The sequence below is a fragment of the Ruegeria sp. HKCCA5929 genome (assembly GCF_013034525.1).
Lineage (GTDB): Bacteria > Pseudomonadota > Alphaproteobacteria > Rhodobacterales > Rhodobacteraceae > Ruegeria.
This window is the reverse complement of sequence record NZ_WQGE01000005.1, coordinates 1-56,919: the sequence shown is the minus strand read 5'-3', so window position 1 is coordinate 56,919 and position 56,919 is coordinate 1. Positions and strand designations below refer to the sequence as shown.

54 protein-coding genes (1 of these 54 only partly in view) are annotated in these 56,919 nt (G+C 57.7%); 36 read left to right on the top strand and 18 right to left on the bottom strand.

Annotation, left to right across the window (positions count from 1 at the left end):
* From cobM to mdoH, 11 genes are all read left to right on the top strand, one after another.
* Positions 1-172: the 3' end of a precorrin-4 C(11)-methyltransferase gene (gene cobM / locus GOV90_RS13125; protein ID WP_171091017.1), read on the top strand. Its footprint begins 623 nt before the window's first position; only the last 172 of its 795 coding nucleotides appear in the window; its start codon lies off the left edge, out of view; it ends in the stop codon at positions 170-172.
* On the top strand, positions 159-1,481 hold the full coding sequence (locus tag GOV90_RS13120) for a cobyrinate a,c-diamide synthase (protein ID WP_171091019.1): 1,323 nt from the start codon (positions 159-161) through the stop codon (positions 1,479-1,481). Before cobM ends, GOV90_RS13120 begins: the two co-directional genes overlap by 14 nt.
* Positions 1,478-2,206, top strand: coding sequence for a uroporphyrinogen-III C-methyltransferase (gene cobA, locus GOV90_RS13115; protein WP_171091021.1), 729 nt, complete (start codon positions 1,478-1,480; stop codon positions 2,204-2,206). The genes GOV90_RS13120 and cobA overlap by 4 nt, the downstream gene beginning before the upstream one ends.
* On the top strand, positions 2,199-2,936 hold the full coding sequence (gene cobF / locus GOV90_RS13110; RefSeq protein ID WP_171091024.1) for a precorrin-6A synthase (deacetylating): 738 nt from the start codon (positions 2,199-2,201) through the stop codon (positions 2,934-2,936). Before cobA ends, cobF begins: the two co-directional genes overlap by 8 nt.
* A 91-nt stretch (positions 2,937-3,027) precedes the next feature.
* Positions 3,028-3,486: a DUF302 domain-containing protein gene (locus GOV90_RS13105; protein ID WP_171091026.1), complete on the top strand. Its 459-nt coding sequence runs from the start codon at positions 3,028-3,030 to the stop codon at positions 3,484-3,486.
* A 79-nt stretch (positions 3,487-3,565) separates the two neighbouring features.
* On the top strand, positions 3,566-5,185 hold the full coding sequence (locus GOV90_RS13100) for a thiamine pyrophosphate-binding protein (RefSeq protein WP_171091029.1): 1,620 nt from the start codon (positions 3,566-3,568) through the stop codon (positions 5,183-5,185).
* On the top strand, positions 5,172-6,356 hold the full coding sequence (locus GOV90_RS13095; protein WP_171091031.1) for a CaiB/BaiF CoA-transferase family protein: 1,185 nt from the start codon (positions 5,172-5,174) through the stop codon (positions 6,354-6,356). Before GOV90_RS13100 ends, GOV90_RS13095 begins: the two co-directional genes overlap by 14 nt.
* Positions 6,357-6,535: 179 nt before the next feature.
* Positions 6,536-7,906 (top strand): tetratricopeptide repeat protein, encoded by a 1,371-nt coding sequence (locus tag GOV90_RS13090; RefSeq protein ID WP_171091033.1) that lies wholly within the window; start codon positions 6,536-6,538, stop codon positions 7,904-7,906.
* A gap of 28 nt (positions 7,907-7,934) precedes the next feature.
* Positions 7,935-9,152, top strand: a complete 1,218-nt coding sequence (locus tag GOV90_RS13085; RefSeq protein WP_171091035.1) for an OpgC family protein — start codon at positions 7,935-7,937, stop codon at positions 9,150-9,152.
* On the top strand, positions 9,149-10,648 hold the full coding sequence (locus GOV90_RS13080; protein WP_171091036.1) for a glucan biosynthesis protein: 1,500 nt from the start codon (positions 9,149-9,151) through the stop codon (positions 10,646-10,648). Before GOV90_RS13085 ends, GOV90_RS13080 begins: the two co-directional genes overlap by 4 nt.
* Positions 10,645-12,516: a glucans biosynthesis glucosyltransferase MdoH gene (gene mdoH / locus GOV90_RS13075; RefSeq protein WP_171091038.1), complete on the top strand. Its 1,872-nt coding sequence runs from the start codon at positions 10,645-10,647 to the stop codon at positions 12,514-12,516. Before GOV90_RS13080 ends, mdoH begins: the two co-directional genes overlap by 4 nt.
* Here the strand turns inward: mdoH and GOV90_RS13070 are convergent, their stop codons facing one another.
* Both GOV90_RS13070 and GOV90_RS13065 read right to left on the bottom strand, forming a co-directional pair.
* Positions 12,517-13,341 (bottom strand): PHB depolymerase family esterase, encoded by an 825-nt coding sequence (locus tag GOV90_RS13070; protein WP_171091040.1) that lies wholly within the window; start codon positions 13,339-13,341, stop codon positions 12,517-12,519. It lies immediately after the preceding gene.
* A complete protein-coding gene (locus tag GOV90_RS13065) occupies positions 13,338-13,811 on the bottom strand; it encodes a rhodanese-like domain-containing protein (protein WP_171091042.1) in 474 nt (157 codons plus the stop codon). Before GOV90_RS13065 ends, GOV90_RS13070 begins: the two co-directional genes overlap by 4 nt.
* A gap of 222 nt (positions 13,812-14,033) precedes the next feature.
* Here GOV90_RS13065 and GOV90_RS13060 point away from each other — a divergent pair, with 222 nt between their 5' ends.
* From GOV90_RS13060 to selD, 7 genes are read left to right on the top strand one after another with little or no spacing between them, the layout of a single operon-like run.
* Positions 14,034-16,904 carry a monovalent cation/H+ antiporter subunit A gene (locus GOV90_RS13060; protein ID WP_171091044.1) on the top strand — a complete coding sequence of 957 codons (2,871 nt, stop codon included), beginning with the start codon at positions 14,034-14,036 and terminating at the stop codon, positions 16,902-16,904.
* Positions 16,904-17,263, top strand: a complete 360-nt coding sequence (locus tag GOV90_RS13055) for a Na+/H+ antiporter subunit C (protein ID WP_170751150.1) — start codon at positions 16,904-16,906, stop codon at positions 17,261-17,263. The genes GOV90_RS13060 and GOV90_RS13055 overlap by 1 nt, the downstream gene beginning before the upstream one ends.
* Positions 17,260-18,804, top strand: coding sequence for a monovalent cation/H+ antiporter subunit D (locus GOV90_RS13050; protein ID WP_171091046.1), 1,545 nt, complete (start codon positions 17,260-17,262; stop codon positions 18,802-18,804). The genes GOV90_RS13055 and GOV90_RS13050 overlap by 4 nt, the downstream gene beginning before the upstream one ends.
* A complete protein-coding gene (locus tag GOV90_RS13045; protein ID WP_171091225.1) occupies positions 18,804-19,301 on the top strand; it encodes a Na+/H+ antiporter subunit E in 498 nt (165 codons plus the stop codon). The genes GOV90_RS13050 and GOV90_RS13045 overlap by 1 nt, the downstream gene beginning before the upstream one ends.
* Positions 19,298-19,570 (top strand): K+/H+ antiporter subunit F, encoded by a 273-nt coding sequence (locus tag GOV90_RS13040; RefSeq protein ID WP_174825372.1) that lies wholly within the window; start codon positions 19,298-19,300, stop codon positions 19,568-19,570. Before GOV90_RS13045 ends, GOV90_RS13040 begins: the two co-directional genes overlap by 4 nt.
* 7 nt (positions 19,571-19,577) lie before the next feature.
* Positions 19,578-19,964: a Na+/H+ antiporter subunit G gene (locus GOV90_RS13035; protein WP_171091048.1), complete on the top strand. Its 387-nt coding sequence runs from the start codon at positions 19,578-19,580 to the stop codon at positions 19,962-19,964.
* 4 nt (positions 19,965-19,968) lie between these two features.
* The gene (gene selD / locus GOV90_RS13030) at positions 19,969-22,128 is read left to right on the top strand and encodes a selenide, water dikinase SelD (protein WP_171091050.1); all 2,160 of its coding nucleotides are present in this window, start codon (positions 19,969-19,971) and stop codon (positions 22,126-22,128) included.
* On the opposite strand, the gene mnmH is transcribed toward selD, so the two are convergent.
* A complete protein-coding gene (gene mnmH / locus GOV90_RS13025; protein ID WP_171091051.1) occupies positions 22,119-23,171 on the bottom strand; it encodes a tRNA 2-selenouridine(34) synthase MnmH in 1,053 nt (350 codons plus the stop codon). The two genes, selD and mnmH, sit on opposite strands and share 10 nt — an antisense overlap.
* A gap of 47 nt (positions 23,172-23,218) precedes the next feature.
* The gene (locus tag GOV90_RS13020; RefSeq protein WP_171091230.1) at positions 23,219-23,884 is read right to left on the bottom strand and encodes an SOS response-associated peptidase; all 666 of its coding nucleotides are present in this window, start codon (positions 23,882-23,884) and stop codon (positions 23,219-23,221) included.
* On the opposite strand from GOV90_RS13020, the gene GOV90_RS21195 reads away from it, so the two are divergent.
* Together GOV90_RS21195 and GOV90_RS13015 are read left to right on the top strand one after the other, a co-directional pair.
* Entirely contained in the window at positions 23,794-24,156 is a 363-nt protein-coding gene (locus tag GOV90_RS21195; protein WP_253284710.1) for a hypothetical protein, read from the top strand. The two genes, GOV90_RS13020 and GOV90_RS21195, sit on opposite strands and share 91 nt — an antisense overlap.
* Entirely contained in the window at positions 24,143-25,591 is a 1,449-nt protein-coding gene (locus GOV90_RS13015) for a tetratricopeptide repeat-containing sulfotransferase family protein (RefSeq protein WP_254440148.1), read from the top strand. Before GOV90_RS21195 ends, GOV90_RS13015 begins: the two co-directional genes overlap by 14 nt.
* Positions 25,592-25,655: 64 nt before the next feature.
* Here GOV90_RS13015 and GOV90_RS13010 read toward each other — a convergent pair whose 3' ends face one another.
* The gene (locus GOV90_RS13010) at positions 25,656-27,239 is read right to left on the bottom strand and encodes a bifunctional UDP-sugar hydrolase/5'-nucleotidase (RefSeq protein ID WP_171091055.1); all 1,584 of its coding nucleotides are present in this window, start codon (positions 27,237-27,239) and stop codon (positions 25,656-25,658) included.
* A gap of 107 nt (positions 27,240-27,346) precedes the next feature.
* Between GOV90_RS13010 and GOV90_RS13005 the strand changes: the two genes are divergently transcribed.
* Genes GOV90_RS13005 through arsC form a run of 4 tightly spaced genes read left to right on the top strand, consistent with a single transcriptional unit; the run spans position 27,347 to position 29,506 of the window.
* On the top strand, positions 27,347-27,685 hold the full coding sequence (locus GOV90_RS13005; protein WP_171091057.1) for a DUF952 domain-containing protein: 339 nt from the start codon (positions 27,347-27,349) through the stop codon (positions 27,683-27,685).
* Positions 27,682-28,113: a DUF1330 domain-containing protein gene (locus GOV90_RS13000; protein ID WP_171091059.1), complete on the top strand. Its 432-nt coding sequence runs from the start codon at positions 27,682-27,684 to the stop codon at positions 28,111-28,113. The genes GOV90_RS13005 and GOV90_RS13000 overlap by 4 nt, the downstream gene beginning before the upstream one ends.
* Entirely contained in the window at positions 28,110-29,168 is a 1,059-nt protein-coding gene (locus GOV90_RS12995; RefSeq protein ID WP_171091061.1) for a quinone-dependent dihydroorotate dehydrogenase, read from the top strand. The genes GOV90_RS13000 and GOV90_RS12995 overlap by 4 nt, the downstream gene beginning before the upstream one ends.
* The gene (gene arsC / locus GOV90_RS12990; protein WP_171091064.1) at positions 29,165-29,506 is read left to right on the top strand and encodes an arsenate reductase (glutaredoxin); all 342 of its coding nucleotides are present in this window, start codon (positions 29,165-29,167) and stop codon (positions 29,504-29,506) included. The genes GOV90_RS12995 and arsC overlap by 4 nt, the downstream gene beginning before the upstream one ends.
* Here the strand turns inward: arsC and GOV90_RS12985 are convergent.
* The 3 genes from GOV90_RS12985 to GOV90_RS12975 are packed head-to-tail and all read right to left on the bottom strand — an operon-like array spanning position 29,503 to position 31,761.
* On the bottom strand, positions 29,503-30,819 hold the full coding sequence (locus tag GOV90_RS12985) for an MATE family efflux transporter (protein ID WP_171172857.1): 1,317 nt from the start codon (positions 30,817-30,819) through the stop codon (positions 29,503-29,505). The two genes, arsC and GOV90_RS12985, sit on opposite strands and share 4 nt — an antisense overlap.
* Before the next feature lie 2 nt (positions 30,820-30,821).
* Entirely contained in the window at positions 30,822-31,340 is a 519-nt protein-coding gene (locus GOV90_RS12980) for a PaaI family thioesterase (RefSeq protein WP_171091068.1), read from the bottom strand.
* A 1-nt stretch (position 31,341) separates the two neighbouring features.
* Positions 31,342-31,761, bottom strand: coding sequence for a PaaI family thioesterase (locus tag GOV90_RS12975; RefSeq protein ID WP_171091070.1), 420 nt, complete (start codon positions 31,759-31,761; stop codon positions 31,342-31,344).
* A 115-nt stretch (positions 31,762-31,876) separates the two neighbouring features.
* Between GOV90_RS12975 and GOV90_RS12970 the strand changes: the two genes are divergently transcribed.
* The 8 genes from GOV90_RS12970 (at position 31,877) to GOV90_RS12935 (ending at position 39,825) form a co-directional block, all read left to right on the top strand.
* A complete protein-coding gene (locus GOV90_RS12970) occupies positions 31,877-32,245 on the top strand; it encodes a MerR family DNA-binding transcriptional regulator (protein WP_171091072.1) in 369 nt (122 codons plus the stop codon).
* Between the two features lie 270 nt (positions 32,246-32,515).
* Positions 32,516-32,917: a MerR family DNA-binding transcriptional regulator gene (locus GOV90_RS12965; protein ID WP_171091075.1), complete on the top strand. Its 402-nt coding sequence runs from the start codon at positions 32,516-32,518 to the stop codon at positions 32,915-32,917.
* A 42-nt stretch (positions 32,918-32,959) separates the two neighbouring features.
* On the top strand, positions 32,960-34,741 hold the full coding sequence (locus GOV90_RS12960; protein WP_171091076.1) for an acyl-CoA dehydrogenase C-terminal domain-containing protein: 1,782 nt from the start codon (positions 32,960-32,962) through the stop codon (positions 34,739-34,741).
* A 54-nt stretch (positions 34,742-34,795) separates the two neighbouring features.
* Positions 34,796-35,008, top strand: coding sequence for a hypothetical protein (locus tag GOV90_RS12955; RefSeq protein ID WP_171091078.1), 213 nt, complete (start codon positions 34,796-34,798; stop codon positions 35,006-35,008).
* 279 nt (positions 35,009-35,287) lie between these two features.
* The gene (locus GOV90_RS12950) at positions 35,288-35,926 is read left to right on the top strand and encodes a glutathione S-transferase family protein (RefSeq protein WP_171091080.1); all 639 of its coding nucleotides are present in this window, start codon (positions 35,288-35,290) and stop codon (positions 35,924-35,926) included.
* Positions 35,927-35,937: 11 nt separating this feature from the next.
* A complete protein-coding gene (locus GOV90_RS12945) occupies positions 35,938-37,149 on the top strand; it encodes an acetyl-CoA C-acetyltransferase (RefSeq protein WP_171091082.1) in 1,212 nt (403 codons plus the stop codon).
* Positions 37,149-37,631, top strand: a complete 483-nt coding sequence (locus GOV90_RS12940) for a cupin domain-containing protein (protein ID WP_171091084.1) — start codon at positions 37,149-37,151, stop codon at positions 37,629-37,631. The genes GOV90_RS12945 and GOV90_RS12940 overlap by 1 nt, the downstream gene beginning before the upstream one ends.
* Positions 37,624-39,825 carry a 3-hydroxyacyl-CoA dehydrogenase NAD-binding domain-containing protein gene (locus GOV90_RS12935; RefSeq protein WP_171091086.1) on the top strand — a complete coding sequence of 734 codons (2,202 nt, stop codon included), beginning with the start codon at positions 37,624-37,626 and terminating at the stop codon, positions 39,823-39,825. The genes GOV90_RS12940 and GOV90_RS12935 overlap by 8 nt, the downstream gene beginning before the upstream one ends.
* A 56-nt stretch (positions 39,826-39,881) precedes the next feature.
* Here the strand turns inward: GOV90_RS12935 and GOV90_RS12930 are convergent, their stop codons facing one another.
* Positions 39,882-40,655 (bottom strand): Hint domain-containing protein, encoded by a 774-nt coding sequence (locus GOV90_RS12930; RefSeq protein ID WP_256367907.1) that lies wholly within the window; start codon positions 40,653-40,655, stop codon positions 39,882-39,884.
* A 223-nt stretch (positions 40,656-40,878) separates the two neighbouring features.
* A complete protein-coding gene (locus GOV90_RS12925) occupies positions 40,879-41,814 on the bottom strand; it encodes a DMT family transporter (RefSeq protein WP_171091088.1) in 936 nt (311 codons plus the stop codon).
* A 147-nt stretch (positions 41,815-41,961) separates the two neighbouring features.
* Here GOV90_RS12925 and GOV90_RS12920 point away from each other — a divergent pair, with 147 nt between their 5' ends.
* Positions 41,962-42,975 (top strand): hypothetical protein, encoded by a 1,014-nt coding sequence (locus tag GOV90_RS12920; protein ID WP_171091090.1) that lies wholly within the window; start codon positions 41,962-41,964, stop codon positions 42,973-42,975.
* A 6-nt stretch (positions 42,976-42,981) separates the two neighbouring features.
* On the opposite strand, the gene upp is transcribed toward GOV90_RS12920, so the two are convergent.
* The 7 genes from upp to GOV90_RS12885 form a co-directional block, all read right to left on the bottom strand.
* The gene (gene upp / locus GOV90_RS12915) at positions 42,982-43,614 is read right to left on the bottom strand and encodes a uracil phosphoribosyltransferase (protein WP_171091092.1); all 633 of its coding nucleotides are present in this window, start codon (positions 43,612-43,614) and stop codon (positions 42,982-42,984) included.
* A complete protein-coding gene (locus tag GOV90_RS12910; RefSeq protein ID WP_171091093.1) occupies positions 43,611-44,597 on the bottom strand; it encodes an adenosine deaminase in 987 nt (328 codons plus the stop codon). The genes upp and GOV90_RS12910 overlap by 4 nt, the downstream gene beginning before the upstream one ends.
* Positions 44,594-45,805, bottom strand: a complete 1,212-nt coding sequence (locus tag GOV90_RS12905; protein WP_171091096.1) for a phosphopentomutase — start codon at positions 45,803-45,805, stop codon at positions 44,594-44,596. The genes GOV90_RS12910 and GOV90_RS12905 overlap by 4 nt, the downstream gene beginning before the upstream one ends.
* Positions 45,802-47,109, bottom strand: coding sequence for a thymidine phosphorylase (locus GOV90_RS12900; RefSeq protein WP_171091099.1), 1,308 nt, complete (start codon positions 47,107-47,109; stop codon positions 45,802-45,804). Before GOV90_RS12900 ends, GOV90_RS12905 begins: the two co-directional genes overlap by 4 nt.
* Before the next feature lie 4 nt (positions 47,110-47,113).
* Complete coding sequence (locus GOV90_RS12895) at positions 47,114-47,506, bottom strand: cytidine deaminase (RefSeq protein WP_171091100.1); 393 nt, start codon at positions 47,504-47,506, stop codon at positions 47,114-47,116.
* Between the two features lie 92 nt (positions 47,507-47,598).
* Entirely contained in the window at positions 47,599-48,702 is a 1,104-nt protein-coding gene (locus GOV90_RS12890; RefSeq protein ID WP_171091102.1) for a cupin domain-containing protein, read from the bottom strand.
* Positions 48,665-49,369, bottom strand: coding sequence for a hypothetical protein (locus GOV90_RS12885; RefSeq protein ID WP_171091104.1), 705 nt, complete (start codon positions 49,367-49,369; stop codon positions 48,665-48,667). The genes GOV90_RS12890 and GOV90_RS12885 overlap by 38 nt, the downstream gene beginning before the upstream one ends.
* 183 nt (positions 49,370-49,552) lie before the next feature.
* On the opposite strand from GOV90_RS12885, the gene GOV90_RS12880 reads away from it, so the two are divergent.
* From GOV90_RS12880 to GOV90_RS12870, 3 genes are all read left to right on the top strand, one after another.
* On the top strand, positions 49,553-51,826 hold the full coding sequence (locus GOV90_RS12880; RefSeq protein ID WP_171091106.1) for an NADP-dependent malic enzyme: 2,274 nt from the start codon (positions 49,553-49,555) through the stop codon (positions 51,824-51,826).
* Positions 51,827-52,195: 369 nt separating this feature from the next.
* Positions 52,196-54,085, top strand: coding sequence for a propionate-CoA ligase PrpE (gene prpE / locus GOV90_RS12875; protein WP_171091108.1), 1,890 nt, complete (start codon positions 52,196-52,198; stop codon positions 54,083-54,085).
* An 87-nt stretch (positions 54,086-54,172) separates the two neighbouring features.
* Positions 54,173-55,609 (top strand): amidase family protein, encoded by a 1,437-nt coding sequence (locus GOV90_RS12870; protein WP_171091110.1) that lies wholly within the window; start codon positions 54,173-54,175, stop codon positions 55,607-55,609.
* A 257-nt stretch (positions 55,610-55,866) separates the two neighbouring features.
* Here the strand turns inward: GOV90_RS12870 and GOV90_RS12865 are convergent, their stop codons facing one another.
* Complete coding sequence (locus GOV90_RS12865) at positions 55,867-56,628, bottom strand: NAD kinase (RefSeq protein WP_171091113.1); 762 nt, start codon at positions 56,626-56,628, stop codon at positions 55,867-55,869.
* Positions 56,629-56,919 lie beyond the last annotated feature (291 nt).

The following is a 56,919-nucleotide window of genomic DNA, read 5'->3' as shown; positions in this document are numbered from 1 at the left end:
CAAAGACGCGCTGGACGAGAAAATCTCACGCACTGCATTGATCATGGTCGGCCCGGCGCTGGCGGGCGAAGGCTTTGACGAAAGCTGCCTGTATTCCAAGACCTATGACCGCCGCTACCGCCCTCAAAGCGCGGATAGCCCGTGGTCCAGCTGGAGCCATGGCGATGACTAATCCCCCAGGCGTTCTGATCTCGGCCCCGTCGTCGGGCACCGGCAAGACAACGGTGATGCTGGGCCTGTTGCGGGCGCTGGCTGAGGATGGTCTGACCGTGCAACCGTTCAAAAGCGGGCCGGATTACATTGATCCTGCGTTCCATCGGGCGGCAGCGGGCCGTGCCTCGTTCAACCTGGACAGCTGGGCGATGGGCGATCCTTTTCTGAGCGCGATTTCAGCGCAGGCCGAGGGCGCGGATATCGTTGTGGCCGAAGGTTCGATGGGGCTGTTCGATGGTGTCGCCAAACCCGGAGAACTGGGCCACGGGTCAAGTGCTGAAACCGCTGCGCGCATGGGGTGGCCTGTGGTTCTGGTTCTGGACGTCGGCGGTCAAGCGCAATCGGCGGCAGCCACGGCGTTGGGGTTCAAGATGTACAACCCCGATCTGCCCTTTGCCGGAGTGATCCTGAACCGCTGCGCCAGCCCCCGGCACGAGCGTTTGACCCGACTGGGCATGGAACGCGCAGGATTGCCGGTGCTGGGCGTGTTGCCGCGCCGGGGTGACCTGACCCTACCCGAACGGCATTTGGGTCTGATCCAGGCCGTTGAGCATCCGGATCTGGAAAGCGCAATCGTTGGCTATGCGGCGTTTCTGCGCGAACATGTTGATCTTGAGGCGATCAAGCGGGCGGCTTCCACAGGCCCCGGCGGGCCATCGTCAGCCGCGCTGCCGCGCCCTCCTGCTCAGCGGATTGCTCTGGCTCGGGATGCGGCCTTTTCGTTCACCTATCCGCACCTGCTGGAAGGCTGGCGCGCGGCTGGGGCCGAAATCCTGCCTTTCTCGCCACTGGCAAATGAAGCCCCGGCGACGAATGCCGATCTGATTTGGCTGCCCGGTGGATACCCTGAGTTGCACGCCGGAACGCTGGCGGCAGCGAACACATTCCTGACGGGTCTGCGCAAACATGCCGAGACCAAGCCGGTTCATGGGGAATGCGGGGGCTATATGGCGCTTGGGACAGCGCTGATCGACAAGGATGGCGTGCAGCATGAAATGGCAGGTTTGCTGGGACTGGTGACATCTTATCAAAAGCGCAAGTTCAACCTTGGATATCGCAAGGCCGAGCTTATTGCGCCCATGCCCGGTTTTGCTGCAGGCGCTGCACTGCGCGGGCACGAATTTCACTATTCTTCGATTGTGGACCAACCTGATGCCCCGCTTGCGCGTGTGTTTGATGCCGAAGGCGCAGAAGGCCCGCAGACGGGCTCGGTGCGCGGCAATGTCACCGGCACATTCTTTCACCTGATCGCAGAGGCCTCGGCATGAGTGGCTTTGTCTCTTTCATCGGCTCGGGTCCCGGTGATCCGGAACTGCTGACACTGAAGGCCGTGGACCGGATGCAAAAAGCGGATGCCATTCTGTTCGACGATCTAAGCAGCGGGCCCATTTTGAGCCACGCGCGTGAGGATGCGGATCTTGTGGGTGTCGGCAAGCGGGCTGGTCGCCCCTCGCCCAAACAGGACCATGTCAGCCGGTTGTTGGTAGATTATGCCCAAACCGGCCAGCACGTTGTGCGGCTGAAGTCCGGCGATGGCGGCATGTTCGGACGTCTGGAAGAAGAGCTTGTGGCCCTGCGTGAAGCTGGAATCGCTTATGAAATCATTCCCGGCATCCCCTCTGCCATCGCAGCAGCAGCGGCGGCAGGCATTCCATTGACGCGCCGGTTGACCGCGCGGCGGGTGCAATTTGTCACCGGCCATGACGTCAGCGGTGAACTTCCGGACGATCTGAACCTAACTGCTTTGGCGGATTCTCAAGCGACCACCGTTGTGTTCATGGGCAAGCGCACCTTCCCATTGCTGGTTGAAGCGTTGAACGCCCATGGCCTGCCACTGGACACTCCGGCGTTGATGGCTGAATCCGTGTCGACCCCGGATCAAAAGCTCCGGCGCGCTACCATCGGCGCGTTGGCGGATCAGTTGAAGTCCGAGATTGGCAAAGCTCCGGCGTTGATCCTGTATGGCCCGCTGGCGGAGTTCGAAGATGATTGACTTGAGCCTGATCGGCATCGGCACGGGAAACCCCGATCATGTGACCTTTCAAGGGGCGCAGGCGATCCGGGTGGCGGATCTGATTCTGATCCCGCGAAAGGGAGAGAATAAAGCCGATCTGGCTGGGCTACGCGAGGAAATCATTGCCGAAGTCACCGATACCACGCCTCAGATCGCTTACTTCGATATCCCCAAACGCCGCGCGGACGATGGCTATTTGCGCGGAGTTGACGAATGGCACGATGCCATTGCCCTGCGCTGGCAAGAGGCTATGGATACCCACCCAACGGCACAACATGTGGCCTTGCTGATTTGGGGGGACCCGTCGCTCTACGACAGCTCACTGCGCATCGCTGCACGGCTGGACCCCAAACCCAACACGAAAGTGATCCCCGGCATTACCGCATTGCAAGCGCTGACGGCGGCCCATGCGATCCCGATTAATGATCTGGGTGCGCCATATGTCGTCACAACAGGCCGCCGCATTCGAGATGAAGGGTGGCCCGCAACCGGCTCAAAAGTAGCGGTTATGTTAGATGGAGAATGCTCGTTTCAATCCCTTGAGATGGCGGAATTCGACATCTGGTGGGGCGCGTATGTGGGTATGAAAGAAGAGCTGCTGATCAACGGTCCGCTGGATCAGGTTGCCCAACAGATCCTGGATACGCGTGCCAAAGCACGAGCAGATCATGGCTGGATCATGGACATCTATGTGCTGAAGAAGCGCTGAGGTTAGTTACACGCGATGAACACGCGTTTGTGACCGCGCAGCGCGCCTAAGTCTGGCACATAAGTTTCAGCATTCTATCGGAGACGTGATCATGAAAGCCTTTATTCCCCTGCTCTGCCTGATCGCTTCGCCCGTCTGGTCGCAGGACGCGCCGGAAGGCTGGGCCGTCTACCCGACAGACAAACCCTATTCAGAATTGGTTGACGACACCAAAGCCGCCATCAAGGAAAACGGGTTGATCGTCGTGACGCAGGCTGGCCCCACCAAGGCAGCGGCCGCGCGTGGTATCACCATTCCGGGCAACCGGGTGATCGGAGCTTTCAACAACGACTACGCCGTGCGGGTGCTTGAAACCTCAACCCATGCGATGATCGAAGCGCCCATCCGCTTTTATGTCACGGAAAACGAGGACGGCTCTGCCACACTGTCCTACAAAACCCCCAGCTTTGTCTTTGCCCCTTACGCATCGGAAGGGGGGCAAGCATTGGCGGACATCGCCACAGAACTTGACACAAAGTTTCAATCTGTCGCCCAAGACGCAGTCAAATAGTCACACTGGCGTGAACCGCCTTGCGTCCGGGGGCGTCCTCCGCAATCTGCTTTGAAACGGTTTTTTCGGAGCATGACTTATGCAGGACCCCTCGCCCCGCGCCGCGGATCTTCTGGCCCAACGCCTGTACGAAGCAGGGTGCCGCCACGCCTTTGGGATGCCGGGGGGCGAAGTTCTGACACTGGTCGACGCGCTGGAAAAGGCAGGTATCACCTTTCACCTGACCAAACACGAGAACTCCGCCGGGTTCATGGCGGAGGCGGTGCATCACCGCGACGGCGCGCCTGCGATACTGGTGGCAACACTTGGCCCCGGCGCGATGAATGGCATCAACGTGGTGGCCAACGCATTGCAGGACCGTGTACCGATGATCGTGCTGACAGGGTGTGTCGATGCGGATGAAGCGTTGACTTACACACATCAGGTCATGGATCACGCGCAGGTCTATCGCTCGATCACCAAGGGCACCTTCACCCTGACGGCCAAAGGCGCGGATATCGTCGCGGACAAGGCGGTGTCGCTGGCCAATCAACCGCGCCCCGGCCCGGTTCATATCGATGTTCCGATTTCGGTCGCCGATACGCCAGTGACCGGGGCGAAACGCCGCCGCTTGGCCAAGATCGCGCCGGTCAGCCCCGGGGGCGAGTGTTTGGAAAAGGCCCGCCGCTGGGTGGCAGAGGCCGAACGTCCCGTTGCCATTGTCGGTCTGGATGTTCTGTACGACGACTCGCGCAGCGTGGTGCAGGCGTTTTTGGAACATTTCGGCATCCCGTTTGTGACCACCTACAAAGCCAAGGGCGTGGTCCCAGAAGATCACCCCTTGTGTCTGGGCGCTGCCGGTCTGTCGCCGCTGGCGGACAAGCATCTGGTGCCTCTGATCGAACAGTCGGATCTGGTGCTATGTTTGGGCTATGACCCAATCGAAATGCGCCCCGGTTGGCGCGAGATTTGGGACCCCGAGGACAAACGCGTTATCGATATCTCGGCAGTGGTCAATGATCACTACATGCATCAGGCGGGGCTGAATCTGGTGGCCGACACAGGCGAGACACTGGAAGCCATCGCCAAGGGCAATCCGGCGCGGGCCACGTGGCCGGCGGGCGAGCCCTCGCAGGTCAAAGCCGCTTTGGCAAAGGCCTTCCCGAATGACGAAGATTGGGGACCGGCGGCGGTTATTGCTGAAACGCGGGCAGTATTGCCCCCTGAAACTTTGGCAACTGCAGATAGCGGAGCACATCGTATTTTGCTGAGTCAGATGTGGAATTGCAGCGAAGAGCGGGGACTGATCCAGTCTTCGGCGCTGTGCACCATGGGATGTGCGGTTCCAATGGCCATTGGCCTGATACTGGCGGAACCCCAACGCCCGGTCATCAGCTTTTCAGGCGATGCCGGTTTTCTGATGGTGGCCGGGGAATTGTCGACCGCAGCCGAGATGGGCGGCAATCCGATCTTTTTGGTTTTTGTCGACGCAAGTCTTGCGCTGATCGAACTGAAACAGCGTCAAAGACAAATGGGAAACAAGGGCGTCGATTTTGGCCACCACGACTTCGCTGCCATGGGTCGGGCCTTTGGTGGACATGGCCATACCGTTCGCAACCGGACAGAATTGCGCGCAGCGTTGGAAGCTGCTGTAAAGGCGGACACTTTTACTGTCATCGCGGCAGAGATTGAGCGTGGAGGCTATGATGGCCGCATCTGAAGGCCCCTTGAAGGGCGTTAAGGTTCTGGACCTTAGCCGGATTCTGGCAGGGCCCACGTGCACGCAATTGCTGGGCGATCTGGGCGCAAGCGTTATCAAGATCGAAAACCCCGGCACAGGCGGCGACGACACACGGCAATGGGGTCCGCCCTATGTGACAGATGCCGAGGGCAACCGCTCGGACCTGAGCGCCTATTTCATGTCCGCCAACCGCAACAAGAAATCCGTCGCACTGGATATCGCTACCGCTGAGGGTCAGGCCGAAATCCGTCGCCTGGCCTCACACGCGGATATCCTGATCGAGAACTTCAAACCCGGCGGGTTGGCCAAATACGGCCTGGACTACGCCACATTGTCGAAAGAGTTTCCCGGATTGGTCTACTGCTCGATCTCGGGCTATGGACAAACCGGACCGAACGCCAGCAAGCCGGGTTATGACCTGATGGCACAGGGCTATGGCGGAATCATGTCGCTGACAGGCGATCCTGAGGGCGCACCGATGAAGGTGGGCGTTGGCATCGCAGATGTAATGTGTGGCATGTATGCGAGTGTTGGGATTCTGGCCGCGCTGCGCCACCGAGACCTGACCGGTGAAGGTCAGCAGATCGATCTGGCGCTCGTCGACGCGCAGATTGCGTGGCTGATCAACGAAGGCGTAAACTACCTGACCTCGGGCAATGTCCCCCAGCGGCGCGGCAACGGACACCCAAATATCGTGCCCTATGAGGTTTATGAAACCGCTGACGGCCATGTGATTCTGGCCGTTGGGAATGACGGACAATTCAAAAAGTTCTGCAGCTTTTTAGGAAGATTCGAACTGGCCGAAGACCCCCGATTTGCGACCAACCCATCGCGCCTTGAACATAGGGAAGCGTTGAATGCTATCTTGCGGCCCTCGATGCAGGCGCTGGACACACAAGAGGTCATCTCGGGTCTTGAAGCTCTGAAAGTTCCGGTTGGCCCGGTGCAGACGCTTGATCAGGTTTTCGACACCGAACAAGTCGCCGCACGGCACATGAAGATCGACATGCAAGCCCAGCCGGGCCCTGTAAGTCTGATCGGAAATCCGCTCAATCTGTCACGCACGCCTGTAACATATCGCAGTGCGCCCCCGGTGTGTGGAGCGGATACTGAAGCAGTTCTGAACGCCGAAAACCCGTTCGAGGATTGAAATACTTGCACATTTAGGCGGCAACTCGCTGAAACATGCTCTTGAATCGGCGGTTTTTTTCGCCTTTTTCGCACACGGCATTTCACCAATTCGAGAGCAGGGTCGATACTGTTACGTCCCTCTCTCACACTCTGTTACATCGAACAGTGTGAAATACCGCAATCAGATTGGACCCAAGTATGAAACAAGATGTTTTTGGACAGATGAACACCCTGACCCAGCCGGCTGCGGTCGACGCCTGGAATGGTGTTCTGCTTGGGTTCATGGCGCATGCAGCCGTCACGCCCCAACATCTGGGCAAAGCGCTTGAGCTTGAACCTGATTTTGCACTGGGTCACGCAGTCAAAGGTCTGTTCATGGCGCTGCTGGGCCGACGCGAGATGATGGCTGTCGCGGTTGAAGCCCTGGCAGCGGCCAATGCCGCGATGGAACGTCAGCCGATCTCGGCCCGCGAGCGTTTGTATGTGGACGCTTTAGCGCTGTTTTTGGCGGGGCAACAAACGCAGGCGGTGCGGAAATTCGAAGCGGTCCTGCGTGATCATCCGCAGGACACACTGGCGATGAAACTGAGCCATGCAACACGATTTGTTCTGGGCGATGCCGAAGGTATGCGCCGGTCGATCGAACGTGTGATGCCAGCCTATGAGCCCGACCATCCGGGCCGTGGCTATCTGCTGGGCTGTCATTCTTTCGCGCTGGAGGAAACCGGCGCCTATGAAAAGGCAGAAATCGCAGGCCGTCAGGCGCTGTGGATGGTGTCGGACGACGCCTGGGGCCTGCACGCGGTGGCCCATGTTCATGAGATGACCGGCAACGCGCAGCTGGGTTTGGATTGGCTTGCAGGGCGCGAAGATGCCTGGGCGCACTGTAACAATTTCCGCTATCACGTCTGGTGGCACAAAGCCCTGATGCATCTGGATCTGGGTCAGGTTGATCAGGTGATGGAGCTGTATGACGCCCATATCCGCAAGGACAAGACCGACGATTACCGCGACATTTCGAACGCAACCTCGCTTCTGTCCCGGCTTGAGCTTGAGGGCGTGGATGTCGGCAACCGCTGGGAAGAACTGGCCGATCTGAGTGCTGCGCGCACCGAAGATGGCTGCCTGATCTTCGCGGACCTGCATTACCTGCTGGCTCTTACCGGCGACAATCGTGCCGACGCAACCTCCAAGATGCTAAGCCGCATGAACCGTGACGCAGCCCACGCAAAAGACGACACCACCCGCCGTATGGCTGATCCCGGTGTTGCCGCAGCCATGGGGTTGGAAGCCTTCGGAGACGGCCATTATGGCACCGCCTTCGATCACCTGCTGGCGGCGCGAGGATCGATGCAATTGGCCGGTGGCAGCCACGCGCAACGTGATGTATTTGAACGCATTACCATCGATTCCGGTCTGCGCGCCGGACGTCTGGACGCGGTCGAGCGTATTCTGGACGACCGTCGTGCCAAGCGTGCTGGAGGCGAAGACAATTATGCCATCGCACGCCGCGCCCTGATTGATGCGGCCCGCGATAGCGGCGACGTGCAAAGCGTCCCCGCCGAATAACAAGACGATCTAGAAGGACAGAAAACGTATGGCGACCATATCGCCCGCTTCTGATTTTGCACCAGCTGCGGCCCCTGCCGCGGCCCCTTCCCGTACGCGCGATCCGCGGTTGGACTTCTACCGTGGTATTGCGATGTTCATCATCCTCATCGCCCATATCCCAAACGATCCCTGGGCCAAATGGATTCCAGCGCGGTTCGGTTATTCCGACGCGACAGAAATTTTCGTGTTCTGTTCTGGCATGGCCTCTGCCATTGCTTTTGGCGGCGCGTTTTTGCGCAAGGGCTGGTGGATGGGAACGGCACGTGTGGCGTTCCGCATCTGGCAAGTTTACTGGGCGCATATCTGTCTGTTCTTCTTTGTGGCCATGACCATGGCTGCGCTGGACCAGACCGGTGCGTTCGAGAAAACTTACATCTCATCTCTGAATCTGCAGCATTTTTTCAACGATCCGGCCTCGCAGATGGTTGGGATTTTCACACTGACCTACGTGCCAAACTACTTTGACATCCTGCCGATGTATCTTGTGGTACTGGCGCTGATGCCGCTTTACATGGCGCTGTATCGTGTCAGCTTCTGGCTGATGGCAGCAGTATCGGTCAGCATCTGGTTTATTGCTCAGACCGGCGCATTGGCATTACCGGCCGAGCCATGGTCGGACCGTCAGTGGTACTTCAACCCGTTCGGATGGCAATTGCTGTTCTTCACCGGCTTTGCCTTCATGCGCGGCTGGATTCCCGCCCCGCCCGTTTCGAAGACCCTGATCTGGGTGGCTATTGCCTTTGTTGTCCTGTCAGCTCCGTTCGGATCGTGGAAGGTCTTTACCTGGATCAACACAGCCGCGCCCGATCTTGGCGCAGTACTCCGCCAAGGCTGGCCCCTAACCGAAGACCTGCGAGGAAAAACCGAATTTGGCCTGCTGCGGTATGTCCACTTCTTGTCGCTGGCCTATTTGGGTTGGGTCGCTGCTGGCGAGCATGGCCACCGCCTGATCGCAACAGGACACAGTATGGGCGCGCGCGTCTGGCAATTCCTGCTGGCGGTTATCACGAAGGTCGGCCAGCAATCCCTTGCAGTCTTTGTGTTTTCCATGGCCGCAGCCCGCCTGATAGGCGTTGCTCTGGACCAATCTGGGCGAGATGTTGCCAGTGTCTTTGTCGCCAACATGATTGGCTTTGCGATGATCATCGGCGTTGCCTATTTGGCAGCTTGGTTCAAGTCACAACCCTGGAAGACCAAGAAATGAACTTTACCCGTCGCGCATTCCTCGTTTCGACGACCGCTTTGGCTTTTGCCCCGTCCGCCTATGCGACGGGCGGCGAAGTACCTTTTGATCGTAACTATGTGATCAAGATGGCGCGTGATCTGGCCAGCCGTCCCTATGCGGAACGCGATATGGTTCCCCAGGAATGGCAGGACCTGACCTATCAGCAATACCGCTCGATCCGGTTCCGGCTGGACCGCGCGCTTTGGTACGAGACCGAGACCCCGTTCAACGTGGATTTCTTCACTCCTGGTTTGTACTTCCCGCGTACCGTAAAGGTCGAAACGGTTGAAAACGGCATGACCACGCCAGTCGCTTTCGACCTTGCGATGTTCGACAAGTCCGAAGATGTCCCGCAATTGCCCATCGACGATACGCTTGGCTTTTCGGGCCTGCGCCTTCGGACCGAAATGCACCGCCCCGGCAAGACAGATGAATTCTGCGTCTGGCAAGGGGCAAGCTATTTCCGCGCCATTGGTCTGCATGAGGTTTACGGCCTGTCCGCCCGAGGCCTGGCCCTGAAGACCGGCGATCCCGATGGCGAGGAATTCCCCGAGTTTATCCGCTTTTGGCTGGAGCGCCCGGACCCCGGCCAACGCAACGTGGTTGTGCATGCCTTGATGGACAGCCCCAGCGTGACCGGGGCCTATCGGTTCAACGTCACGGCAGGTGCAGACTGCGTCATGGATGTTGAGGCCACGCTGTTCCCGCGCGAAGAGCTGCCCCATGTCGGAATTGCGCCGGGCACATCGATGTTCCTGTTTGACCAAACCAACCACAGCCGGTTCGACGATTTCCGCCCCGCCGTGCATGACAGTGACGGATTGCTGATCCGCAATGGCGCGGGCGAGGTTTTGTGGCGGCCACTGGCCAACCCGACCCGCCTGCAGATATCGTCTTTTGTTGATACGAACCCGCGCGGGTTTGGCCTGATGCAGCGCAAGCGCGAGTTTTCGGACTATGCCGATCTGGAAGCGAATTATCACAAGCGCCCCGGATTATGGGTCGAACCCAATCAGGATTGGGGCAAAGGCACTGTGACGCTGGTGGAAATCCCCGCTGATCAGGAAATCTATGACAATATCGTCGCCTATTGGCGCCCGGCTGAGCCCTATGCGGCGGGCAGTCAGGTCGATATGTCTTATCGTCTGATCTGGGGTGAAGAACCTCAGCGCACGCCGATGCCGCGGGTCATCAACACTGCGATGGGGGACAACACGTTCGGCGAGGGCCGTCTGGCTGTCATTGACTTTGAAGACAGTGAACTGTTCGAGGACATCGACGCGATCTCAATCTTTGTTGACTCGCCCCATGCCGAAACTTCTGAAGGTGTTTTGCAACGCAATCCCGATACCGGTGGCCTACGTCTGGCCTTTTCGTTCCAGCCCGGAGACCGCAACCATGTCGAGCTGCGCGCGCAGCTTCTGAAAGACAAACTGCCCGCCTCTGAGGTCTGGCTTTACCGTTGGACCACATGAGCCGCGATCTGCATATCATGCCGCCAGAAGCCCCTTTGGCGATGCCTGCGCAGAACTTCGGCGCGCGGTTCCGCGATGCGGATGCACCTTCCGGCAAGCGCGGCTCGTCGGCTGGGTTCTGGCGCGCACTGGCGTTTTCCCCGGCAATGGCGGCAACGCTGGGCCTGCTCTGGGTGATGAGCGATTGGTTCAGCGCTGAAGGCATCAACCTGATCGAAGCCATCCTATTGGCGCTGATCTCGTTCAATTTCTTCTGGATCTCGTTTACGGTTTGCACGGTTCTTTTGGGTATGGTGTCCCTGTCGCGGCAGGATCGCCCGCAGAAAAGCCACAGCGCGCAGCCATTGCGCGTGGCCTTGCTGACCCCGGTTTACAACGAGGTGCCGTGGAACGTGCTGGGCAATGCCCGCACCATGCTGGAAGATTTGCAGACCCGTGGCGGACAGCATCATTATGCCATGTTCATCCTTTCCGATACACGGGACCCCGAAATAGCGGCGCAGGAACAGGCCAGTGTCGAGGCCCTGCGTACCACTTTGGCACCGGGGCTGGAGTTGTACTATCGCCGCCGCGATCAAAACACCGATCGCAAGGTGGGAAATATCGCCGACTGGGTCAGCCGCTGGGGCGCGGATTGGGATGCGATGTTGGTGCTGGATGCCGACAGTTTGATGACTGGGCGCGCGATCTATCGACTGACCGATGCACTCGCGCGTGATCCCAGCGCGGGTCTGATCCAAAGCTATCCGCAACTCATAGGCGCACAGTCCGTCTTTGCCCGGATGCAGCAATTCGCAAACGGCGTCTATGGCATCGCCTTTGCTGAAGGTCTGGCGCGTTGGTGCGGGCAAGAAGGCAATTATTGGGGCCACAACGCGATCATCCGCACCAAGGCTTTTGCCACCAGCGCTGGCCTGCCCAAGTTGCGATCATTCAGCGGTCAGGACAAGCTGATCATGAGCCACGATTTTGTCGAGGCTGGATTGCTGCGCCGCGCCGGTTGGGCGGTGCGATTTTTGCCACGCATTCGTGGATCATACGAAGAAACACCACCCACCCTCATCGATCATGCCATGCGGGACCGCCGCTGGTGCCAAGGCAATTTGCAACACCTGAAACTGCTGGGCTCGACCGGGTTCCGCGCCGTATCGCGTTTTCACATGTTCCACGGAGCGGTTGGATACCTGATGTCACCGCTATGGTTCGCCCTGCTGTTGATGTGGGCGCTGATTGGTCAGGGTCAGGACGCATCTGTCCTGCATTACTTCAGCCCTGACAATCCTTTGTTCCCGCAATGGCCCGAAATGTCGGAAACCCGGCATGTGCTGATCATTCTGGTCATGTATGCCATGTTGCTGGCCCCCAAGGTGCTTGGTGTTCTGGCCCTGCCGCTGAGCGGTGTGCGCTATTCCGACTTTGGCGGAGCGCGCAAGTTTCTGACGTCGTTCCTGGCCGAGGTTCTACTGTCCATCCTCTATGCCCCGATCCTGATGGTGCAGCAAATGATTGCAGTCTTCCGTACGGCCTTTGGCATCCAACGCGGCTGGTCTCCGCAAGCCCGTGATGGCGGCAGCTATGGGTTGGGTACTCTGGTCCTATGCCATGCGCTGGAAACGATCAGTGGCATCGCGCTGAGCGTGGGTATCCTGTCCGGTCTGGTTTCGATCTGGCTGGCTCCGATTGCCATCAGCCTGGCACTTGCAATTCCTTTGTCGGCCCTCAGCGGTGTGTCTGCAGGCACTGCACGCAGAATGGTCGGAATGCGTGAGGATTTCAGCGAGCCTGCAATCACTCGCTCGGCCCGCCGCTATCGTGATGAGCTCAAGCGGTTGGTCGAAGGCAAAGGCAACATGACCCCGGCGGAATAATCAACTGCCGGGTAACCCCTCGTACCAATCGACGATCATGTCTGCCCAACCGGCAGGTACATTGTGCCCCCCGGGGAACAGAGCAAACTCCAACGCGCTGCTTTCGGCGCACCCTGTCCAGCGACGGCGCATGAAATCTTCAGTGACGCTGAAGCCGCTCGGTTTGTGATCGACGCATCCATTTGCTTCTCGCCAGATTTCAAGCCCAGCAAAAATGTCCCCCTGCTGGAAACGCCCGCCACCCAACAAACGACCTTCCAAGGGCACCACATTATCCGTCCAGCCATGGGTGTGGAACATGCGGATCGGACCCTCGCAAGCCTCGGGATGCGGACGCCAGAACCCGCCCGAGACGGGAACGTAGGCTGAAAACGTATCAGGGGCCTCACAGGCCAGATAGTTTACCATGAAGCCCCCTGCCGAAAATCCGCCTAGCAGGACACGATCGGGATCGACGCCGAACCGGTTGGCGGCATCTTGCACAACCTCAGTCAGAAAGGCGGTTTCGTCTCGTTCACCAAAACCGGGATAGAAATTCCAGCTTTTGGTGCCGCCCCGATCAGGTCGTTCCAGACCCTCAGGCGCCATAACCGCATAGCCACGTTCCAGCAAAGGTTCGACCATTGCGCGATTGCGCATCGTGCCCGATCCGCTGCCACCGTAGCCGTGCAGGAATAGAACCATCGGAGGATTATCTGCATCAGGCAATTCGAGGTGATAGGTGCCCATAGGCGTTTCGCATACAGCATCCTGACCGGCGCACCCGGCCCATGCGGTCTGCCCGGCAGCGGCAACAAACGCCGTTAGACTGAGTGTTCGGATCATCCTGCATCCTCACTATATCTACGAACCGGCAGTCCGGCCCGAACCCAACCCGGCCCGGCCGCCGAGCCCAGCATGCCCTCGGGCACATCAATAATATTGGCGAAACCGGCCGCGATGAGCTGATTGCTCAATCGTGCCGAGCGTACACCACGCGCACAAATCAGCGCGACGGGTGCCGATTTGTCACCGTCAGTCAGTTGCGAGAGCGCTTCGATGAAATCTTCACGCCGCATATCAAGCGGAGTAGCACCCTCACCAACGCCCGACGCGCGCCATTCGCGCGGCGTTCGAATATCGACTAGCAGGATGTGCCCTTCGCGGGCTTGTTCATGAGCTGCAGCTACACTGATCCGGCCACCGCCATGATCTTCGGGGATCAAGCGATATTCCCGGATCGCAAACCCGGCAGCGACCGCGGCACCACCGCCGATCAACACCCACCTGCGGGTTCGGTCCACTTGTTCGGCCACGGGATGCCTCCTGATTGCTACCCGTTGATCTAGCACAGATGGAGGAAAACGGAGCCCACCAAACCCCTGAACAAGATCAAGATCGCGTCATTTTTTCGCAGAGTTGCAGTATAGTTGAGTGTTTCAGTAGAATTTTGTGAAGAAGTTACAATATCTGGACAGTCAAGAAAATATCCTTACAAAATTGGCTTCATCCTGACCGCTCAGACCGGAGTATCGCACTTGTCCCTATTCCTTATCGCGGCCCTTCCTTTCCTTGGTGCTGTGTTCCCTGCTCTTCTGATCCGTGCAGGCAGAAACGCGGCTGCATCCGCAGCGGCATTGACGACGTTTCTCGCCCTGATGGGGCTTTTGATCCACATCCCTTCGGTCATGCGCGGCGAAGTTGTTACTGCACGGTTCGATTGGATTCCGGGACTTGGTTTAAACGCGAACTTTATGCTGGACGGGCTAGGGTTTTTGTTTGCCCTGCTGATTTTGGGCATCGGTCTGCTGATCATCCTGTACGCGCGGTTCTACCTCTCGCGCGAAGATCCGATGGGGCAGTTCTATACCTATCTGCTGCTGTTTCAGGGCGCGATGGTCGGGATCGTTCTGTCAGACAACATCCTGCTTTTGCTTATTTTCTGGGAGCTTACGTCACTCAGCTCATTCCTGCTGATCGGCTATTGGAAACACCTGCCCGAAGGTCGCCAAGGCGCGCGTATGGCGCTGGCCGTTACGGGTGGCGGCGGGTTGGCGATGATTGCCGGGATGCTGATCCTGGGAAACATCGTGGGGTCATATGATCTGAGCGTCATTCTGCAAAACAAAGAACTGATCCAGGCTTCGCCCTACTACCTGCCCGCGCTGATCCTGATCCTGTTGGGCGCCTTCACAAAATCGGCCCAGTTCCCGTTCCATTTCTGGTTGCCGCACGCGATGGCGGCCCCCACGCCGGTTTCGGCCTATCTGCACTCAGCCACAATGGTTAAAGCCGGTCTGTTTCTGATGGCGCGGATGTGGCCGGTTTTGGCCGGGACGGATGCATGGTTCTATATTGTCGCCACCACTGGTCTGGTGACCATGCTGTTGGGCGCGGTGATTGCTCTGTTCAAGGATGACTTAAAGGCGCTGCTTGCGTTTTCGACCGTTTCTCATCTGGGCCTGATCACCATGCTGCTGGGTTTTGGCACCAAGTTCGCAGCTGTCGCCGCCGTGTTTCACATCATCAACCACGCGACCTTCAAAGCCGCCCTGTTCATGACCGCCGGGATCGTTGACCATGAAACCGGCACCCGTGACGTCAAGCGATTGGGCGGATTGCGGCATCTGATGCCGATCACCTTTACAATCGGCACCATCGCGGCCCTGTCGATGGCGGGCCTGCCGCCGCTAAATGGGTTCCTGTCGAAAGAGATGATGCTGGAGGAGACCGTCCACACGACATGGCTGAACTCGCATTATCTGGTGCCGGGATTGGCCTTGCTGGCATCGCTGTTTTCTGCAGCCTATTCCTTCCGTTTCGTGAGCCACGTGTTCCTCGGCCCGCAGCGCGACGACTACCCTGCGCATCCGCATGATCCACCCGTCGGTCTGTGGATTGCACCAGCCTTCCTGGTCGTGCTGGTCATTCTGATCGGCCTCTATTCGGCTGCGATCGTCGGCCCCTTGGTCGCCGTGGTGTCCAGCGCGGTGATCGGCGGAGAAAAGCTGCCCTACTACTCGCTGAAGCTGTGGCACGGTTTTGTGCCGGCACTGTACATGTCGATTGTCGCGACGCTGGGTGGCCTGTTCCTGCTGTCGATGCACAAACGCGGTGAGCAGCTATGGAACGCCCTGCCCCGCCCTGAGGCGAAGGTCATTTTCGAAGCGATCATCAACGCCTTCACCCGCCTCAGCCAATGGATCACGGATGAGCTGCACAACGGTGTCCTCAGCCGCTACGCGATCATCTTCGTCGCCTTTACCGTCGGTCTGGGCTACTACGCCTATTCGACAGGAACGATTGGCGTTGAAACACGTGTTCCGCTGCCTGCGCAGATCATCCCGATCATCGGCTGGATTTGTCTGGTTGGCGCGACCTTGGCGATCATGTGGTTCCACCGCAACCGTTTGTTGTCGCTTGTCCTGATCGGCGTCGTCGGCCTGATCGTGTCGGTCGCCTTCAACTATCTGTCTGCACCGGATCTGGCTCTGACCCAGATCTCGGTCGAGGTGGTGACAATGATCCTGCTGCTTCTGTCGCTGAACTTCCTGCCCACGGAAACGCCGTGGGACAGTTCAGCCGCACGACGGTGGCGAGATGCTGCGATTTCTGTCGTCGCCGGGATCGGAACCGGAGCGCTGATTTACGCGATCATGCTGCGGGACTTTGCCTTCCCGACAATCTCGGACTTCCATCTGGCGAATTCGTACAAGGGCGGCGGTGGCACGAACGTCGTCAACGTTATTCTGGTCGACTTCCGGGGCTTTGATACCTTTGGCGAGATCATCGTTCTGGGCATCGCGGCTCTGATCATCTTTGCCTTGACCGAAGCGGTTCTGAGCACGAATGTGCGCGGCTATCTTCTGAACCGAAAACCGCATTGGCCGCAATCGGGGGATTCTCATCCGCTGATGATGGTGGTTGCGACGCGTGTGATGATGCCCATCGCCCTGATGGTTGGCGCCTACATTTTCTTCCGGGGTCACAACCAACCCGGCGGCGGTTTCATCGCTGGCCTTGTCGTCGCAATTGCCTTCCTGATGCAATACATGGCCAGCGGATATACGTGGGCCATCGAACGACAAAGGTTCTACTATCACGGCACCATCGGCTGGGGTGTTCTGATTGCAGCCGCGACCGGCCTGGGGGCCTGGTTCAACGAACGTCCCTTCCTGACCAGCGATTTCGGTTACATCAACTGGCCACCGCTGGAAGAGTTCGAATGGGCCACGGCCATGCTGTTTGACGTGGGCGTTTTCCTCGCCGTTCTTGGGGCGGTGATGCTGGCGCTGGATAGCCTGTCGCGCTTTGCGTGGCGGCCAGGTATGGCGCAGGAATTCCCGATGGATATCAACCCACTGCGGGATGCCCCTCAAGACGAAGATAAAGAGAAGGAGCAGGCCTGATGGAAGCGCTCGTAGCCTCTGCCGTAGGCATTATGACCGCCGCCGGGATATTCCTGATCCTGCGCCGTCGGACTTTCCCGGTCATTCTAGGCCTGTCCCTGATCACCTACGCGGTGAACGTGTTCTTGTTTGCCACAGGGCGCCTCGCGCTGAATGCGCCAGCCGTTCTGAACAAATACGAAGACGTACCCTATACCGACCCGCTGCCACAGGCGCTGGTGCTGACAGCCATCGTGATCTCGTTCGGGATGACGGCCGTGATCGTGATGATTGCCCTGTCGGCCTACCTGTCTTCAAAGGATGACCATATAGACATGAGCCCACAGGACAGCGTTGACGCGCCGGGAGAAGACGCATGAACCACTGGATCGTTGCGCCGATCGTCCTTCCCGCGATCCTGGCCCCGTTCATCATCATGGTCCTGCGGTATCATCTGGACCTGCAGCGCATCTTCTCGGTCGCCGGTGTCATTGCCCTGCTGGGCATTGCCCTGACCATCACCGCGCAAGCGTCGGGTGGTGAAATTCTGGTCTACGAGTTGGGCAATTGGCCTGCACCTTTCGGTATTGTCATGGTGTTGGATCGGCTCTCAGCCATGATGGTTCTGCTGACCGCGCTGCTGGCCTTACCCATTGTGCTTTATGCCATAGCGTCGGGCTGGGACGAGCGCGGGAAACATTTCCACGCACTGCTCCATTTCCAGCTTATGGGCGTTTGCGGAGCTTTCCTGACCGGCGACGCGTTCAACCTGTTTGTGTTCTTCGAGGTCCTGCTGATCGCCTCATACGGTCTGATGACCCATGGCGGCGGTTCGGTTCGTTTGAAATCGGGCGTGCAGTATGTGGCTTACAACCTCTTGGGCTCGACCCTGTTTCTGTTTGCCCTGGGCACGATTTATGGCGTCACCGGCACGCTGAACATGGCCGACATTGCGCTGCGTGTGGCGGAGCTTCCGGCTGAAGACACGGCTTTGCTACGGGTCGGCGCTGTGCTTTTGCTTTTGGTTTTCTGTATCAAAGCCGCCGTGTTGCCCCTGCATTTCTGGCTTCCCGCCAGTTATGCCAACGCCCCCCTACCGGTTGCCGCCCTTTTTGCGATCATGACCAAGGTCGGTGCTTACTCGATCATTCGGATGTACACGCTGGCCTTTGGACCAGAGGTTGAAGCGACCCAGGGATTGGTCGGCGATTGGCTGCAACCTGCCGCGCTTTTGACCTTGGCCGTTGGGGCCGTCGGCATATTGGGATCTCAGCACATAGCCCGCATGGTGGCATTTTGCGCCATCGCTTCGATGGGTACCCTGCTGATCGCAATCTCGCAATTCACGCCGGATGCGACGGCGGCGGCACTTTACTACGTGTTCCACTCGACGCTTGCGACTGCGCTGTTATTCCTGGTGGCGGATCTGGTGATGGAACGTCGCGGCGGTGCCATCGCACCCACAGCTCCGATGCCCCAAAGTGGCCTGATCTCGGCCCTGTTCTTTGTCGGAGCCATCGCAATGGCAGGGATGCCACCGCTTTCGGGCTTCATCGGTAAACTGCTGGTTCTGGACGCGTCCCGCGATGCATCGGATGCAACAGCGGTCTGGGCTGTTATTCTGATCGGGTCTTTTGTCACCATCGTTGGGCTGGCGCGCGCGGGAACGTTGATCTTCTGGAAAAGCCACGACACGCAGGTCGTCACCATCGAAGAGCCTGTCGAAGACGAAGAGGTCCCAGCACCGGTCGCCCCAGAACCGCAACTCGGCCTTGCGATCACAGCCGTGTTTGGACTGGTGGCGGGTTTGATCCTGCTGACCCTGTTTGCAGGTCCGGCCCTTGAATACACAAGCAAGACCGCAGCTCAGCTGTTTGCGCCCGAAAACTACATCTCTGCCGTATTGGGAAGGGAAGAATGATGAAACTGCTCCACCGGATCTTTCCGCACCCTCATCTGACTTTCTTGCTGACGCTCGTCTGGGTGCTGCTGGCCAATAACGGGTCTTTGAACTCTTTGGTGTTTGGTCTGATTTTGGGGATCATCATCCCCTTTATTACGCAGCCCTACTGGCCGGATCGTCCCAAGCTGCGCAATTGGCCGATGGTGGCAGAGTACATGCTGGTCGTGCTTTGGGACATTGTGATAGCAAACATCACCGTTGCCCGAATTATCCTGTTCAAACGCGATGCCGACCGCCAACCCAACTGGGTCTGTGTCCCGTTGGAACTGCGCACGCCAGAGGCGATCACCGTTCTGGCGGGCACCATAACCATGACCCCAGGCACCGTCAGCTGCGATCTGTCGGCGCAAGGGCATAACCTTTTGGTGCATTGTCTTGACGCCCCCAACCCTGAAGAGGTGCGCGATCAGATCAAGCAGCGTTACGAGCGCAGGTTGAAGGAGATTTTCGAATGATTTTGGAATATGCCATCTTGTTTGCCTTTGCCTGTTTCGGAGCTGCCATCATGATGTGCCTTTGGCGGATCATCACCGCAGACGGCGTTGGCACCCGCGTTCTCGCGCTGGATACGATGGTGATCAACACCATCGCCCTGATGATCCTCTATGGTCTGGATCAGGGCACCGAAATCTTTTTCGAAGCTGCCATGATCATTGCCATGCTCGGCTTCGTCTCAACTGTGGCTTACGCGCGCTTCATGTTGCGCGGCAACATTATCGAGTGAGGGCGGCATGACATTACTCGTCGAAATTCTGATCGCCGTCTTCCTGATCATGTCGGGCATCTTCGGTTTTGTCGGTTCCTTCGGCATGATCAAGCTAAAAGACCCTATGTCCCGCCTGCACGCGCCGACCAAGGCGACGACGTTGGGCGTGGGCGGTGTGCTTCTGGCCTCGATCACGCATTCCGTCCTGCTGGAAGGCAAACTGTCATTGCATGAGCTTCTGATCACGCTTTTCTTGTTCCTGACGGCACCGATCACGGCCCTGTTCATTGCCAAATGGCACATTCATCGTCATGAAAAGCCCAGCGATTTGCCGGATGCGGGTGAGGATGAGCTTTGGGCCACTCACGCGGTCGAGCAGGTCGAGGACGTCCCGGACCATAGCGCGAATTAACCCAATGCACTCACCTCCGCTACCTTTAACCCGCGATCTGGTTCTTGTTGGCGGAGGTCACACCCATGCGTTGCTTTTGCGGAAATGGGGGATGAACCCCCTGCCCGGGGCACGGGTGACAGTGATCAACCCCGGTCCAACCGCGCCATATTCCGGGATGCTACCCGGATTTGTCGCCGGACATTATGATCGCCGGGAATTGGACATTGATCTGGTGAAACTCGCGCGCTTCGCAGGCGCTCGTGTTATTCTGGGTGCGGTTGAGGGGATCGATACCGACGCACATCAGGTGCATGTTCCCGGACACCCGCCGGTCGGGTTTGATGTGGCGTCAGTCAATGTCGGGATCACTTCGGACATGCCCGCTCTGCCGGGCTTTGCCGAACATGCCATTCCAGCCAAACCTCTGGGCGGATTTGCTGCGCGGTGGGCTGACTATCTTAATCACGATGGCCCTGCGTCAGTCGCGGTGATCGGCGGGGGCGTTGCCGGGGCCGAATTGGTCATGGCCATGGCCCATGCTCTCAAAGCAAAGGGGCGCGCGGGGCGGATAACGCTGATCGATAATGCCTCGATCCTGACGGCCACCAAACCCAAGGCGGCGGCCACGATCCGCCGCGCCATGCAGGATCTGGGTGTGGACGTCATCGAAAACGCAGTGATCACCCGGATCGACGCGGATCACGTGGAACTGAAGGACGGCCGCGCAATACCTGCAGATTTCGTCACCGGAGCCGCCGGGGCGCGCCCTTATGACTGGATCGCACATACTGGGCTGGATCTGCAGGACGGGTACATCCGGGTGAACGGCCATCTTCAATCCAGCGACCCCGCTGTTTTTGCAGCCGGAGATTGCGCCCACCTGTCGGATAATCCGCGCCCCAAGGCAGGCGTTTACGCGGTGCGCGAAGCGCCCGTTCTTTTTGATAATCTGCGTGCCGCGCTGGGGGCGGGACGGATTCGCAGGTATGTCCCGCAGAAGGATTACCTCAAACTGATTTCTTTGGGCGGCAAATCCGCGCTTGGTGAACGTTTGGGGACATCCTTCAGCGGTCCGATCATGTGGAAATGGAAGAACCACATCGACCAAACCTTCATGAACAGGTTTCGAAACCTGCCGCAGATGAAGCCTCCAGCATTACCACGCGACCGGGCCTTTGGGCTGGATGAGTCGCTGGGGGAAAAACCCATGTGCGGAGGGTGCGGCGCAAAGGTCGGGCGCGACGCGTTGCAGACCGCTCTGAAATCGCAACCCGCCCCGACCCGCTCGGACATTACCCCCCTGCCCGGCGATGATGCGGCTTTGTTACAGACGGGTGGCGTTCAGCAGGTCATGACCTCGGATCACCTGCGGGCTTTCACCAATGATCCCGCCCTTATGGCACGCATTGCTGCTGTGCACGCGTTGGGGGATATCTGGGCCATGGGAGCTACGCCTCAGGCCGCAACGGCAACGATCATCCTGCCTCGTATGTCCGCCAGTCTTCAAGGCCGCACCATGGCAGAAATCATGGCAGTCGCGGGCAAGGTGATGAAAGAGGCCGGGGCCGAAATTGTGGGTGGGCACAGTTCCATGGGCGACGAGATGACCATCGGCTTTACGATAACCGGCCTTTGTGAAACGCCTCCTGTAACATTGGCGGGTGGGCAACCGGGGGACCGTCTGATCCTGACCAAGCCCTTGGGCAGCGGCGTTATGATGGCTGCGGAAATGGCCGGTCTAGCCAACGGAGCCTGGGTCGCAGCGGCCTATCAGCAGATGACCCAACCGCAGGGAGAGGCGGCACGTATTCTGGCCAAAGCCCATGCGATGACGGATGTGACCGGGTTTGGTTTAGCCGGACACCTGCAAGGTATCTGCGACGCCTCAGGCTGCGGTGCCGTGCTTGATCTGGACGCGATTGAGGTGATGGATGGTGCGCTGGAGCTGTCTGAACAAGGTATGCGGTCAACGATCTTTGCCGACAACCGGGCTATTGCCATGGGCCTGCCCGCCGAAGGCAAAGCCGCTTTGTTGTTCGATCCGCAAACGGCTGGTGGTTTACTAGCGGCTGTCGATGCGGCAGCAGCCGATGCCCTGATTCAGGGCTTGAAGGCCGCAGGGTACCCCGCCGCAATCATTGGCGAATTGACTGATACTCCGGGCATGCGCCTTCAAAGCTGATCCAACAGGCTTTCGATTTGAGACGCTGCCGTTGCAAGGCCGTCATCGTCCAATGTCGCAATGTTGATGTTGGCCAATACCTGTACGGACCGCGACCGCCGTGATTTGGTGTAGGCCGGATCATAGTGCTGTTCCATCAACGCCTGTGTCAGCGCGTGTTTTTCATCCGCATCGATCAGGTGCATCCACCCATCGACAACGTCATGTCCGCGATGAAAACGCAGCGGAGAAAGCCGATCCCGCAAACGATCACTGTCAGACAGGATGTCGTCATAGGCCCTCACCAGATAGGCGGCGCGCGCTTCAATCGGCGCTGTGATTTGCACCCTGGGGGCCGCGCATAGCGCGGTCCAAAGGCTGGGCGGCAGGATCAGACTGCCGATTTTCGAAGATTCCGCTTCGACCACAACAGGGCGCGCTGGGTCCATAGCGCATAGTGCGCCGGACAACGCCGATTCAAACGCCTTTTGCGCGGGCTGTCCGCCTGGCCTTTCCCCCAGCAAAGATCCCCGGTGATTGGCCAATGCCTCAAGGTCGAGAACCTGTACGCCGCGCCTTTGTAACAGAGCCAACAGATCCGTCTTGGCCGTTCCGGTATAGCCATCCAGGGCGATCAATCGATGCGGTAGAGGATCATCATACAAATACGCATTCACCAACCGGCGATAGGTGCGATAGCCGCCTTCGACCACGTCAGCGCGCCAACCGATTTGCTGCAACATCCAGGTGAACGAACCAGAACGTTGACCACCGCGCCAGCAATAGACCAATGGTCTCCAACTACCCGCGTGATGGCTGAGGCGCTGTTCGATGTGATTGGCCGCATTGCGGAACACAAGCGCGGCCCCCAGTTTGCGCGCCAAAAACGGGCTTTCCTGAACATAGATGGTCCCAACCCGAGCGCGCTCTTCGTTGTTCAGAACCGGTAGATTTATAGCACCCGGCAAATGATCCTCGGCATACTCGGCCGGGCTGCGCACGTCGATAACCGTATCAAAGTTATGCGCGTGAAGCTTGGTCAGATCAGGGAATTTCAAAGCCATACCAGTGGTCTAGCTTGCCGAGTTTCGAAAGAAAAGGTCATGCGCCCTTAGCCGTCGAAAGGTTCAATCAGTTCGGGTCCGCTGGCCCGGTTGGAATTCACCGTCGGGTCGACGCGGTGGTAGGCCAGCACGCCCTCGTCACCCGGCTGCATCAACCGTGCGGCACCTTTCCCCGACTCGCCCAGCCACAATGGCCAGTCTTCAGGCTCAAGGATCAAGGGCATCCGGTGGTGTATTGTCTTGAGATTTTCATTTGCACCTGTGGTCACGATAGCGCAGGTGCCTTGTCGGCTTTCCTGTGGTCCCCAATCCTGCCAGACGCCCGCGAAGGCAATCGGGGCTCCATCCTTGCGATGGATGTACCACGGCAGTCGGGTGCCCTGATCGGTTTTCGTCCATTCGTAGAACCCGGTGGCCGCGATCAGGCAGCGGCGCGACCGGCAGGCTTCACGAAAGGCTGGTTTTTCCGCCAAAGTCTCGGACCGCGCATTGATCAACAACGGGCCAGCCGTTTCAGATTTGTACCAGTGTGGCAGAAATCCCCAACGCAAACCGTCCAGATGGCGGCCTGTTTCACCGCTGCGCACCACATGTACCTGATTTGTCGGACAAACATTAAAGTTTGGAACTGCTGGCAGCGTATTTGCCGGCCGTGCAGAAAACAGCTGCGCCATGGCGTCATTGGGAAGAGTTATTGCAAACCGTCCACACATGGGTAATGAACCATCGATACATTCTTGATACAGGCGCAGGATCTTACGGGTCACATGAAAAACCAAACGACTCAATCCCTCAAGAGCAAAGCGATTTCCCTTCTGGAAGCAGAAAAGTTGCCACAGGCTTTGAAAAAGGCGCAGCTGGGCGTCAAGAAATTCCCCAAGGACTCGGACTTTCACGCCATCGCCGGTTTTGTTCTGACCGAGATGAAACAATACAAGAAATCCATTCCGCATTTCGTCGAAGCCTCGCGGATGAAACCGGATGATCCGCAATTCGTGGAAAACCTCGCCAACGCTCTGATGCAGATCGGCCAGTTTCCCAAAGCGCTGGAATACACCGAACAAAAGTTGGAACAGTTCCCCAACAACAAGGAACTGAACCGAGTTCTGGATGAGATACACCTCAAAGGTACATCGTGGCGTTCGATCATTGAACACGCAACCAACAAGCTGGCCAATGACCCCGACAATGCTGATTTGTTGACCAAGCGGGCCCGAGCCTATTCCAAGATTGGATTTGTCGATGAAAACTCCCGTGATATTGCGCGTGCCTATGAACTGGACCCGAACAATATTAAGATCTCCTTCCAGAAATCCGTAAATCTGCACCAAAGCGGCGATAAAGAAGCATCTACCGAGATTCTACACCGTATCCTTGAGGAAAATCCTGAGCACGCCCCGACATTGCTGCAATTGTCGACAATGGTCGGCAAGGAGGATGCGGTGAACCTGATGGACGCAGTTGAGATCGCTATCGCCAGTAACGAGAACGTGCTGGTGGAGCTTGAGTTCGCCAAAGCACATCTGATTTCCCAAACCGATGGTCTGGACGCGGCGCTGTCGCAATTTGCTTACGCCAATGCGATTCAGCACGACGGCAATCCATATAACTTTGCTGCAGAAGAGAAAAAACTTCGCAATATCACAAGCCTGTTCCCGCTCGGCGAAGACATTCAAACCTCTGACAACAACGATTCACCGGTACCGATCTTTGTACTTGGGCAGCCGCGGTCTGGTACCACACTGATGGAAATGATGCTTAGTTCTGCGCCACATATTGCTGGGTGTGGCGAGTTAATGCTGGGCGCGGACTTATCCCAAGACTTCGAGAACGGTAAAAACGCTTTCACCGCCGCGAAGGCAACCGAATTTGCGCAGGAATTCCGTAAGCTAATGCCGCCAATCCCCGCGGATTCGGTCGCCTTTGTCGACAAGATGCCCCACAATTTTCAGCGAGTGGGGTTCCTGCTGGCCGCGTTCCCAAATGCTAAGATAATCAACATGCTGCGAGATCCCCGCGATGTCGGCTTGTCCAAGTGGATTCGCCGCTTTCCTGCAGGCGGGATGCGCTATGCGTCAAATCTGCAGTCGATTGCTCATTCGGCGAACTTGTACCGCCAGTACATGGCGCATTGGCAGTCCGTGTTTGGCGAAAACATCCTGACCATTCCTTATGAGAAGCTGGTGGCCGACCCGGAGACCTACAGCAAACAGGTCGCCGCGTTTTGCGGCATTGAATGGAGCGAGGCCATGATGCGACCCGAGCAAAACACCAAACAGGTCAGAACAGCTAGCATCGATCAGGTTCGCAATAAAATCTCAACCAAATCCATTGGTGGATGGCAGAGCGTCTCCGAACATTTGCGCCCTATGCTGGACGACTTGGACCCATCGCTTTGGCCGGAATACGATTTCAGCTGACAGGCCGTGAAACAGAAAAAGCCGCATCACCCGGATGCGGCTTTCTTGTTTCAGGTGGCAGAATTTACTTCTGCTTGATACGCCCGTCCAGATAGGGCTGATACGGCGCGTTTTCCGCTAGATATTCGGCTGTGACATCGGCCAGATCGGGGCCGAAGTCATAGGCATTCTTGTCGTCACCTTCGAACATCGAATAACCATCGCCACCGTTGCGCACATAGTTGTTGGTCACAACAAGGTAAGTCTTGTTCGGATCAATCGGAACAAATCCGTCACCTTCGGCCACCATGACTTCGCTGATGCGGCCTTCGTTCGGGGCCACGCTAGGATCCCAGGTAAAGCTCAGGCCCGCAACTTGCGGAAAGCGGCCTTTTACCTCTTCAACCTGACTGACTCCATTTTCCAACGCGTCGATGACGGTCTGGCCGGTGATCTCAAAAGTGGACAGCGTGTTCTGGAACGGCAGAACCGTCAGCACTTCGCCCATGGTTACATCACCCTCGTCGATAGACGCACGCAGGCCACCTGAGTTGGCAATTGCAATCTGCGCCCCCTGATCGGCGACACGGGCCAGCATCGCGTCGGCCACAAGGTTACCCATTTCACATTCCTGCACACGGCAGATCGACCTGTCGCCCTGAATTGCTGCGCCTGAGTTTGCAACAACGCGTTGCTTCATCTCTTCAATCGGCGCACCCATTTCGGCCACGCGGGCAGCGATGTCAGCGTCAGGCGTGACCGAGGCGTCCAGAAGAATGGGTTCGCCCTCGGCTGCAATCAGATTGCCGTCGTCGTCAAAGGTCAGGGTGATCTCGCCCAGGTATTTTGAATACGCGTAAGCCTGAACCACCGGCACGTCACCAACCATCATCGGATACGACCCGGCCGCGCCCTCCTGCGTGTTCGACAACAGAGTATGCGAATGACCACCGACCACCAGATCGAGGCCCGGAACCTGCGCTGCGATCTCAAGATCCTTGGCCAGACCCACATGGTTCAAGGCGATGATGATGTTGACGCCTTCATCCTGCAGTGCCGCCACATCCGCCTTCAGGCTTTCGATCTCGTCCTGAAACACAACGTCCTTGCCGGGGCTGGACGTCTCAACCGTATCCGTGGCGAGCGCCGAGATGATACCGACTTTCTGGCCGCCGATATCAAGCACAACATGGTTTTCAACCTTGCCGTTCAGCTCGGCCGACGATGACAGGTCCAGATTGCCTGAAATCACCGGGAAGCTGACCGTTTCAATGAACGATGCCAAACCTTCAGGGCCGTCGTCGAATTCGTGGTTCCCCACGGCCATGACGTCATAGCCGATCGCTTCCATAAACTCGGCTTCTGCTGCGCCCTTGTAAGTGGTGTAGAACAACGACCCTTGGAAAGGATCGCCTGCGTCCAGCAGCAGAACATTCTGATCCGCCAGCGCATCACGACGGGAATCAACGATCGTCTTGAGGCGCGCAACCCCGCCAAAACATTTGCCTTCCGCTTCATCCTCAGCGTCGCAAGTTGAGTCGTATTTATTGATCGACTCGATGCGGCTGTGAATGTCGTTGGTGTGCAGAATGGTTAACTTATATTCGGCCGCCGCCATACCGGCAGTTAGGCCAAGAATTGCAGCAGACGCCAAGAATCGGGTCAACATACTGAATCTCCCTGTTTATATTTTCAAAGATCGTGCGCTTATGGAGAGCGAGAGTCAAAGAGGAAATCCGGCTTGATTCCGAACGCCGCGCGGGGCATCAGATCGATATGCTGATTTACAAAATTTTCCGGGCCGATGAATGGGCCGCCCTGCAAGACAAGGGCGCAACAGATGGCGCCCCAATTGATGTCACCGATGGCTTTGTCCATTTTTCAACGGCCGAACAAGCTGCTGAGACGGCGGCGAAACACTTCGCAGGTGTGGATGATCTGACGTTACTGGCCTGTAATGCCGACGCCATGGGCGACGATCTGAAATGGGAAGTTTCTCGGGACGGTGCCCTGTTCCCGCATCTCTATCGCCAGATCCGGCTTGGCGACGTTGTCTGGTCGCGCCCTCTGCCATTTGACGGTGCTGTGCACCAGTTCCCCGAGGACATGGAATGACATCCTTTATCGACCCGGATCGGGATCAGTTCGAAGCATTCAAAGCGCTGGATCGCAATCAGCCGATCGAAATGCTCAATCTGGTTAAATTCCGGGCCGTAGCACAGTATCCCGCGTCGCATGAATTGGCAGGCGCGGGGCTGACAGGTGCAGAAGCCTATCAGAAATACGGTGCTGAAACCGCCCCGATTATTGCGCGTATCGGGGCAAGTATTTTGTGGCGTGGGGTGTTTGAAACAACTCTCATCGGACCGGTTGATGAGGTCTGGGATGCCGTCTTTATCGCCCGCTATCCGACCGCGCACGCGTTCCTTGAAATGGTGACAGACCCAGTGTACCGGGCCGCGGTCATCCACCGTCAGGCTGCAGTCGAAACCTCGCGCCTGATCCGGTGTGGATCCGGGGAAAGCGGAAAGGCCTTCGGATGAAGCTGATTGAAAAACTGGGGCTGAGCGCCCTGCACCGCATGGATCCCGAAGCTGCGCATGGCATGTCGATCATGGCGTTGAAGTCCGGGCTGACACCCGCGCCGGGACCGGTGACGACACCGCGCCTGAAAACCAAAGTGGCGGGGTTGGATCTGCCCAACCCAGTCGGTCTGGCCGCTGGTTTTGACAAAAATGGCGAGGTTCTCGCCCCCCTATCGCGCGCCGGGTTTGGCTTTATCGAGGTGGGCGCCGTCACGCCCCTTCCGCAGCCGGGAAACCCCAAACCACGCCTGTTTCGTCTGACCGAGGACAAGGCAGCCATCAACCGCTTTGGTTTCAACAACGAAGGCATGGAGGTGATGGCTAAACGGCTGGCAGAGCGCCCCAAAGACGCAGTGATCGGCCTGAACCTTGGGGCCAATAAAGACAGCGAAGACCGCGCTGGTGATTTTGCGAAAGTTCTGGCCCATTGCGCGGCACATCTGGATTTTGCCACCGTAAACGTATCGTCACCGAACACGGAAAAACTGCGCGATTTGCAGGGCAAGGCCGCGCTGACCGCGCTGTTGAATGGTGTGATCGAAACACGCCATGCTCTGCCCCGCCCGCTTCCGATCTTTCTGAAAATTGCGCCTGATCTGACTGAACCGGAATTGCAGGACATTGCTGAGGTCGCTCGCGAAACCCGCGTGGACGCTGTGATTGCCACCAACACCACGCTGTCGCGGAATGGGTTGCTTAGCGCGCATAAAGGGGAAGCCGGAGGATTGTCTGGCGCGCCTTTGTTCGAAAAATCCACCCGTGTGCTGGCGAAGCTGAGCCAGTTGACCGATGGAGCAATCCCGCTGATCGGCGTCGGCGGCATCAGCAATGCTGAGCAAGCTTACACCAAGATCTGCGCCGGGGCGTCTGCCGTACAATTCTATACCGCCATGGTTTACGGTGGTATCTCACTTGCCGCTGACATCGCGCATGGGCTGGATCAATTGCTGGCGCGTGATGGCTATGACAGCGTTGCCGAGGCCGTGGGCAGCAAACGAGAGGACTGGCTGTGATCGAATACTGGCACAACCCCCGCTGTTCCAAATCCCGCGCCGGGTTGGCGCTGTTGGAGGAGAATGGCGCAAAGATCAAACTGCGAAAATACCTTGAAGATGTGCCCTCGGCCGACGAAGTACGGGCCGCGCACGTTTCACTGGGATTGCCTGTGATTGATATGGTGCGCACCGGTGAAAAACGGTTCAAGGAATTGGGGCTGACAAAGACCGCATCAGATGACGACTTGATCCGCGCCATGGCGGAAAACCCGATCCTGATCGAACGCCCCCTTGCCATTGCCGGGGACAAAGCCGCCATCGGGCGTCCACCTGAGAACCTGCTGACACTGCTCTAAGCCACTTGCGCTTCCAGCTTGGGATAGCGCCAGCCCATCGTCACACCCCGCGCGATGTTCAGAACCATAAGCGCGGCCCACAGACCGTGATTTCCGAGGCTCGGCACTAAAATGAACAGCGCGACTACATAGATCGCCACGGATTGAATCATTGCGTTGCGCATGGCCCGGGTCCAGGTGGCACCAATGTAGATGCCATCGAACATCCAACTGGCCACACCAACAATCGGGGCCAATGCCGCCCAGAACAGGTAGTCGCGGCTGGCCAAACGCACCTCGGGCGAGGTTGACATCAGATCAATCAGGGCCGGGCCAGCCAGGAAGAACACAGCCCCCAGTAATATGGCTCCACCAAACCCCCATTGCGATGCCATGATACTGGCGCGTCGCAGCTGGTGCCGATCCCGCGCACCAACTGCGCCACCGACCAAAGCCTCGGCCGAAAAGGCGAACCCGTCCAGGGCGAAGGCTGTGATCTCAAGGAACTGCAGAAGAACCTGATTGGCGGCCAACGTCACGTCGCCCAGATCCGCACCCACGAACAGGAAAGTCGTGAACGAGCCTGTTAAAAGCACGGAACGGATCATGATGTCACCGTTTACTTGCATCATTCGGCGCAGGCGCGCGGCATCGAAAATCCGCGCCCGGTCACGCCAGATTTTGCCTTCGAATCCGTCCCGGCACAGCCATAAGCCCAGCGCCAAACCAGTCCACTCGGCAATCAGGGTGGCCACAGCGACGCCCTCGACGCCCCATCCCAGCCCCAGAACAAACCAAAGGTCCAGAATGATATTCAGCCCGTTCATCCAGATTTGCAGAATGAAAACGCCACGTGTTCGTTCAACGGCGATCAGCCATCCGGTCACGGCATACAGCGCAATCGTGGCCGGAGCCCCCCAGATGCGAGTCTCCAGATAGGCGCGCGTCAGTGCCTCAACCTCGGGGCTGGCAGGCGACAGAGCAAATGCCCCGGCAAAGACAGCCGCCTGCGCGAGGACAAAGAACACGCCCGCTGCCGCGCCCAGCAGAAGCCCCCGAATCAGCAAAGCCCTTGTTTCAGCGATGTCACCTGCCCCGCGCGCCTGCGCAGCCAGGCCAGTCGTGCCCATGCGCAGAAACCCGAAGATCCAGTAGATCGAAGCCAGTATAACCGCGCCCATACCCACGGCACCGATAGGTGCGGCCTGCCCCATTTGACCGACTACGCCCGTGTCTACCGCGCCAAGAATGGGCACGGTCGCGTTCGACAGCACGATCGGGACTGCGATCTTCAGCACCCGTCTGTGCGTGATGGGCGCCGACGCGTCCTGCATCGTCAGCTCTTGTCTCTGGGAGGTTGAGGCATCAGGAAATGCCCTGATGCCTGCGCAAACAGTTTCGCATGATTGTCCTGCCAGGCTTCGACCCGGACCGAAGCATAACGCCGCCCCGACCTGCTGACAAAAGCCCGTGCGTAAGCATCACGCGGCAGGCCCGAGCGCAGGTAATCGACGGTAAAGTCGATTGTCTTGGGAAAGCGGATGTCCGGGTCGGTCACGATGGCCTCACCATCGATCTCACCACTCTCGATGCGCGGGAACATGTGTTCCCAACTGAGAGTGATGACAGCGGTCACTTCGAGAAAGGCGGCCGTGACGCCGCCGTGAATCGCAGGCAAAAACGGGTTGCCGATCAGTTTGTCGTCGAAATTCAACACACCGGTCAGTTCATCCCCACGCCGGTCGAAGTTGATATCGAGAAAGCGGATATAGGGTACGCCATCAACCAGCGCGCGCAATGCCGCATCGCGCCGTTGTTTGACCACCTGCATCGGTTCAGGCCGCGGTCTTGCCATGTTACTTCCCCTCAACCGTAAATGACCCGGCAGCGGTTGCCACAGGCAGGTCTGTGTCATTGTCAACGGCAGTCGCCCTCACAAACGCCACATTCCGCGTGATGTGATAGCAGGTCGCGCGTGCCGTGATTGTCTGACCCGGCGTTGCCGCGCGCATATAGTCGATGCGCAAGTCTATGGTTGCAGTCCCCCCGGGTGCCGATGGGTGGCTCATCACCGCAGCACCGCAGCACGTATCCAAAATGGTCGAGATTGCTCCGCCGTGGATCACTCCGGTGCGCGGGTCTCCGATCAGATCTTCGTTGTATGGCAGCGTGATCTCTGCTTCGCCCTCGCCAATATGGGTCAGCGTCAGGTTCAGGGCCCGCGCATGAGGGATCGCCTCGATAAATTGGCGGGCTAGTACTGTCTTGTCGACCATTGGCATTTGTCCTGTTCTCGTTCCTTCCTTTATGAGCCGCTGTTTCGGCAAAGGGCAAGCCCAGCTGTTGCGCTTGGGATCGGGACCGCCTAGGTTGCTGGCAAGGAGACCAGGAATGTCCAACAACCGTTTGTCATTCAAAGAGATGTGCGCCGAGTTCGATGTAACACCGCGCACCCTGCGCTATTACGAATACATCGAACTTCTGCAACCAGATCGCGAAGGCCGGTCCCGATTTTACGGCGCGCGGGAATGCGCCCGGATGAAGTTGATCATGCGTGGCCGCAAGTTTGGATTCCCGCTGGAAGAGATTCGCCAATGGCTTTTGATCTATGAGGATCAGGGCAACGAAGCTCAAATGGCTACTTTTGTTGAGATGGCGGACCGCCAAATGGGCGAGCTTGAGCAACAACGCGAGCAACTTGACGAAGCCATGGACGAACTGAAGCGCCTGCGCGACCAGACAGCAAAGTCCCTGAAGTAGGTCTTCCGTCGCTTCGGAATTCTTTCCTGTACACTCTGTCTTGCGACACACCTCACGCGTGTGCAAACAGCTTTTTTGCACGCAAAAGTCGGGGCTCAGGCTTGACCTTAGGGCAAGAAAATTACGCGAAAGCCCGTTTACGCGTTTGGATGTTACGTCAACTTTGAAGTGACGCAGCGTCTGAATTACGTAAACGTCACTCACGTGTTGTAAAGCTCAAAGCAACTGCGCAACTCATGTCTCATGACGCCAGTGACGAGAGTATGACGAATGACCGAAGATGTGATGACAATCCGCGAGATGTGCGAGACTTACGATGTCACGCCACGCACTTTGCGGTTCTACGAGGCCAAGGAACTTTTGTTCCCGATCCGCGAAGGCCAAAAACGTCTGTTCACCAAACGTGACCGGGCGCGGCTGAAACTGATCCTGCGCGGGAAACGCTTTGGCTTCAGCCTGGAAGAGATCCGACAACTTCTGGATCTGTACCATGTGGGCGACCAGCAGGTCACTCAGATGACCCGCACATATGAAATCGCGTTGGAACGTCTGGCGGATATGGAAGAACGCCGCCGCGAACTGACGCAAGCCATCGACGATCTGAAAGAGCAGTTGCGCTGGGGCGAGAAAGTCATCGCCTCGATGAAACAGGAAAAGAAGGCGGCCGAGTAACCTCGCCCCGCCATCCGGACATATGAATTAAGGGAGCTTCACATGCCCGTTTACAACGCGCCAACCAAAGACACGCAGTTCATCCTGCACGACGTTCTGAAAATCTCTCAGTCGGATATTCCCGGCTATAACGAACTGGAAGCCGAGTTTACCGGCGCGGTTTTGGAAGAGGCTGGCAAGGTTGCCACCAACGTCCTGCATCCGCTGAATGTCGTAGGGGACACCGAAGGGTGCCGGTTGGAAAACGGTATTGTGTACACTCCTACCGGTTTCAAAGACGCCTTCGAGCAGATGAAGGAAGGTGGCTGGACTGGCCTCGACATGCCGGAAGAGTATGGCGGCCAGAACATGCCCTATGTACTGGGCACCGCCGTGGGCGAGATGTTCTCGGGTTCAAACCAGGCATTTACCATGTACCAGGGTCTGACGCATGGCGCGGCCTCTGCGATTCTGGCGCACGGGACTGACGAGCAGAAGAACAAGTACCTGCCGAACATGGTCAGCTGTGAATGGACCGGGACCATGAACCTGACCGAGCCGCATTGCGGCACCGATCTGGGCCTGATGCGCACCAAGGCCGAACCACAGGGCGATGGCAGCTATAAGATTTCTGGCCAGAAGATCTTTATCTCGTCCGGTGATCACGACATGGCCGACAACATCATCCACCTGGTGCTGGCCAAGATCCCCGGTGGCCCCGATGGCATCAAGGGCGTGTCGCTGTTTATCGTGCCGAAGTTCATCGTCAACGAAGACGGCACACCGGGTGAGCGCAACGGCGTCTCGGTCGGCAAGATCGAAGAGAAAATGGGCATCCACGGCAACTCGACCTGCGTCATGAACTATGACGAGGCCACCGGTTGGCTTTTGGGCGAAGAACACAAAGGCATGCGCGCCATGTTCACCATGATGAACGAAGCGCGTCTTGGTGTGGGGATGCAAGGTCTGGCACAGGCCGAGGCCGCGTTCCAAAACGCTCTGGAATATGCCAAGGACCGCTTGCAAGGCCGGGACGTAACCGGCGTGAAGAACCCGGACGGCCCCGCCGATCCATTGATCGTACACCCTGACATCCGCCGCAACCTGATGGATCAGAAAAGTTTTACCGAGGGCGCGCGCGCGTTCATCCTTTGGGGCGCGACGATGCTCGACAAGTCGCATCGCTCGGGTGACAAAGACGCGGATGGGCTGATCTCGCTGCTGACGCCGGTCATCAAGGGTTTCCTGACGGATCAGGGCTATGACATGACCGTGCAGGCGCAACAGGTTTATGGCGGCCATGGCTACATCGAGGAATGGGGCATGTCGCAATACACCCGCGACGCCCGTATCGCGATGATCTACGAAGGCGCAAATGGCGTTCAGGCGCTTGACCTTGTGGGCCGGAAACTGGCGCAGGACGGCGGCAAGCACGTCATGGCGTTCTTTGAGATGGTCAAAACCTTCTGCAAGGAAAACGGTGGCAAGGACGAAGCCTATGACAAAGCGTTCATCGAGCCGCTGAAAGCTGCATCCAAGGACCTGCAGGCCGCTGGTATGTACTTCATGCAGGAAGGCATGAAGAACCCGAACAACGCGCTGTCTGGTTCGTACGACTTTATGCACATGTTCGGCCATGTTTGCCTGGGCCTGATGTGGGCGCAGATGGCGAAAGCTGCACAAGATGCTCTGGACGGTGGTGCATCGGACAAAGAGTTTTACGAGACCAAGATCAACACCGGCCGCTTCTACATGGCACGCCGCTTGCCCGCGACCGGGATGCACCTGGCGCGCATTCAGACGGGTGCGGACACGGTAATGGCACTGGACGCGGCGAACTTCTGATCTCAGTGTGGGTTCGGGCAACCCTGCCCGGACCCAGACCACCGGAGGACCCAAATGCCAAAGCGTTTTCGCCTGACACGTCGCTTTCCTGTCGCCATGACTGAGGACGGGTATCGCAAGCTCAAAGCGTTCGCGCGAGAGGCTGGTCTGGACGAAGGTGAGGCTTTGTCTTTTTTGTTCGAAAATTTCAACAGTGTGATTGATGAGGAAAACCTGACCCACCGCTTGCGTATCTTCAACTCTGAGCTTGAGGCGCGGAAAAGATGAGCCACTGCGGCGAACGTACGACGACTACGCTAGCCTAAATGCCGGATGCCTCCGGCGGGAGTATTTATGAAAAGATGAAGCGGCGACGCGTCCCTGCCACAGGGCGCACTCGCCATCAGGACAGGGACGACTTCACCTTTTGCGGTCATCGGCTCTCCAGCCTGTACCGCGGGACCATTGAATTCGAAGATGGTTGATCAAAGGTTACTGACAGACCTTCATCTTTTCAAAAATACTCAAATCCGGCCTAGCCAATTGCGCCTTGGGAGGGGCGATCGCATGAGCATCAAACTTCATTGCTTTAGAGAAAGCGGAAACAGCTACAAGGCTGCCTTAGCGCTGGAAATGTCCGGGTTGGATTGGGAGCCCGTCTTTGTCGATTTCTTCAACGGTCAAACGCGCACACCTGAGTTTCGTGCCGAGGTCAATGAGATGGGCGAAGCGCCTGTCCTGATCGACGGTGATTTCCGCACCAGCCAATCTGGCGCCATCCAAGCTTATGTGACTGAAAAATCGGGCAAGTTCGGCGGCAAGGATCGGGAAGAAAATTACGACATTTTCCGCTGGGTTTTGTGGGACAATCACAAGCTTAGTTCGATGGCAGGCTTGACGCGTTTTCTGATCAACTTCCTCCCGGAACAGCATCGCAATCCCGATGTGATTGCTTTCAATCAAGGGCGCCTGAAGGCAGCTTACCAAGTGTTGAACGCCCATTTGGAGGGTCGCGACTGGATCGTTGGCGACGGCGTGACGAACGCCGATCTCAGTTGCTGCGGCTATCTCTATTACCCCGAACCATTCGGCTTTGACCGCGCCGACTGGCCCCATATTGACGCCTGGCTGACCCGGTTGTCCGAGCAGCCCGGCTGGAAACACCCCTATGACCTGATGCCCGGCAACCCGTCGGATCGAGCTTAAGGAGAAGACCCATGACCGAAGCTTACATTTATGACGCCCTGCGCACCCCGCGCGGCAAGGGCCGCAAGGATGGCAGCCTGCACGAGGTTACCTCGGTGCGCCTGTCCGCCCTGACCCTGAACGCGATGAAAGAACGCAATAACCTTGAAGGCCACGCCGTCGAGGATGTGATCTGGGGCAACGTCACACAAGTGATGGAACAAGGCGGATGTTTGGCGCGCTCGGCGGTTCTGGCCTCGGACCTGGATCAGTCGATCCCCGGTCTGGCGATCAACCGCTTCTGCGCCTCGGGCATGGAAGCCGTGAACCTGGCGGCGAACCAAGTCAAAGGCGGCGCTGGCGACGCTTATATCGCTGGCGGTGTTGAGATGATGGGCCGCGTGGCCATGGGCAGCGACGGTGCCGCGATTGCTGTTGATCCTTCGCTGGCGATGGACACCTATTTCGTACCGCAGGGTATTTCAGCGGATATTATCGCTACTGAGTATGGCTTTAGCCGCGACGACGCAGATGCGCTGGCCGTTGAATCGCAACGACGCGCTGCAGAGGCATGGGAAGACAACCGGTTCGAGAAATCGGTCATCAAGGTGACTGACCAGAACGGTCTGACCATTCTGGATCGCGACGAATATATGCGTCCCGGTACTGACATGCAGAGCCTCGGCGCGTTGAACCCGTCCTTCCAGATGATGGGCGAGCAGATGCCGGGCTTCGACAAGGTGGCGATGATCAAGTACCCGCATCTGGAACGGATCAACCACATCCACCACGCGGGCAACAGTTCGGGCATCGTGGACGGTGCGGCGGCTGTTCTGATCGGCAACAAGGAATTCGGTGAAAAATACGGCCTCAAGCCGCGCGCCCGTATCAAGGCAACCGCCAAGATCGGCACCGATCCGACCATCATGCTGACCGGCCCGGTTCCGGTGACCGAAAAGATTCTTGCCGACAACGGCATGAAGATCAGTGATCTGGACCTGTTCGAAGTGAACGAAGCCTTCGCTTCGGTCGTGCTGCGCTTCCAGCAGGCATTCGACGTTGATCCGGCACTTGTTAACGTGAACGGCGGCTCGATCGCGATGGGGCACCCGTTGGGCGCAACTGGTGCGATGATCATCGGCACTCTGCTGGATGAGCTTGAGCGTCAGGACAAGGAAACCGGTCTGGCCACGCTCTGCATCGCGTCCGGCATGGGTGCGGCAACGATTATCGAGCGGGTCTGATGCCCAAGCTGGATCTCTCTCAGATCCCGTTCAAGGGTGGCTCGTCCTATCCCGGCAAGCTGGCTGAGGCGGTCGGAGGCCGTTTCAACCAAGGCGTTGGAGATGCGGGTGGGCTGACCCAATTCGGGGTCAACATCGTGCGGCTTGAGCCGCAGGCTCTGTCCTCGCTGCGTCATTATCATATGGAGCAGGACGAGTTTGCCATCATGCTCAGCGGTATATGCGTGCTGATCGACGACGATGGAGAGCATGAGATGCAGCCCGGTGATTGCGCCGCCTGGCCCGCTGGTGAAGCCAACGGCCATCACCTTGTGAACAGAACCGATGCGCCTGCGACCTTTCTGGTAGTGGGCACTCGGACCCCGACCGAGACCTGTTTTTACAGCGACTTAGACATGATGGTGAAGGATGAAGGGAACACCTTTACCCGGAAAGACGGCAGCCCGCTGACGGCTGACCAGATTGGAGATGACAATGACTGATTTCACTCTGAGCAAAGACGCGGACGGCGTCGCATTCGTGACCTGGGACGCCCAGGGCAAATCCATGAACGTGCTGACCCGCGAGGCGTTTCAGGAGGTCAGCCAACTGATCGATCAGGCCCTGAACGATGATGAGATCAAGGGGATCGTCATCACTTCGGGCAAAGAGGGCTCGTTTGCAGGCGGCATGGACCTGAATACGCTGGCCACCATTCGCCAGGAGGCAGGTGAAGAACCCGCGCAAGCGCTGTTCGATTTCGTCATGGGTGGCCACCACATTCTGCGCAAGCTGGAATTGGCAGGTATGGACCCCAAGACTAAGAAGGGCGGCAAGCCGATTGCCTGCGCAATCAACGGCACATGCGCCGGGATCGGGACCGAGATCGCTCTTGCCTGCCATCACCGCGTGATGACTGACAACCCGAAATCCAAGATCGGTCTGCCGGAAATTCTGCTGGGTATCTTCCCAGGTGGCGGCGGCACAATGCGCTATAGCCGAATGGTTGGTGCGATGGCGGCGGCCCCTGTCTTGCTGGAAGGCAAGATGATGGACCCCAAGAAAGCCAAGGGTGCGCAGCTGATCGACGCGGTTTCGGATGATCCGGTTGCCGCAGCCAAGGAATGGGTTCTGAACGCCAAGGATGCCGATCTGGTCAAGCCTTGGGACGCGAAAGGCTACAAGATGCCCGGCGGCGCGCCTTATCACCCTGCTGGCTTCATGACCTTCGTGGGTGCAAGCGCTATGGTGAACGGCAAGACGCAGGGTGCGTTCCCGGCGGCCAAAGCTCTGCTGAGCTCGATCTATGAAGGGGCTTTAGTTGACTTCGACACTGCCCTGAAAATCGAGGCGCGTTGGTTCACCAATGTCCTGATGAACCCCTCTTCGTCGGCCATGATCCGATCGCTGTTCCTGAACAAAGAAGCGCTTGAGAAAGGCGCCGTGCGTCCCAAGGATGTACCAGATCTGCGCGTTAAAAAGGTCGGCGTACTGGGCGCGGGCATGATGGGTGCTGGTATCGCTCTGGTCTCGGCTCAGGCCGGGATGGAGGTTGTTCTGATCGACCGTGATCAGGAAGCCGCCGACAAGGGCAAGGCGTACAGCGAAAGCTATATGGACAAGGGCATCAAGCGCGGCAAAGCCACGGCTGAGAAGAAAGAGGCCCTGCTGGCACGCATCACGGCCACCCCCGATCTGGAACAATTGAAAGGCTGCGACCTGATCATCGAAGCCGTGTTCGAAGATCCGGGCGTGAAAGCCGAGATGACCAAGAAAGTCGAGGCCATCATCCCCAAGGATTGCATCTTTGCTTCGAACACCTCGACCCTGCCGATCACCGATCTGGCAAAAGCCTCGGTCCGGCCCGAGCAGTTCATCGGCATCCACTTCTTCTCGCCGGTTGAGAAGATGTTCCTGGTCGAAATCATCAAGGGCAAGGAAACCGGGGATCGCGCAGTGGCGAAGGCGCTGGATTATGTCCGTCAGATCCGCAAAACGCCGATCGTGGTCAACGATGCGCGCTTCTTCTATGCCAACCGCTGCATTATCCCCTATATCAACGAAGGTGCGCGCATGATCACCGAGGGCGTCAGCCCTATCCTGATCGACAACGCCGCGCGTCAGCTTGGCTTCCCGGTCGGCCCGATCCAGCTGACCGATGAAACTTCGATTGATCTCGGGGCCAAGATCGCCCGCGCCACCAAGGCGGCCATGGGCGACGCCTATCCGGACAGCCCCTCGGACGATCTGATCTTCTGGATGGAGGAACAGGGCCGTTTGGGTCGCAAGGCCAATGCGGGGTTCTTTGACTATGACGACAAAGGCAAGCGCGTTGAATACTGGAAGGGTCTGCAAGACAAGTACCCGCTGGCCAAAGACCAACCAGACCTGATCGAAGTGCAGGAACGTCTGATGTTTGCACAGGTTCTGGAAGCCGTCCGCGCATTGGAAGAAGGCGTTCTGGAAGACATCCGCGAAGGCGACGTCGGCGCGATTCTGGGCTGGGGCTTTGCCCCATGGTCGGGTGGTCCGCTGAGCTGGCTGGATATCATCGGCACGCCCTATGCGGCCGAGCGCTGCGATCAATTGGCAGAAGCTTATGGCGAGCGCTTTTCCTGCCCACCGCTGCTGCGTGAGATGGCCGAAAAAGGTCAGAGCTTCTATGGCCGCTTCAATCCTGAAGCAAAAGCCGCCTGAAACAATGATGCAGGCACGTGAAACCACGCGCCTGCATCGTTCTTGTCAGTGTTTGGTTAGATCTGCCATTCGGGCCGCAGGAACAGAACCGGAGCGTTCGGACGCCCCGGTCGACCCGGCCGCCTGACCCCAGATGGCGGGCGGATCGGAAATATCGGGTCCTGTGGAATGGGTGCAGGCAGTGCACCCAATGGGTTTGCAAGGGCTGACATATCACCCTTGATTGCTATGGAATTGACTAGGTCCGCAGCGGCCACGTCGTCTGCGACCGCGTAGCTTTGCCTATGCAGCGACCCGCGCATCGAAAAACGACCCGAAGGGCAATAGGCTTGTAAGCCGCCTTCGACAAAGATCACCTGATCCTCGTCGAAAAACAGTGAGCAGACTTCAAAAGAAGAACCCGGTGCTTGCGACATCAGACGACCTGCGCCACTCAACACACGCGCGGGCACCACTGACACCCCGTCTCTTTCGGCATCGATTTTGGACAGGGTCAACGCCATGCCCTGTTCGGGCATCAGCCAGACAGGCCGTCCGTTAAACGCAGCGCGGGCCGGTACAAAAACAGGCAGATATTCGTCCCGCCGCTCGTCTGCAGGGATAACCACAACGTTGGTTGAAATGCGGCGCACCTCTTTGAAGCCGTGATCCAACGTGCGGACAAGATCGCCAACAGCGATCCGTTCGACGGGTTTCCAGCCACTGGTGGTTGCAACTTTCGTGCCTTTCAGAAACCCTCCGCGGCGTGCGTTCACCGCTTGGTTCAGGTTGGTTGGATCACCGTCAGGCGTTTTATTCAGATAAACAGAAATACTCGTAACTTCAGACACGTGCCGAACCCCCTTTGGCACCAATTGATATGTCTCAGTGGTAGCACCAAAGATGAAGTTCGTCTTATTTCCGACATAATTACGCCCAATTTGGGCTAATTTTGCCTTATGTTCCGGCTTTTTTGTAAACACTCTCACCGAATAAACGGGCTTTATTGCGAAATTTGAAACGAAAAGCGGGCACTCTTTGTTCGAATCCCGGCCCTTCAGTGCGTTGGAAGCGTCAGGCCACCTCTTGCAACAACGAAGAGCGTCTGGCCCGCCATCCAAGCAATGCCCCTGCCGCCGCTATCAAGACTATTCCCGAAACTTGCAGAGCACCGATGGTCTGCCCAAGCGCGACAAAGGCAAAGAGCGGACCAAAAATCATCACTGAATACTCGAAAACCGCCACATACGACGGTTCGCCAACCTGATACGCCTTGATCAGCATATAGACAGCGATTGTTGAACCCACAGCCTGGATGCCTATCCAAAGCATCGCGGGTCCGAACGCCCAAACCCAGCCACGCGTGACAAATCCATCCGGTCCGTCAGGGGTTTCAACGGGAACAACCGTGAAGGCGACAACACCAATCGCTCCGGCAATGGCCAGCGTGGTAACCATTGCCGCCAACATTGCCACTGTGCTTTCTTCAGAGCACATCGAACGTGTCAGGATCGAACTCAGCGCATAGAAGAACCCTGCGGCAACCGGCAAAAGTGTCCGCGCATCAAAGTCAGTAGGGTTTGGCTGAAGCACCAAGAGAATACCGGTAAAACCCATCAGAACGGCCAGAATGCGCCAGGGGCCTATCGTCTGCTTGAGCGCAAGCGCCGAGATCAGCAACACGAAGATCGGTGACGTGAACAATCCCGCCAACGCTTCTGCAATTGGCATCATTGACAACGAGGCGAAGTAACACAGCATGGCCGTCGTCATAAGAATGCTGCGCAAAATGACAGCCCCCCAACGACGTGGACGCAGCCCACCCAACCCCAGAACAGACAGGCCCACGATGAGCGGAAACATCAGCAGAGCGCGGGTCAGGTGGAACTGCCACAAGCCAACCGTTTCAGCCAAAAGAACCACCACATTGTCGATCACACCAATGATCGCCATGGCACCGACCATCAAGCCAGAGGCCAACACCGGTGAAGTTGTTGGATGATCCTGCATGTAAACGCCCCAATTGCGATCAAAGATCGGCGGTTCCAATCCTGTTCGGTATCCAGCACATTTCGGAATGACTGCGCAACAAGTTTGCGCCTAACGAATGCCCCATGCTAAGCTGTGGCAAAACAAATCTGAGCAGACCCCATCAAGATGACGGCCCTGAAAAAGTACCAGCGGATCGAAGCCACCGGTCTGTGGCGCCCCTCGCCCGATGAACAACGGCGAGAGGTCGTGGTGTCGATCGGCGAAGCCACTCTGACGATTTCTGACTTTAATGACAGGGCATTGACCCATTGGTCTTTGGCAGCTTTGGAACGGCAGAATCCGGGCTCTTTTCCAGCCATCTTCCACCCCGACGGCGACCCGGACGAAACGCTGGAACTGGCCGAAACCGAGACCACGATGCTGGACGCCATCGACCGGCTGCAACGCGCCATAGATCGCGCGCGCCCGCATCCCGGTCGTCTGCGGTGGTTGAGTGTTGGGGGCGTCGTTGCTGCTGTTCTGGCCCTGTTGCTGTTTTGGCTGCCTGCTGCGCTGCAAGGCCACGTCGTCTCGGTTGTACCTCAGGTCAAGCGACAAGAGATCGGGGAAACCATTCTACACCGAATTGAACGTGTTTCCGGGCGCGCCTGTTCTTCGGTTGATGCGCAGGCTTCGCTGGATCGGCTGGCCAAGCGGACTGGTGTACGCCAGATCATTATCCTGCCCGCAGGCGTTCAGGATAGTCTGAGCCTTCCCGGCGGCACGGTTGTGTTGAACAAATCGTTGGTCGAAGACTATGAGGACCCTGCCGTGGCAGCGGGTTACGTTATTGCGGAACGTGCCCGCATGGAACAGACGGACCCGCTTGATGATCTTCTGGATCGAACCGGTGCATCGTCGGCCTTCCGTTTGCTGACAACCGGAGGACTGACGCCTGCCATCATCGACAGCTACACCGAACAAGTTCTGTCAGACCCTCGGCCTTCGCTTTTGGATGACCAGCTTTTGGCGGTCTTTGCACAAGCCGCCCTGCCCTCGACGCCTTATGCGTATGCCCGAGATATAACAGGTGAAACTGTCTTGGGACTGATCGAGGCGGACCCGATGGCAGGTCGCACCCTGGAACAGGTTTTGCCGGACCGCGACTGGGTCCGGCTTCAGAACATTTGTGGCGAATAATCGGACTTACTTGGTGCCGAACATACGGTCGCCCGCATCGCCCAGACCCGGCATGATATAGCCTTTCGAGTTCAGCTCACGGTCCAAAGCGGCGGTGACAATATGCACGTCAGGGTGCGCCTCTTTCATACGTGCCACACCTTCAGGTGCCGCCAGAAGGCAAAGGAAGCGGATATCCGTCGCGCCCGCCTCTTTCAGCAGATCAATGGCGGCGGCAGAGCTGTTGCCGGTGGCCAGCATCGGGTCAACTGCAATGACCAGTCGGTCTTTCAGCCCTTCGGGTGCCTTGAAATAGTACTGAACGGGTTTCAGCGTTTCTTCGTCGCGGTATAGACCCACGAAACCAACACGTGCTGAAGGCACCAGTTCTAGAACGCCATCCAACATCCCGTTTCCGGCACGCAGGATTGACACCAAAGCCATCTTCTTACCCGCCAGAATGGGGGCGTCCATCTCTTCCATCGGCGTTTCGATATGGCGCGTGGTTAACGGGATTTCGCGCGTGACCTCGTAGGCCAACAAAAGCGTAATTTCGCGTAGCAACTGCCGAAACTCAGCCGTCGAGGTGCCTTTGTTACGCATGAGCGTCAGTTTGTGTTGAACCAGCGGGTGATCGACGACGGTCAGATGTTCGCTCATGATGTCTCCAGTCTTTTCTTGACCCGCGCGCGGGTGTCTTCATCGCAGAAAGCCGCATTTAGGGCCGTCTCATTCATTGCCGCAAAATCTTCGGCCTCCCAGCCGAAAGCTACGTTCAACATCTCATATTCCCGCCGCATGGTCGTGTGAAAAAACGGCGGGTCGTCCGTGGATACCGTGACCTTCACGCCCGCGTCGCGCAAGCGCGCAATCGGGTGGGCCGCGAAATCAGGGAAAAGGCCCAGAACCACGTTCGAACCCGGGCAGACTTCAAGTGTGATGTCCCGATCTACCAACTCGCGAACAAGGTCCGGGTCTTCAATGGCGCGGACGCCGTGACCGATGCGTTCGACCCCCAGATCGCGGATGGCATCACGCACGCTGTCAGGGCCGCCGAACTCACCCGCATGAGTGGTCAAACGCAGACCGGCTTCGCGTGCGCAATCGAAGGCCCATTTGAAATCGCCCTGCGCACCGATGGATTCGTTTCCGCCCATACCGAAACCGGTAATCCAGTCGCCCGCCGTCTCAGCTGCACAATGGGCGCTGCGCTTGGCCTGTTCGGGACCGAAATGGCGCACACAGGTGATGACGCCACGCAGAGTGATACCGAATTTGCGCTCGGCCTCGTCTGCGGCATCCTGAATGGCGTTCAGATAATCGCGCCACGCGTTCAGATCGCCGCCGCCACAGAAATCAGGGCTCAGAAAAGTCTCAGAGTAGACCACGCCATTCTCAGCGCTTTCTTCCAGAATGGCCAAAGTGAGCCGCCGGAAGTCTTCGGGCGTTTTCAGGACTTCGCACGCGGCTTCATACACGCTCAGGAAATGCGCGAAGTCGCGGAAATCATACGATCCGTCCGGTTTGAAGATACCGCTCAGGTCCACGCGTTTTTCATGCGCGAGCTGGCGGATGAAGGCTGGGGGCGCTGCGCCTTCGTGATGCAGGTGCAGTTCGATTTTTGGAAGGTCGGCGACGCTCATAAAAAATTCCTACCCGGCCCTTGCACCGGAATGTTCAGGTGATGGGCAATGCTGGCGGCTATGTCGGCAAAGTCCACTTGCCCGATTTGCCCCGCACCTTGCCCTGCTATCAGAACCGGCACCTGTTCACGCGTGTGATCCGTTCCGGTCCAGCTGGGGTCATTGCCATGATCAGCAGTCAGCAACAATAGGTCGCAGGGGTGGAGCTTTGCCAGAATCTTTCCGATCTCGCGGTCGAACCATTCCAAAGCGCGGGCATAACCGCTGATGTCGCGGCGATGGCCGTAAAGACTGTCGAATTCCACGAAATTGGCAAAGGTTAAACTGCCGTCTTCCGCCTCGTCCACGAGATCAGATAGGTGTTGCATCAATTCGGCGTCCGACCCTTTACGCAGTGTGTCGATGCCCTGCATCGAGAAGATATCGCCGATCTTGCCCACTGCGTGCACCTTACGCCCTGCATCCTGCACCCAATTGGTCAGCACTGGTGCCGGCGGCAAAATGGCGAAATCCTTGCGATTGGTCGTGCGTTCAAAGCCCGTCTCTGGCGTGCCGATAAAGGGGCGCGCAATAACACGACCCACTTTCATCTCATGCAATCGCGGCGCAAGCGTGCGGCACATGTCCAGCAGCCGGTCTAGTCCGAAGCTTTCTTCGTGGGCAGCGATTTGAAACACGCTGTCGGCAGAGGTGTAGCAGATCGGCCAACCGGTCCGCATGTGCTCGGCACCCAACTCAGCGATGATCGCAGTGCCCGAAGCGTGACAATCCCCAAGGACGCCTTCGGTCCCTGCCGCTTCAGCCGCGGCACGGCTCAGGTCCGCTGGAAAGGTTGGAACCGTGTCTGGGAAGTAGTGCCAATCCCATGGCACCGGTAGGCCCGCCAATTCCCAATGGCCCGAAGGTGTGTCCTTGCCGGGCGAATGCTCTCGCGCGCAGCCCCAAAGGCCCGTGGGTTCTGCGTTCAATCCCGGGGTTGTGTCCCCGGACGCCAAGCGCACAGCCGCACCCAGACCCAATGCGTCGAGATGCGGCAGGTTCAAAGCACCTGAACGACCCTCTTCCGCGCGCCCCTCGGCACAAGCCTGCGCGATGTGGCCCACTGTATTCGCGCCGGTATCCGGAACGTTGCCGTTGAAAAACCGGTTGGCATCCGGCGCTCCGCCAATCCCGACGGAATCCATCACCACGAGAAAGGCGCGGCTCATAAGCTGATCCTTTCGTGGATCAGAGCAGGTAACGTCGGAGCAGTATCGCTGATCGTGATCGCGTCAAGCACGCTTTCAGCGGCGCGCCGTGCAGCGTCCTCCCGCGCCGAATGGATTACAGCGATGGGTGCCCCTTTGGACACACGATCCCCCAGCCGGAGAATGTCGGAAATCCCAACAGCCGGGTCGATCTGGTCGCTTTCGACCTGACGACCACCGCCCAGCGCCACCACGGCAAGACCCAGCGCCTCACCGTTGATAGCCGCAACATAGCCGTCCTTCGGGGCGGAGACTTCTTGGATGACACTTGCTTCTGGCAGGAACCGGGCCCAGGTCTCGACGAACTGTACGGGGCCGCCGACCGCAGCCATCATGCGACCAAATCGTTCCGCGGCGCGCCCGTCACGAATGATTTCGGCGATCTGTTCGCGCCCTTCCGCGACCGACCCGCACATTCCGGCGTCCGTCAGCAATACCCCCCCCAACTCGGCAGAGATGTCTGCCAACGGTGAAGAGTGCGATCCGGTCAGGACCTTCATAACTTCTGCAATTTCCAACGCATTGCCCAGCGCCGGTGCCAATGGCTGATTCATGTCCGTTATGACGGCTGATGTCCGGCACCCGGCCGCGTTCGCGGTCTGAGTCAATGCAAAGGCCAGCTTGTTCGCTTCCTCCATCGTTTTCATGAAGGCACCGCTGCCGACCTTGACGTCCAAAACCAACGCATCCGGGCTGGCAGCCAGCTTTTTGGACAGGATTGATGCGGTGATCAGATCCAGGCTTTCGACCGTCGCGGTCACGTCGCGCACCGCATAAAGTCGCTTGTCTGCCGGAGCGATCTGACCTGTTGCGCCCACGATGGCCGCACCGGTTTCGCGCAAGATCTGCGCAAGGCGATCCTGCCCGATCTGTGTGCTGACACCTGGTATCGCCTCAAGCTTGTCCAACGTGCCACCAGTGTGCCCCAAGCCACGGCCCGAGATCATCGGAACATACGCACCGCATTCCGCAAGCGCCGGGGCAAGTACCAGACTGACGCTATCCCCGACCCCGCCGGTCGAGTGTTTATCAATCACAGGCCCGTCCACGTCCCAAGTGAGAACCTCACCGCTATCGCGCATCGCAACCGTCAGATCCGCACGCCCCTGCGAGCCCAATCCCCCCATGCAGACAGCCATGGCAAAGGCCCCGGCCTGCGCGTCACTGACGCTGCCATCGGCTAGACCTTGCGCGAACCAGATCAGTTCCTCGCGCCCCGGCACATCTTGCTTGCGCAGCTTTGCTATGATCGAACGGGCGTCCATGCGTTCAGACATCCTCCATATGCGAGGCATCGAACGCGCCCGGCAGCAATTCTCCGATGGTGGTTTCGAACTCGGCACCGTCCACTGTCGCCAGAGTGACTTTCACATCGCGCTTGCCGAACTCGGCCAGTTTCTGTCGGCACCCACCGCAAGGCGGCACGGGTTGTGGGCTTGAGGCGACCACATAGACTTCGGTCAGTTCCTGCTCGCCCGCGGCGACCATCGCGGCAATCGCGCCAGCCTCAGCGCACGTGCCTTCGGGGTATGCGACGTTCTCGACATTGCAACCGGAATAAACCTGACCCGAGGAAGACCGCAGCGCCGCGCCAACCTTGAAGTTCGAATAAGGCGCATAGGCGTTTTCCCGGACGGACAAAGCAGCGTCTTTCAGCGACATGGCGATTCCCTATTTTTGATCATCTGGTCAGAAAATTGGACCCTACCGGAAAAAGGTGGGGGAATAGAAGCCCCCCTTCCCTTGTTTTTCAGTCACCCCAGCGTAGTGGTGAAGGTACCGGGCAAGGTGACTTCCAGCAATTCGATATCATCCGACGGCGCGGACAAGCGCGTACGCATGCCCGGCGGAATGACGAATGCGTCGCCTTGCTCCAGCCGGTATGGTTCACGCCCTTCGCCTTCCAGCGTCACTTGGCCGTCCATCACAAAGGTAAAATGGATATCGGTGTCATGACTGGCCCATTCCGGATCACCCTGCCCTTTGCGCACAACCTGAACACCGGCGACACCCTTAGTGTTTTCGGCAATCGTTGTGTCGCGGCAGATGTAACCTGGCAAACGGAAAGGCACCCATTCGGCATCCTTCGCCTGATTGTAGACAAAGCGTTGTCCCTGCCATTCCCGATCGGGACGAAAATGCGGGGTTGGGAGCTGCATGTCATGGTCGATTTCCGTGACATGTTCTGCCGGCACACCGATCTCAATGACCTGAACGTTATTGGATGCTTCCAGCACGCGATGACGAATTTCCGGCGGCTGGATAAAGCAATCGCCAGCGGTCAGGCGCATTTTATCACCTTGATCTTCATAGACGACATCGACCCATCCGTGGATGCAAAAGATCAGCTGAAACCCAACCTTGTGAAAATGTACCATGTCAGGCACCGGGCCACCGTCGGGGATACGAATATGGCTGGCGATGATCGATCCACCCAAGCGGTCTGGCACCAGATCGCGATAGTGCATACCTGCGCGCCCGATGATCCAAGGCGCCTGATCCTTGAGCCTGCGCACCACAAAAGAATGAACCGTTTCAGGCATTACTAGCGGGGGGTTACGCTCTTCGATTTCAACACGGGTGCCGTTGGGCGCAACAAGAACGCGTTCACCGTTGGCGAAACCTTCGGGGTCGTCGGTCAGGATACGCAGCGTTCCAGCGCTTTCGGGTGCATCCTTTTCGATGCGCAAGCGCAACCCATGACCTGAGAACACCGCTATTCGCGGATCGTCTGCGGGATAGATCATGTCCATCTTCATCCCCAGTGTCTTTGTGTAAAAGGGGATGTCGTCACGCAACTCCTGCGTGGGCTGGCGAAATTCAGCGTATGTCTGCGATGGATTGGCTGTCTTGGTCATCGTGCGTTCCGTTGGATTGCGTTTTGGGCCATCCGATCAGAACAGCGACCAAAATGCCAATCGAAAAGAACATCTCGAGCGTTTCTTCCAGCACAAAAAGGCGCACCATCATGAGGTCTGACAAAGCACCAGCATATAATCCCGAAAACTCTTCCAGAAGTTGGGCGATGACAGCAGCAGACCCCGCCGCGATAAACACCATTAAGGAAAGGTTGCGTTGTTTGAACGCGCGCCAACCTGTCGGAATGCCGTGCCAGACGGCACCACCGAGCACAAGGGTGACCAAAGCAACCCTGACCCAGGTGACATCTAAAAAAACGTCTAAACCGTGAAGGATCGTGAACGGTAGACTGCCCTCGGAATAGATGTCGGCCTCTAATTCGCGTTCGGCCAGCAAAAGGCAAGTCAGGCCAATATACGCACGCGAGATGCCACGATAGCGCCACAGCGCAGCAAGACCTGCGACAAACAAACCAGCGGCCGAGAGTGTTTCGATCGGGCCACCTTCCTGATTAAACGTCGCTGCGAACTCGGGCCAGACGAGAACAACGCCAACCAGAGCGCACGCCAATGCCACCACGCCCCACAACGCCAGCCGAGAATAGCCAGCATGTGCAGAAAAGCCGGACGAGAAGCCCTCGGCTTGATCACTTAGCTTGATTGTCATTACTGCTGCTTCTTGCCTGAGTGGTTTTTGAATCGCAAAGTTGCCCGTATGTAAATGTTTTGCGACAAAATTCAATCCGCAGACGCCTCACAGTTGCGACAACTCGCCGAAGTGACGCAACGTAGCCAAGCTTGAAAAAACAGTTTAAGGCTAAATTATATTTTTTAGGGAGAAGAGAAACCGATGCCTGACACCCCCAGTTTGAGACAGGCTGCGCTTGAATATCATGCACATCCGAAGCCCGGAAAGCTTGAAATCAAGGCTACAAAGCCAATGGCCAATGGGCGCGATCTGGCTCGGGCCTATTCTCCCGGCGTGGCAGAGGCCAGCCTTGAAATCAAAGCTGATGCCGCAAATGCCGAGCGTTACACTGCACGTGGAAACCTTGTTGCTGTGGTGTCCAACGGAACTGCTGTTCTCGGGCTGGGGAATATCGGGGCACTTGCCTCGAAACCGGTGATGGAGGGCAAGGCCGTCCTGTTCAAAAAGTTTGCAGGCATCGATTGCTTTGATATCGAAGTCGACCAACCCGACCCCGAGAAGCTGGCGGATATCGTTTGCGCGCTGGAACCGACATTTGGCGCGATCAATCTTGAGGATATTAAGGCCCCCGACTGCTTCATAGTCGAGAAATTGTGCCGCGAACGCATGAACATTCCGGTATTCCATGATGACCAGCACGGCACCGCCATTGTCGTGGGGGCGGCCGCAAAGAACGCCTTGCATGTGGCAGGGAAATCATTTGGCGACATCAAGGTCGTTTCAACCGGCGGCGGGGCCGCAGGAATTGCCTGCCTGAACATGCTGGTGAAACTGGGCGTTAAGCGCGAAAACATCTGGTTGTGTGACATCCACGGGCTTGTCTATGAAGGTCGTGCCGAGGACATGAACCCACAGAAATCCCAGTTCGCCCAGAACTCGGATCTGCGGACATTGGATGACGTAATCGGAGACGCAGACCTGTTTCTGGGCCTCAGCGGCCCGAATGTCCTGAAACCCGAAATGGTTGCGAAAATGGCCAGCCGCCCGATTATTTTTGCGCTGGCCAACCCAACGCCGGAAATCCTGCCCCAGGCCGCGCGCGAGGTTGCGCCGGATGCGATCATCGCCACAGGGCGCAGCGATTTTCCCAATCAGGTCAATAACGTACTGTGTTTTCCCTTTATCTTCCGGGGCGCACTGGATGTAGGTGCAACCGAGATCAATGATGAGATGCAGATTGCCTGTGTCGACGGTATCGCCGAAATGGCACGCGCGACGACAAGTGCCGAGGCTGCCGCAGCTTACAAAGGCGAACAGCTGACATTTGGTCCAGATTACCTGATCCCCAAACCTTTCGACCCTCGTCTGGTTGGTGTGGTCTCTTCGTCTGTGGCAAAGGCGGCCATGGATAGCGGCGTCGCCAAGAGGCCAATCGAGGATCTTGAAGCCTATAAGGAAAAGCTGAACCAAACCGTCTTCAAGTCTGCCCTTCTGATGCGCCCCGTGTTCGAAGCTGCAGCAGCTGCCTCCCGCCGAATCGTCTTTGCCGAGGGTGAGGACGAACGGGTGCTCCGGGCCGCACAAGCCATCTTGGAAGAGACAACTGAAACACCAATCCTGATCGGGCGCCCAGAAGTGATCGAAGCACGCTGTGAACGGCTCGGCCTGACCATCCGCCCTGGAACGGATTGCCAGATCGTGAACCCGGAAAACGACCCACGGTATTACGATTATTGGAACTCGTACCATCAGATCATGCAACGCCGTGGTGTCACACCGGATTTGGCCAAGGCGATCATGCGCACCAACACCACAGCGATTGGCGCAATCATGGTTCATCGCGGTGAGGCTGACAGCATGATCTGTGGCACATTCGGCGAATATCGCTGGCATCTGAACTACGTGGAACAGGTGTTGGACGAAGGCGACCTACGTCCGCATGGCGCTTTGTCTCTGATGATTTTGGAGGACGGGCCCTTGTTCATCGCCGACACCCATGTTCGTCAACTGCCCACACCCGAGGAATTGGCCGAAACCACAATTGGTGCCGCGCGGCATGTGCGCCGGTTCGGGATCGAACCAAAGATTGCCTTCTGCTCACAGTCACAATTCGGAAACCAAGCCGAAGGGTCCGGCAAACGGCTGCGCGCGGCGCTGAGCATTCTGGATCAACAGCCGCGTGATTTCGTTTACGAGGGTGAAATGAATCTGGATGCCGCCTTGGATGCGGACCTAAGGGCCCGCATCTTTCCGGGATCACGACTGCAGGGCGCGGCAAATGTGTTGATTTTTGCTCATGCGGATGCCGCCAGCGGGGTGCGCAATATCCTCAAGATGAAGGCGGACGGGATCGAAGTTGGCCCCATTCTTATGGGCATGGGCAACAAGGCTCATATTGTCACGCCTTCGATCACGGCGCGCGGGTTGCTGAATATGGCTGCCATAGCAGGCACCCCGGTTGCGCATTACGGCTGAGCAAACTCAGCAAGAAAACCAAAACCGCGCCCCAGTATAGGGTGCGGTTTACCAAAAGTTTACCGCCGCTCTGCTATTGCAGCTCACGCATAGCCTGGTTTTCTGAAGGCCGCGCACCGACCAGACCTTGCGCGTGAAGGTGAGTCGTGACCCGGTCTGTTTTTTGCAGCAAGTAGTTTGCAGTTTTGCAAAATGGGCTGAAGAATATCGAATTCCCGATATTGAAAAAGGGGTTTGCAAAACTTTGCAGCCTCCTCAGCGGGTTCCTGCAAATATTTTGCGATAAACTGACGCGTCGTCATTTGATACGCTTGCCCGAAAGTTTTCTGGGTCCTAACACAATGTCCAAGTCGTTGTGAGGAGGACGAGATGGCGTATCAGGACGTTTATGACAGCTGGAAAACTGACCCCGAAGCGTTCTGGATGGACGCTGCCAAGGGGATCGACTGGGTAAAAGAGCCCAGCAAAGCGTTGTTCGACGAAAATGCGCCTCTCTATGAATGGTTCAGTGATGCGCGGGTCAACACATGCTGGAACGCTGTGGACCGCCACGTTGAAAACGGTCGCGGCGAACAAACTGCCATCATCTATGACAGCCCAATCACGCACACCAAACGTGAGATTTCGTATGTTGAACTGCGCAACCGCGTGGCCAACCTTGCCGGTGCACTGCGAGCCAAAGGCGTCGAGAAAGGTGATCGCGTCATCATCTATATGCCGATGATCCCCGAAGCGCTTGAGGCGATGCTGGCCTGCGCCCGTTTGGGTGCAGTGCATTCGGTCGTGTTCGGCGGGTTTGCCAGCAACGAATTGGCCGTGCGCATTGATGACGCCAAACCTAAGGCGATCATCGCCGCATCTTGCGGAATGGAACCGGGTCGTGTCGTGCATTACAAACCATTGCTGGACGGCGCGATCGACCTGGCCGAACACAAACCTGAATTCTGCGTTATCTTCCAGCGTGAACAAGAGGTTGCCCAGCTGATCGAAGGGCGCGATTTCAACTGGCACGGTTTCCAATATGGGGTTGAACCGGCCGAATGCGTACCGGTCGATGGCAATGATCCGGCCTATATCCTTTACACCTCTGGCACTACGGGCGCGCCCAAGGGTGTCGTGCGCCCTACTGCCGGACATCTAGTGGCGCTGAACTGGTCAATGAAGAACATCTATAACGTCGATCCGGGCGACGTGTTCTGGGCCGCATCCGATGTGGGCTGGGTCGTGGGCCATTCCTACATCTGCTACGCACCGCTCATCCATGGCAACACAACCATTGTGTTCGAAGGCAAACCGGTTGGCACCCCCGACGCTGGCACCTTCTGGCGCGTGATCTCAGAGCATAAGGTCAAAAGCTTTTTCACAGCCCCGACAGCGATCCGGGCCGTAAAACGAGAAGACCCAAAAGGGGAGATGATCGCCAAATACGACCTGTCCCATCTGCGCGCCCTTTACCTTGCCGGTGAACGCGCTGATCCCGACACCATCATCTGGGCGCAAGACGCACTGAAGGTTCCGGTGATCGACCACTGGTGGCAAACCGAAACGGGTTGGGCTATCGCTGGCAATCCGCTGGGCATCGAAGAACTGCCGGTCAAACTGGGCTCACCCGCCAAACCAATGCCGGGCTATGACGTGCAAATTCTGGACGAAGGCGGCCACCCAATGAAAGCGGGGGAGTTGGGTGCCATTGCAGTCAAGCTGCCGCTGCCTCCGGGCACGCTGCCCACCCTTTGGAACGCAGAGGCACGGTTCAAGAAATCCTACCTCGAGCACTTCCCCGGATATTACGAAACCGGTGATGCGGGCATGATCGATGAGGACGGTTACCTTTATATCATGGCGCGTACGGATGACGTCATCAACGTGGCAGGCCACCGCCTGTCGACCGGCGGGATGGAAGAGGTGCTGGCCGCCCACCCCGACGTGGCCGAATGTGCGGTGATCGGCGTATCGGATCAGTTGAAGGGCCAGATGCCGGTCGGGTTCCTGTGCCTGAACGCGGGCGCAGACCGGGATCACGGCGATGTGGTTCAGGAAGTGGTCAAGATGGTGCGCGAAAAGATCGGCCCTGTTGCAGCGTTCAAGCTGGCCGTTGTAGTAGACAGGCTGCCCAAGACACGCTCGGGTAAGATCCTGCGCGGCACCATGGTCTCGATTGCCGATAATCAGGACTATAAAATGCCCGCCACGATCGACGATCCGGTCATCCTTGACGAAATCAAGGACGCCTTACAAACAATCGGTTACGCCAAGTAACCTGGGGGCGGCTCAGGCCGCCCTTTTCGCGCCTGCACTTGCATCCTGGATCAGGCTCCCTACTCTCGCTGTAAACAGTGAGGGCCCATGACACACTCTGACATCTGGCGTCTCAGCGCTACAGATATGACCAACCTGACACGTCGCGGTGACCTGAGTGCGACTGAGGCTGTTCAAGCTTCGATTGACCGGATGGATGCGGTCAACCAAGACCTGAACGCTGTTGTAGAAGATCTACGCACCGAAGCCTTGGAACGCGCGCAATCTCTGGATCACGCCCGTGCAAACGATCAACCGACCGGGCCCCTGCATGGTGTACCGGTTACGATCAAAGTGAATGTCGATCAAAAAGGGCACGCCACCACCAATGGCGTTGTGGCATTGAAAGATGTGATCGCCCCGGATGACGCGCCGGTCGTCAGCAATTTGCTAAAAGCTGGGGCCGTTGTCATCGGGCGGACCAATACGCCAGAGTTTTCGTTTCGGGCCGACACAGACAACCCGCTATATGGGCGCACGCATAACCCTTGGGGGCGGCATATCTCACCCGGCGGGTCTTCGGGCGGGGCCGGTGCTGCTGTGATGGCAGGTGTCGGTGCGTTGGCTCATGGCAATGATATCGGCGGCAGCCTGCGCTTTCCGGCAGCGGCCAACGGAGCAGTCACTGTGAAACCTGGGCTGGGGCGTGTCCCGGCCTGGAACCCCAGTCAAAAAGTTGAACGAGGTCTGTTGGCCCAGTCGATGTCCGTTCAGGGCCTGATCACACGCTCAGCTGCGGATTTGCACCTGTCGATGCCCAGCGTGATCGCGGCCGACGCGCGTGACCCTTTCCATGTGCCAATGCCTTGGCGCGGTGAAGTCCCCGACGGCCCCATCAAGGTGGCGTTCACGAAAAATACCTTTGGATATGCCCTGCATCCCGAGGTCGAAAAGGCGCTTGATACGGCACGGGACGCTCTGGTCGATGCTGGCTATGCCGTGGATGAGGTTGATCCACCAGACGTGTTTGAATGTGGCAGGATCGGCTATCGGACCTTGATGGGCGAAGTTCTGACCTTGATGAAATCGGATATCGAAGCAGCGGGATCGCAAACCATTCGAGAGATTTTCGACGTCTACTTTCAGGAATTTCCGCCCATCGTTGAAACCGATCTGGTAAAAATGTTGGCCAAACGCAGCCACTATGCGCGTGAATGGTCGCTGTTCTTGCAAGATTATCCGCTGGTTCTGTCGCCGTTCCTGCCGCAGCCTTTTTTCAAGCCCGACCGCGATACTGAAGGGGCTGAAGGTGTTCATGAGGTTTTGGGCTGCGCTGTATATTCATATGCGATGAACTTTTTGGGGCTACCAGCAGCCTGCGTGCCCGCGCGGCTGGCAGATTTGCCCAAGGGACCTCAGCCAATCAACGTTCAGATTGCCGCCAATCGTTGGCGCGAAGATCTGGCGGTAGATGCCGCAGCAGCAATCGAAGCCCGCGTGGGTCAAATGTGCACCGCGCTTTGGGAACAAATGGACACGACGTAGGCGAATGCAAAAAATAGACCCTGGGTCATTGTGCCCAGGGTCCGACTGCTTAAATAAGCCCGGAAATCTGATGACGAGCGTAGCACCACCCACCCTCGCCAGCGCAAAATTTGCACAATCATTCGAAAACGCCGTTTAGGTGGCCACTCACTCCCACCTTGGCGTGTTCTCCGGGTGAATTCACCCTAGCCAATTCGCGATAAATTCCCTGTGAACTGGTTCACATAAGCCAGAAAAAAATGCGCGGCGGCTCAAATTCATGTGAATTGTTCAGAAATTAGGCGTTCTTCAAGGCCGTGGCCGGGGTCAAACAGAATACGGTGGGCGATGGCCGGTTCAGACCTGATTTCGACCCAATCAATTTCCGGGAATGAGATGGAATCGGCATCCGCCATAACCGGGCGTTTATCTGCATCCAGAACATCGAACCGAACCTTTGCGATCTTGGGCAACAGCGCACCGCGCCAACGGCGGGGGCGAAAAGCGGCAATCGCCGTCAACGCCAAAACATCCGATCCGATGGGCAGGATCGGTCCGTGCGCGGAATAATTATAGGCTGTCGATCCGGCTGGTGTTGACAACAGAGCCCCATCGCAGACCAGTTCCGGCATCCGCACGCGGCCATCGACGCTGATCTTCAGCCTTGCCGCCTGTGGCCCTGCCCGCAACAGCGACACTTCGTTAATGGCAAGCGCCTCGTGCAGCGTGCCGGATTGATCCATTGCCCGCATCAAAAGCGGGTTGATTACTTCTTCCTCGGCATCCTCGAGACGTGCCATAAGGTCGTCTTCGTGATATTCGTTCATCAGGAATCCGATCGTGCCCCGGTTCATGCCGTAAACCGGTGTATCAAGATGCTGCATGTTGTGCAGGGTGCGCAACATGAAGCCGTCCCCGCCCAAAGCGACAACAACATCAGCATCCCGCGGTGCCGCGTTTCCGTGTTTGGCAACCAGAATATCCCGGGCCGTCTGCGCCACTTTGACATCGCTGGCAAGAAAGGCGATTCTCTTTTTCATGTTTTCCGGTTTCCGGTGCTACACATTTGGTTCCGAAACAAACATACCTTTCCCCAATAGGCCAGTCTTGACGCCCCAGCGGACCAAATCGTCGCTTTACAGCTTTTGAAGATGCAGCGTTTCCGATAGGAAATCCGCAAGTTTTTACCCAACCATGTGGAGCGCCCATGAACGCCAACCTTCGTGATACCGGATTTTTCACCCAGTCCCTATCGGACCGTGACCCTGAGCTTTTTGGCTCGATCACGTCCGAGCTGGGCCGTCAGCGCGACGAGATCGAGCTGATCGCAT

What these genes read in the sequence shown, in the direction of transcription:
- GOV90_RS12960 (WP_171091076.1), top strand. Translation starts at nt 32,960, where the DNA reads ATGCCCGTTTACAACGCGCCAACCAAAGACACGCAGTTCATCCTGCAC.
- GOV90_RS12970 (WP_171091072.1), top strand. Translation starts at nt 31,877, where the DNA reads ATGTCCAACAACCGTTTGTCATTCAAAGAGATGTGCGCCGAGTTCGAT.
- GOV90_RS13020 (WP_171091230.1), bottom strand. Translation starts at nt 23,884, where the DNA reads ATGTGTGGACGGTTTGCAATAACTCTTCCCAATGACGCCATGGCGCAG.
- GOV90_RS12880 (WP_171091106.1), top strand. Translation starts at nt 49,553, where the DNA reads ATGCCTGACACCCCCAGTTTGAGACAGGCTGCGCTTGAATATCATGCA.
- GOV90_RS12965 (WP_171091075.1), top strand. Translation starts at nt 32,516, where the DNA reads ATGACCGAAGATGTGATGACAATCCGCGAGATGTGCGAGACTTACGAT.
- selD (WP_171091050.1), top strand. Translation starts at nt 19,969, where the DNA reads ATGCACTCACCTCCGCTACCTTTAACCCGCGATCTGGTTCTTGTTGGC.
- GOV90_RS13080 (WP_171091036.1), top strand. Translation starts at nt 9,149, where the DNA reads ATGAACTTTACCCGTCGCGCATTCCTCGTTTCGACGACCGCTTTGGCT.
- GOV90_RS13105 (WP_171091026.1), top strand. Translation starts at nt 3,028, where the DNA reads ATGAAAGCCTTTATTCCCCTGCTCTGCCTGATCGCTTCGCCCGTCTGG.
- GOV90_RS12935 (WP_171091086.1), top strand. Translation starts at nt 37,624, where the DNA reads ATGACTGATTTCACTCTGAGCAAAGACGCGGACGGCGTCGCATTCGTG.
- GOV90_RS12870 (WP_171091110.1), top strand. Translation starts at nt 54,173, where the DNA reads ATGACACACTCTGACATCTGGCGTCTCAGCGCTACAGATATGACCAAC.
- GOV90_RS12940 (WP_171091084.1), top strand. Translation starts at nt 37,149, where the DNA reads ATGCCCAAGCTGGATCTCTCTCAGATCCCGTTCAAGGGTGGCTCGTCC.
- GOV90_RS12980 (WP_171091068.1), bottom strand. Translation starts at nt 31,340, where the DNA reads ATGGCAAGACCGCGGCCTGAACCGATGCAGGTGGTCAAACAACGGCGC.
- GOV90_RS12865 (WP_171091113.1), bottom strand. Translation starts at nt 56,628, where the DNA reads ATGAAAAAGAGAATCGCCTTTCTTGCCAGCGATGTCAAAGTGGCGCAG.
- GOV90_RS13015 (WP_254440148.1), top strand. Translation starts at nt 24,143, where the DNA reads ATGAAACCGGATGATCCGCAATTCGTGGAAAACCTCGCCAACGCTCTG.
- prpE (WP_171091108.1), top strand. Translation starts at nt 52,196, where the DNA reads ATGGCGTATCAGGACGTTTATGACAGCTGGAAAACTGACCCCGAAGCG.
- GOV90_RS12885 (WP_171091104.1), bottom strand. Translation starts at nt 49,369, where the DNA reads ATGACAATCAAGCTAAGTGATCAAGCCGAGGGCTTCTCGTCCGGCTTT.
- mnmH (WP_171091051.1), bottom strand. Translation starts at nt 23,171, where the DNA reads ATGGCTTTGAAATTCCCTGATCTGACCAAGCTTCACGCGCATAACTTT.
- GOV90_RS12950 (WP_171091080.1), top strand. Translation starts at nt 35,288, where the DNA reads ATGAGCATCAAACTTCATTGCTTTAGAGAAAGCGGAAACAGCTACAAG.
- GOV90_RS12995 (WP_171091061.1), top strand. Translation starts at nt 28,110, where the DNA reads ATGAAGCTGATTGAAAAACTGGGGCTGAGCGCCCTGCACCGCATGGAT.
- mdoH (WP_171091038.1), top strand. Translation starts at nt 10,645, where the DNA reads ATGAGCCGCGATCTGCATATCATGCCGCCAGAAGCCCCTTTGGCGATG.
- GOV90_RS13070 (WP_171091040.1), bottom strand. Translation starts at nt 13,341, where the DNA reads ATGATCCGAACACTCAGTCTAACGGCGTTTGTTGCCGCTGCCGGGCAG.
- GOV90_RS13120 (WP_171091019.1), top strand. Translation starts at nt 159, where the DNA reads ATGGCGATGACTAATCCCCCAGGCGTTCTGATCTCGGCCCCGTCGTCG.
- GOV90_RS13000 (WP_171091059.1), top strand. Translation starts at nt 27,682, where the DNA reads ATGACATCCTTTATCGACCCGGATCGGGATCAGTTCGAAGCATTCAAA.
- cobA (WP_171091021.1), top strand. Translation starts at nt 1,478, where the DNA reads ATGAGTGGCTTTGTCTCTTTCATCGGCTCGGGTCCCGGTGATCCGGAA.
- GOV90_RS13035 (WP_171091048.1), top strand. Translation starts at nt 19,578, where the DNA reads ATGACATTACTCGTCGAAATTCTGATCGCCGTCTTCCTGATCATGTCG.
- GOV90_RS12945 (WP_171091082.1), top strand. Translation starts at nt 35,938, where the DNA reads ATGACCGAAGCTTACATTTATGACGCCCTGCGCACCCCGCGCGGCAAG.
- GOV90_RS12955 (WP_171091078.1), top strand. Translation starts at nt 34,796, where the DNA reads ATGCCAAAGCGTTTTCGCCTGACACGTCGCTTTCCTGTCGCCATGACT.
- GOV90_RS13090 (WP_171091033.1), top strand. Translation starts at nt 6,536, where the DNA reads ATGAAACAAGATGTTTTTGGACAGATGAACACCCTGACCCAGCCGGCT.
- GOV90_RS13045 (WP_171091225.1), top strand. Translation starts at nt 18,804, where the DNA reads ATGAAACTGCTCCACCGGATCTTTCCGCACCCTCATCTGACTTTCTTG.
- GOV90_RS13100 (WP_171091029.1), top strand. Translation starts at nt 3,566, where the DNA reads ATGCAGGACCCCTCGCCCCGCGCCGCGGATCTTCTGGCCCAACGCCTG.
- GOV90_RS13010 (WP_171091055.1), bottom strand. Translation starts at nt 27,239, where the DNA reads ATGTTGACCCGATTCTTGGCGTCTGCTGCAATTCTTGGCCTAACTGCC.
- upp (WP_171091092.1), bottom strand. Translation starts at nt 43,614, where the DNA reads ATGAGCGAACATCTGACCGTCGTCGATCACCCGCTGGTTCAACACAAA.
- GOV90_RS13050 (WP_171091046.1), top strand. Translation starts at nt 17,260, where the DNA reads ATGAACCACTGGATCGTTGCGCCGATCGTCCTTCCCGCGATCCTGGCC.
- GOV90_RS12975 (WP_171091070.1), bottom strand. Translation starts at nt 31,761, where the DNA reads ATGGTCGACAAGACAGTACTAGCCCGCCAATTTATCGAGGCGATCCCT.
- GOV90_RS13005 (WP_171091057.1), top strand. Translation starts at nt 27,347, where the DNA reads ATGCTGATTTACAAAATTTTCCGGGCCGATGAATGGGCCGCCCTGCAA.
- cobF (WP_171091024.1), top strand. Translation starts at nt 2,199, where the DNA reads ATGATTGACTTGAGCCTGATCGGCATCGGCACGGGAAACCCCGATCAT.
- GOV90_RS12985 (WP_171172857.1), bottom strand. Translation starts at nt 30,819, where the DNA reads ATGCAGGACGCGTCGGCGCCCATCACGCACAGACGGGTGCTGAAGATC.
- GOV90_RS13095 (WP_171091031.1), top strand. Translation starts at nt 5,172, where the DNA reads ATGGCCGCATCTGAAGGCCCCTTGAAGGGCGTTAAGGTTCTGGACCTT.
- GOV90_RS12895 (WP_171091100.1), bottom strand. Translation starts at nt 47,506, where the DNA reads ATGTCGCTGAAAGACGCTGCTTTGTCCGTCCGGGAAAACGCCTATGCG.
- GOV90_RS12910 (WP_171091093.1), bottom strand. Translation starts at nt 44,597, where the DNA reads ATGAGCGTCGCCGACCTTCCAAAAATCGAACTGCACCTGCATCACGAA.
- GOV90_RS13055 (WP_170751150.1), top strand. Translation starts at nt 16,904, where the DNA reads ATGGAAGCGCTCGTAGCCTCTGCCGTAGGCATTATGACCGCCGCCGGG.
- GOV90_RS12905 (WP_171091096.1), bottom strand. Translation starts at nt 45,805, where the DNA reads ATGAGCCGCGCCTTTCTCGTGGTGATGGATTCCGTCGGGATTGGCGGA.
- GOV90_RS13085 (WP_171091035.1), top strand. Translation starts at nt 7,935, where the DNA reads ATGGCGACCATATCGCCCGCTTCTGATTTTGCACCAGCTGCGGCCCCT.
- GOV90_RS12900 (WP_171091099.1), bottom strand. Translation starts at nt 47,109, where the DNA reads ATGGACGCCCGTTCGATCATAGCAAAGCTGCGCAAGCAAGATGTGCCG.
- GOV90_RS13040 (WP_174825372.1), top strand. Translation starts at nt 19,298, where the DNA reads ATGATTTTGGAATATGCCATCTTGTTTGCCTTTGCCTGTTTCGGAGCT.
- GOV90_RS12925 (WP_171091088.1), bottom strand. Translation starts at nt 41,814, where the DNA reads ATGCAGGATCATCCAACAACTTCACCGGTGTTGGCCTCTGGCTTGATG.
- GOV90_RS12920 (WP_171091090.1), top strand. Translation starts at nt 41,962, where the DNA reads ATGACGGCCCTGAAAAAGTACCAGCGGATCGAAGCCACCGGTCTGTGG.
- GOV90_RS12890 (WP_171091102.1), bottom strand. Translation starts at nt 48,702, where the DNA reads ATGACCAAGACAGCCAATCCATCGCAGACATACGCTGAATTTCGCCAG.